The organism is Arthrobacter melezitosi (genome assembly GCF_054511055.1).
This window is the reverse complement of the sequence record NZ_JBTNDJ010000001.1, coordinates 54649-109925: the sequence shown is the minus strand read 5'-3', so window position 1 is coordinate 109925 and position 55277 is coordinate 54649. Positions and strand designations below refer to the sequence as shown.

Sequence of the window (55277 nt, the reverse complement as noted above, 5' to 3'; positions counted from 1 at the left end):
GTCCGCGCTCTGGCGGGGGCCCTTAGCAATAGTTGACACGTGTTCCATTGTCTACCCCCGGTAGAACAAGGGCCAATCGCCGGACTTCCCCGTTAACGCGCAAAGGACCGCTGCCGGGAACGGCAGCGGTCCTTCAATCCTGCGGAGGCTACTTGGCGGAGGCCTTCAGCTTCGAACCTGCGGTCAGCTTGACGCCGTGGCCGGCTGCGATCTGGATGGTCTCGCCGGTCTGGGGGTTGCGGCCGGTGCGGGCGGCGCGGCTCGTGCGCTCGACGGCGAGCCAGCCCGGGATGCTGATCTTCTCGTCCTTGGCAACGGACTCTGCGAAGACGTCGAACAGGGCGTCAAGCACGCTGTTGACGGCAGCCTGGCTGGTGTCAGCCTTGGCAGCTACCTCGGCAACAAGTTCACTACGGTTTTTAGCCAATTTAGGTCCTCCTGGACATGGTTATTGAAGCGGGCTTTCGGGGTATTCGGAAAGCCCCTGTCGGAAAACTTACCAGCTTGGGCGCGAAAAACCCTGAACTGCGCCGCTCCCGCGGCTTTCCGGTGCGGAATTTCACGTCAATTATGCCTCCAAAGGCCCTCTCCGGGGGCTTTGGGATGCACTTGACGCGTTCACGGGCCTCCGGGGCCCGGAATGCACGGAAGCCGGTGGCCCGAGGGCCACCGGCTTCCAAAGCTCTTGCTGGGTGCTGCTGGTTACCAGCTGGACTTGGTCACACCGGGCAGTTCGCCGCGGTGGGCCATGTCGCGGAAACGCACACGCGAGATGCCGAACTTCTGGAGCGTGCCGCGGGGGCGTCCGTCGATCTGGTCGCGGTTGCGAAGGCGCACGGGGGACGCGTTGCGCGGAAGCTTCTGCAGGCCGAGGCGTGCAGCTTCGCGGGCGTCGTCCGACGCGTTTTCGTCGACCAGGGTCTTCTTTAGTTCGAGGCGCTTCGCAGCGTAGCGCTCAACGATCAGCTTGCGCTGCTCGTTGCGGGCAATCTTTGACTTCTTTGCCATTCTTTAGCGCTCCTCTCGGAATTCGACGTGCTTGCGGATCTTGGGGTCGTACTTCATCAGGACCATACGGTCGGGATCGTTACGACGGTTCTTCCGGGTCACGTAGGTGTATCCGGTTCCGGCAGTGGACTTCAGCTTGATGATGGGACGTACGTCCTTATCCTTTGCCACTAGAGCTTCACTCCCCTCGCCTGGATTTCGGCGACGACGGCGTCAATGCCCCGCACGTCGATGGTCTTGATGCCGCGTGCGGAAACCTGCAGCGTGACATTGCGGCGCAGGGACGGAACCCAGTAGCGCTTCTTCTGAATGTTCGGGTCGAACCGGCGCTTCGTGCGGCGGTGCGAGTGCGAAATGCTGTGTCCAAAGCCGGGCTCGGCTCCGGTCACTTGGCAGTGGGCTGCCATAACTCTCCTCCAGTTAGATGATCGTGACGGAATCACTTGTAAAGCGTCCCGCCACCAGTAATGACACCGTTATTACTGCAGCTTTCCGGAGGTGGACCTGGCAGGGTGAGAACCTGCCGAGGCGCCTCGCCGCGGGGAAGACGGTGAAGATTCGGCGCCGCGGGTCGAAGTCCCGGCGGCGGCCTAAAATTCCAGGTGGTTACGGGTAGCTGCGTCCCTTCCGCCGGAGCGGGAGCGACTCAACCAAACGCCATACCATACTACGTGCCGTGCGCTTCAGCGCCAAACCGGAGGGCTGTGGCTTTTTTCCGGCCGGGCGGCGGCTGCCGGGCCGGCCCCGGCCGCCAAGGACCTCAGGTCCGCCCGTCCTCTTCGAGGATCCAGTGGTCGGACTGGATGGCGGCGACGATCTTCCGCCCCACCCGCTCAAGATCGGCCACGTCCCGGTCGTCCAGGGAATCGAAGACCTTCTCCCGCACCTTGGCGACGTGCTCCACGGCGAGCCGCTGCACGGCCTCGACGCCGTCCGCGGTGAGTACCGCCGTCGTCACCCTGCCGTCGTGCGTTGAGGGACGGCGGGACAGCCAGCCCCGCGCCTCGAGCTTCTTGGCCACATGGCTGAGGCGGGACAGGGAGGCGTTGGAGCGGGCGGCGAGTTCGCTCATGGGCAGGCTCAACCCGTCGGACTCGGAGAGCATCGCCAGCACATGGTAGTCGAACAGGGTGATGCGCGCCTCGCGGAACAGGTGGGCGTCGAGGGTTCCGGGCAGGAGTGTGGACACGGCGTAGAGCGCGAGCCACGCCCGCCGTTCATCGGGGTTGAGCCATCGGGCCGGTGCCATGGGCCTATCCTGACACATGCCCGCGGGCGGGCCCGAACCGGAAAAGCCCCGCCGCACCGGGCTCAGCGGACACGGGCACCGGCCCAGTCGGGCTGGGTGGGCACCGGGTACTTGGCCGTGAGCTGGTCCCCCGAGGACACGCCCCGCAGCCGGCGCCCCACCCACGGCGAGAGGTGTTCGCGGGCCCACTGGGCATCCGCGCGGAGCTGGTTGAGCCGGGTGAGCGCGGGCCGGGCGTCAAGTTCGGGGATGTCGATGTCGTGGGAGGCCTGGAGGGTCTCCAGGACCTTGCGGGCCATCAGCAGGTGGCCCGCCGTGGCCATGTGCATCCGGTCGGCGTCCCAGTAGGACCAGTTTTGGAACTCCCGCATCCGCCAGTAGTCGACGATGACCGCGCCGCGGTGGTCGGCGATCTCGCGGAGCAGTTCGTTATAGACGGCGGTGCGCCCGCGGGTCCTGCCGAACACGGCCGAGCCGGAGGAGTCGAACCCGGTGAAAACGACGACCGCGCTGCCGGTTGCGGCGAGCCGGGCGATACCGGCGTCATAACGCGCCATCAGTCCGTCGATGTCGACGCGGGGACGCAGGATGTCATTGGCGCCGGCGTAGATGGTCACGAGCGTCGGCTCGAGCCGCACGGCGGCGTCGATCTGCTCGTCCAGGATCTGCCGCATCCGCTTGCCCCGGATGGCGAGGTTGGCGTAGCCCCACGAGCCGTCGGCGAGGATGAGCTGCTCGGCGACCCGGTCGGCCCAGCCGCGGACCCCGTTGGGGCTGCCGGCGTCGGGGTCGCCGACACCTTCCGTGAAGGAATCGCCAAGTGCAACGTACCGCTGGGAAAAATCCATCAGCAAAGGCTACCGCGTCTGCAAACGCCGGCACAGCCCGGGTAGGCTCGTGCCAACCCGTGACAGGCGGGGCCCGACAGGCAACCTCGAAGGAACCCATGACCACCACCGACCGTGCCGGCCAGCGGGCCGCGCTGATCCTCAACCCGATCAAGAACACCGGCCAGGACACCCGGGAGATTGTTGAGCGGGTGTCAGCCGAGGAAGGGTGGGAGGCGCCCCTGGTGCTGGAGACCACGGTGGAGGATCCAGGCCACGGCCAGGCCCAGGAGGCGCTGCGCGCGGGGGTGGACGTCGTCATTGCGGCGGGCGGCGACGGCACCGTGCGGTGCGTTGCCGAGGAACTTGCGGGCACCGGCACGGCGATGGCCCTTGTGCCGCTGGGCACCGGCAACCTGCTGGCGCGGAACCTCGACATCCCGGTGGACGACCCGGAAGACGCCGTCGCGACCGCGTTCCACGGCACCGAGCGGAGGATCGACGTCGTTCACGTCACCGTCGACCGCGCGCAGAAGGCCCACGTCTTCCTTGTGATGGCGGGCCTGGGCTACGACGCGGCGATCATGTCCGACACCCGCGACGACCTCAAGGACAAGGTCGGCTGGCTCGCCTACGTCGATGCCGGCATCCGCAACCTTCCGGGAAAGCCGGCGCGGACCACGATCCGCATCGACGGGGGCAGGCCCTTCGACCGCCGGCTGCGCAGCGTCATGGGCGGAAACTGCGGCAAGATCATGGGCGGGCTTGAGATCTTTCCGGGCGCCAAGATCGACGACGGCCTGCTCGACCTGATGACCGTGGCGCCGCAGGGGCGGTTCGGCTGGCTGAATGTGGCGGGCAAGCTGTTCGCCAAGGGCAAGGGGAAGGACCCCTCGCTGGAGTACTACCAGTGCAGCCGGGCCGAGGTGCAGCTCCATGAGCCGCTTGAGGTGCAGCTTGACGGCGACCCGCTGGGCAAGGCGACGCACATGTCCTTCGAGATGAAGCCCGAATCGCTGCGGCTGCGCGTGCCCTACGGGCGCAAGGACCCGGCGATCCCCAACACTCCCTTGCCAGGAGGGGAAGGTCCTCCCCACCGATGGCGGGCCGGCCCTGCTGGGGGAACACTGGAGTCTCCGGCCGCGGCCTAGAGCCAGGGCAGCGGGTCGACCTTCTCGTCGTTGACGAGGACCTCAAAGTGCAGGTGGCACCCGGTGGAGTTCCCGGTGGTGCCCACGGCCCCGATCAGTCCGCCGCGCTCCACCTTCTGGCCCGCGCTCACACCGATGGAGCTGAGGTGGTTGTAGGTGGACTTGAGCCCCTTGCCGTGGTCGATGACCACGCGCTGCCCGCCGCCGTAGGCGTGCCAGCCGGCATCGACGACCACGCCCCCGCCCGAGGCCATCACGGGGGTGCCGCAGGCACCGGCGTAGTCAATGCCGGTGTGGAGCTCGGGTGCGTAGCCGCCGAGCGGGTTCACGCGGTAGCCGAAGGTCGAGGCAACGGTGAGGTTGTCCAGCGGCGCGGCGAGGGTGGCCCCGTCCTCGGCCTTGGTGATGTCGCTTGCGAGGGTCGTGGCCTTGGCTCCGGACTTCGCCATTTGCACCCCGGCCACCCCCTGCCGGGTGAATTCGATCTCCGCGGCGGAGTCGGCGGTGATCGAGGGCAGGGATTCGGCCGCCGCGGCCTGGGTCACCGGGGTGCCGGCCTCCGTCGAGGCGGGAGCGGGGACGGCGCCCATGACCAGGCCGGCACCGACCGCGGCAAGGCCGACGGCGAGGGCTCCGGCCCGCAGGCGCGGAAGGATGCCCGCCGGCGCGGCACCGGCGGCCGCACTGTGGCGAACGTCGCGGCGGCGGGTCGGCTGGGGTTCGGGTGTGGAGCGGAGCGAGCGCCGGGTGGCGATGGCCGGGTCGGCCGAGACCGGGGCGGCGGTCGAGGCCGGGCGTGCTGAGGTGATGCGGGGGACAGCTGCGGACGCGCGGCGGCGTCCGGGCAGGGCCGGGGTGGTCAAGTTCAATACCTCTCTGCGACGCCTGCGAAGTTAGCTGTCGGGTTCGAGCAAGAGTTGACTCGGCCCCACTGCACAGGGCCGGCACCCGCTCTATCCCCGCAAAGGGCAGAAGGGCACCGGTCCGCTGTGTGCGGACAGTTCGATGCAGTGAAGGCTTCACCCCGAAGGCAGCAGAATGCTGTCGGGAAGTGGGTCCTCCGCCCCTGTCATAGGGAGTGTCAGAGCGGTCCGCTGACAGGGTTGGGCGTACGGACCAGGGAAATACACTTAGTTGAGACTTCACGCAAGTTTACTCTTTTAACGCGAAGTTACAATTCCGTTATCCTAGGCCGGGCGTGTCGGCGGCGACACGCCCGGCCTCCTACGCGGATTCGGACCGGCCGCGGCGCCAGTAGCCCATGAAGGCAACCTGTTTCCGGTCGACGCCCACGTCCCGGACGAGGTACCGGCGCAGCTCGCGCACCACCGAGGCCTCCCCCGCGATCCAGGCGTAGAACGGCCGGGTTCCCGCAGGCCGGCCGGCGGCCTGCCCGGCGGCGGCCTCAGCCAGCTGCGGGGTCTCCCACAGGATGCTGCGGTCGACGTCGATCTCTTCCGGCTCCGGCCCGGCCCCGGGTGCGCCCTCCCGGGCAGGGGAGGACCCGGCCAGGACGGCCCAGCCGGGCGGCGGCAGGGCGCGCCGGACCGCCGGGGTGAGGAGCGCGCCGTGTTCACCGCTTCCCCGCACGAGCCAGGTGACCTCCACCGAGGACGCCGTCTCGATGTGCTGGATGTCGGCCGCGTCCGGGACCTCGAGGAAGGCCTGTCCGCCCATTTCCGGCGGAAGGGATTCGAGGATGGCGCAGATCGCCGGCACCGCGGTCTCGTCGCCGGCCAGGAGTACCTGGCCCGCGAGGCCGGGCCGCCACTCGATCCCGCCGTAGGCCTCGGCGGTGGAGCACCGCGCGGCGGCCGCGTTGGGTCCGATGAGGCACACCGCGGCGCCCGGGGCCGCACCGGCCGCCCACAGCGCGGCCGGCCCGGCTTCGCCGTCCTTGTCGAAGTGAAGGACGAAGTCCACATCGATCTCGGGCGACGGGCCGTCGCAGCGGGCGGCCCTCACGGTGTAGGTGCGCATGACGCCGCGCTCGGCCGGGTCCAGGCTCAGCCACTGCTGGTACCAGCCGCCGGCGTTCCCGCGCATGAGCTCGCCGGGCAGGTCCGTGGTGCCGCCGCCCGGGGGCGGGATGATGACCTTGATCCGCAGATCGCAGGTCGGGCCGTTCACGCCGAAATCCCGCAGGCACTCCCCGCCGAAGGTCACCCGCAGGAAGTTGGCGCCGACCCGCTGGACCCTCCGCACCTCGACGTCGAAGGCGAGCACCGGGGGAAGCGCCGGCGCCGTCCGGGCCGGGCGCCGGGTGGTTTCGGTCATGACGCCACCTCCGCGTTTGTGGCGCGGGCCCCGGCGGGGTGGGCGGCGGGGTGGTGGCGGCCCACCGGGACCACCAGGGGGGTGCCGGCGACCGGATCGGCAATGACGGTGCACCGGAGACCGAAGACCTCTTGGACGAGCCCGGGGGTGACGACGGCGGCCGGCGGGCCCTGCGCCGCAAGGCACCCGTCTTTGAGGACGATCAGGTGGTCGGCATAGCGCGCTGCCAGGTTGAGGTCGTGGAGCACCATGGCCACGGTGGTTCCGGAGCGCCGGTTGAGGTCGGTGATCAGGTCCAGCACCTCGATCTGGTGGGCCACGTCGAGGAAGGTCGTCGGCTCGTCCAGGAGCAGGATGTCGGTCTGCTGGGCCAGCGCCAGGGCGATCCACACCCGCTGGCGCTGCCCACCCGAGAGTTCGTCGACGAGGCGGTCCGCGAAGGCGAGCGTGTCGGTCGCCCTCAGCGCCTCGGCCACCGCGGCGTCGTCCTCCGGGGCCCACCGGCGGAACCAGCCCTGGTGGGGGTAGCGTCCCCGGCCGACGAGCTCCGCCACGGTGATGCCCCCGGGCGGGACGGGCGCCTGGGGAAGCAATCCGACGGTGCGCGCCACCGCGCGGGCCGGAAGGGAGCGGATGTCCCTGCCGTCGAGGAGCACCGAGCCGCCGGACGGTTTAAGGAGCCGGGCCAGGCCCCGCAGCAGCGTTGACTTTCCGCTGCCGTTGGCGCCGACGATGACGCTGACCCTGCCGGGCGGCAACACGACGGAGAGCCCGTCCACCACCGTCCGGTCGTCGTAGCCAAGAGTGATGGAGCGCGCCTCAAGCGTGGAGGGCGCTCCCGCGGTGTCAGAAATGTCAGCCTCCCTGGCCGGATCGGTTCACGGATATCAGCAGCCAGAGCAGGACCGGCGCCCCGAGGGCCCCGGTGAGGACTCCCACGGGAAGCGAGGTGCCCGGGATCAGGTTGGCGGCGGCGAAGTCGGCCGCCAGCACCAGGACGGCGCCGACGAGGCCGGCGAGGCCCACCGAGGGCGGTCCGCCGACCAGGCGCCGGGCGATGGGCCCGGAGAGGAACGCAACGGCGGCCACCGGGCCGGCCGCGGCGGTCGAGACGGCGGCGAGGCAGACGCCGGTGAGGATCAGGGCCGCCCGTGAGGCCTCGACCCGCACGCCAAGCCCGGCGGCGGCGTCGTCGCCGAGCTCGAGGAGCTGCAGGATGCGCGCGAGCACAAGGGCGGCGGGGACGAGGAGCGCGAGCGCACCGGCGAGCAGGGCCGCCCGGTCCCACGTGCTCGAGTTCAGGGACCCGTTGAGCCAGACCAGGGCCTGGGCCGCCGTGCGCAGATCCGCCCGGGTCAGGAGGAAGTTCACCAGGGCGTGCATCACGGCGGCGAAGGCAATGCCGACAAGGATCAGCCGGTAGCCTCCGACGCCGCCGCGCCGGGCGGTGAGGTAGATGGCGGCGGCCACGACCAGGGCGCCGGCCACGGCGGCGAAGGACACCGCCGCCCCGGAGGCTCCGAAGAGGACGATGGCGGTGACCGCGCTGGCGCTGGCCCCGTAGCTGATGCCGATGACGTCCGGGCTGGCCAGGGGGTTGCGCAGCATCGTCTGGAAGATCATCCCGGCCATGCCGAAGCCGATCCCCACGAGGACGGCGGTGAGCGCGCGCGGCAGCTTGTTCTCGAGGACGATGAAGCTGGCCCCGGGAATCTGCGCCCCACCGAGGATGCGCAGGAGATCGGGCACCGTGACCGTGTAGGAGCCCAGGAGCACCGATACCGCGAAGAGGACCACGACCGCCAGCGCCAGCAGGCCGGCCCGTACCCCCCGTGCCCGGCGGCGGGCGGTGCGCCCGGCGGCCAGGGCGACGGCGGGAGCGGGGGCGCTCACAGGGCCGCCGCCTTCCGGCTGCGGATCAGCACCAGGAAGACGGGTGCCCCAACGACCGCTGTCATGATGCCCACCTGGATTTCCCCCGGCGGAAGCAGGATCCGCCCCAGGATGTCGGCGCCCAGGAGGAGCACCGGGCCCAGGACCGCGGAGAAGGGCAGCACCCACCGGTAATCGGAGCCGATCATCAGCCGGACGAGGTGCGGGACGACGAGGCCCACGAAGGCGATCGGGCCGGCCACGGCGGTCGCCGCTCCGCACAGGACCACGACGCCGAGCGCCACGCCCGCCCGGGTGAGGGCCACCCGCTGGCCAAGGCCGCGGGCGACGTCGTCGCCGAGGGCGAGCGCGTTGAGCAGCCGCCCGGCGCAGAGGATCAGGCCCAGCCCGGCCGCCAGGAACGGCGCCGCAGTACCGAGCACGTCCCAGCCGCGGCCGGAGAGTGTGCCGACCTGCCAGAACCGGAACCGGTCGAGGGTTTCCTGCTGGGTGACGAGGACGGCGTTGGTCAGGCTGCCCAGGCCGCCGGCCAGGACCGCTCCGGCGAGGGCGAGCTTGACGGGGGTCGCCCCCTCGCGGCCCAGCGCGGCGACCGCGTAGACGGCAGCGGCGGCGGCTGCGGCGCCGGCGAAGGCGAACCAGAGGTACCCGGCGGGCCCGCTGATGCCCACGAGGTGGATTCCTACGACCACCGCGAGGGCGGCGCCGGCATTGATGCCAAGGATGCCCGGGTCGGCGAGGGGATTGCGCGCCACGCCCTGCATGGCGGCACCGGCGGCGGCGAGCGCGGCCCCCACCGCCAGTCCGGCGGCCGTGCGCGGGACCCGGGACGCCAGCACGGCGTGATCGCCGTTGGCGGGGTCGAAGGCCGTGGCCGCCTGCAGGAAGGTGTCAAGCCCGAGGGGGCGGGCGCCAAGGGTAAGGGAGGCAACACAGGCCAGGCCGAGGGCGGTGAGGGCCACGAGGAGCCCCAGCGTCCTTCCACCCCGCCCGGCAGCGGTGGGAATGCCGTTCGGCAGCGCGAGCTGTCGCACTGCCATTCGGGTTCCTCCTCAGCCGCGGTATCGGTCTGAGGTAAGGCTAGCCTACGCCGGCGGGGATTAGGAAACGGCGTCGTGCCCTAATCCCCGCCGGTACGGGGCCGTGCCGGCCTACCGGCGGGAGGATTCGCGCCCGTACTTGTCGCGGAGCTCGCGCCCGTCGTTGACCAGTTTCAGCGTCTTCTCTTCCTTCTTGTCGGTGGCCTTGGTGTCCCGCGGCGGGAGCTGGATCGTGTCCTCGGCCTCGATGCCCGCCTGCAGCTGGCGCCCGCGTTCGACCTCGGCGTCGAATTCGGCGCCGAAGAGCAGTGAGAGGTTGGCGATCCAGAGCCACAGCAGCAGCACGATCACACCGGCGATGGCGCCGTAGGTCTTGTTGTAGTTGCCGAAGTTCGCCACGTAGAAGGAGAAGCCCGCGGTGGTCAGCGCCAGGACGATCAGGGCGATGAACGCGCCCATGCTCATCCAGCGGAACTTGGGCTGCCTCACGTTGGGGGCGCCGTAGTACAGGATGGCGATCATGATGACGGCGAAGGCCACCATCACGGGCCACTTGGCGATGTTCCAGATGGCCAAGGCGGTCGACCCGAGCCCGATCGTGTTGCCGACGGCCTCGGCCACGGGGCCGGACAGCACGAGCATCAGGGCCAGCGCGACGATGAGGATCAGCACCGTGACGGTGATGGCGAGCATGATGGGGCGCAGCTTCCAGAACGGGCGGCCCTCCTGCACCTCGTACACGCGGTTCATGGCGCGGGCGAAGGCGCCCACGTACCCGGAGGCCGACCAGATGGCGCCGAGGATACCGACGACCAGGGTGAGCCCCGCCGCATTGGAGGAGGTCAGCTGGGCGATGACCGGTTCGATGGTCGCCATCGCCTGGCCCGGTGCGAAGCGTTCGACCAGGCTCAGGACCTGGTCGGTGGTGGCCTCGGCCTGGCCGAAGACGCCCAGCAGGGAGACGAGGGCGAGGATGGCCGGGAAGATCGAGAGCACTGCGTAGTAGGTGAGCGCCGCAGCGAGGTCGGTGCACTGGTCCTTGCTGAATTCGCTTAACGTGCGCTTGAAGATGTACCCCCAGGCCGGTTTGGCGAGGTCCGTTGGGTCGTCCGGCTTGCGTGAATCGTCAGGGTCGGGGGCGTTCTGCGCCTTGAGGCGGGTCGCCTCCTCCTGGGTTCCCGCCTCGGATGCGTTCTTGCTGCTCACTGCTACCTCCACCTACGTTCCTGGCTGCAGACGGACGGCTCACCGCCGCTGCACTGTCTCCCCTAAACTGCACCATAAGCTTACTTACTAGTCCAGTTGGATGAACAGCCACTACGGTGTAATGAAGCGACGAGAAGGAGCGGTCCCCATGCGTATTGCCGTCATTGGAGCCACCGGAAATGTTGGCACCGCCGTGCTGCGGCGGCTCCACCGGGCGGCATCGGACCGCGCGGCCGCAGGAAACTCCGACCCCGTGTCCATCGTGGGCATCGCCCGGCGCCGGCCCGACGATTCCGTCCCGCCCTACCGCGGCGTCGAGTGGCACACCCTTGACGTCGGCACCGAGGAGGGCAGCGGCCGGCTGGCCGGCGCGCTCGACGGCGTCGACGCCGTGATCCACCTGGCCTGGGCCATCCAGCCGAACCGGAACGAAGCCCTGCTGCACCGGACGAATGTGCTGGGGACCGAGAACGCGCTGCGGGCCGCCGGGGAGGCCGGCGTGCGGCAGTTCGTCTGCGCTTCCTCGGTGGGAGCCTACTCCCCCGCCGACAAGTCGGTGCGCAGGGACGAATCCTGGCCCACCGGCGGGATCACCACCTCGCACTACAGCCGGCACAAGGCGGAGCAGGAGCGGTTGCTGGACCGCTTCGAACTGAACTTCCCGGAGATCCCGGTGGCCCGGCTGCGTCCAGGCCTGATCTTCCAGTCCGGGGCCGGCAGCGAGATCGGCCGGTACTTCCTCGGCCCGCTCATTCCGAAGGTCTTCCTCGGCCGGGTCGCGCCACCGGTCGTCCCCATCCCGGACCGGCTGGTGTTCCAGGCGGTCCACGCGGACGACGTCGCCGACGCCTACTGGCGGGTCGTTGAGCGGCGGGCCTCGGGTGCCTTCAACATCGCGGCGGAACCCGAACTCACCCCCGCCCGCGTGGGTGGACTCCTGGGCGCCCGGCGCGTGCTGAACATCCCGGTGGCCGTGCTGCGGGCGGCCGTGGGAGTGAGCTGGTCCCTCGGCGTGCAGCGGACGGACGCGGGCTGGGTGGATATGGCGGCGCAGGCCCCGGTGATGAGCACGGACCGGGCGGCAGCGCTGCTGGGCTGGCGGGCCGGGCACTCCTCGGTGGAGGCGATGGCCTCGGTCCTCGCGGGGATGCGCAGCGGCCGGGGCCATTCCGGGTCGCCGGCGCTGTATCCCCGGAGCGGGCGGGCCCCGGCGGACGGCTAGGGCGCAGGGCTGGGCCGCACCGCCGCGGCCGGGACCGGCGAGCCGGTGGCCGCGGCCCGGACAGCGGCGGGCAGCTGCTCCGGGACCGCAGGGAAGGTGGCGACGAAGGCGGCGCCGCCGGCGGGCGGGCGTTCGACTCCGATGGTGCCGCCATGGGCTTCAACGATCCTGCGGCAGATGGCCAGGCCAAGCCCGGTGCCCGGGGCGCGGGACGCGCCGTTGACCGACCGGTGGAACTCGGTGAAGATCTTTTCCCGGTCCTCCGGCGGCACCCCGATGCCGTTATCCGCCACCCGGAGGCGGGTCCAGCCGGTGTCCGGGTCCTCCTCCGAGGTCACCTCCACCACCGCCGTACCGTCGGTGGGCCCGTACTTCACCGCGTTGCCGATGAGGTTTTCCATCAGCTGGGTGAACAGGCGCGGATCGGCGTAGACGTCGCGGCGCAGGTCGAGCCGGAATTCCACCGGCGGGGTGGTCGAGGGCAGGGAGGTGCGCAGGTCGAGGATTCCGGAGACGACGGCGTTCACGTCGACCGGTGCGGGGGCGAGCTTGTCGGCCTTGGCCAGGCTGTAGTTGAGCAGGGCCCGGATCTGGGTGCCCATGCGGAGGCTGGCCCGGCTCAGGCGCCGGACGATGCTCGCGCGTTCCCCGCTGGTGAGGTCCCCGTCCTCGAGGATCTCAAGCCACCCGTCGAAGACGGTCAGCGGGGTGAGCAGGTCGTGGGCCACCACCGAGGCGAACCGGGCCAGGTCCTGCTGGTGCCGCCGCTCCACCGTGACGTTGTGGAAGACGATCACCGCCCCCTGTCCGGCCGGCAGCGGCACGGCGTCGACCGAAAGGTGGAGCACCTTTCCCTCCGGCAGGTGGAGGTCGACGCTTTCGCGCTCCACGGTCTCCCCCGCCAGGGCACGGTTGAGCGGAAGTTCCTCCTCGGCCAGGGGCACCCCGGCCGTCGTGCGGAAATCGTAGCGCGCCGTCCAGGGCACATCCGAGCGCAGCCGGGTCTCGCCGACCCAGCGGGCTCCGGCCGTGTTGTGGACGAGAACCGCGCCGGAGGCGTCGACGGCGATGACGCCGTCGTACATCTTCTCGATCACGACGTCGCGGAGCTGGGTCGCGGCCTGCGCCTCCCGGTGCGCCTCGGAGAGGTCGGCGATGAGGCGCAGCCGCTCCTCCCCGTTGAGGGCCAGGACCACCGAAACCGAAAACGCGACGAAGGTGAACGCCTGGGCCAGATAGGCCGCGGTGTCCGGCGGCAGGCTTTCGAAGGGGCCGCGGCCCGAAATGGTCAACGCCACGAGGAGGGTTCCACTGGCCAGGCCGTGGGCCATGGCCCAGCCGGTGGTCAGGCGCAGGCCGGCCCAGATGTTGGCGGGAAGGGTAATGAAGGCGATCGGCAGCGGATTCGAGGCCCCGAAACTGAAGAAGTAGAGCAGCACGGTGGTTCCGGCCAGGGCCGCGTACTCGATCCAGCGGCGGGTGGAGTGCCGGGCGGGAGGCGGTCCCGGCACGGTCCGGGTCGCGACCATGGCGAGGCTTCCGATGGCAACGAGGGATACGGCGTTGCGGACCACCCAGGGCAGGAAGCCCTGGAGAATGATGCCCGCCCCCGCCGCGAAGGCTCCCGCCGTAATCACCGCGCCTCCGGCCGCCGCGGCGACGACCGCCGCCGCGGCGAGCCACATGTACTCCCCCACGGTCTGCTGGGTGCGGGTTGGGACGAACCGAGTGAAGAGGAACACCGCGGCCAGGGCCTGCACGGGGTTGCCCACCCCGGTGATCAGGGCGACCTCCGGATCCAGGCCTGTGAGCGCGTTGAGCAGGGCCGTCAGCAGGAAGATGCCCGCCAGGGCCACCACGACGCCGGCACGGCGCGGCCAGGCCCACAGCACCCAGAGGAACCCCACCCCGGCCGCGGGCCAGGCGAGTGCGTAGCCGCTGGACTCGAGCTGGGTGCCCCTGCCGACGTAGACGGCCGCCACAAGGGCGGCCGCGAAGAGCGCGTGCAGGACCAACGGAGGCAGCACCGCCATCCGCTGCACGGGCCCTTTGGCCTGCCCTTCCCGCACGCGATCCTCCATGATCCTTTTGCCGCCGGCCGGCTCGGGCCGGCGGCCCGGTGGCATCCAGCCTAGCCGCTGGGCGCGGTCAGTACAGGAAGATGGGGAACAACCAGCGGTTGTGGGCGTGGAGCAGCACCAGGAACAGGACGAAGTCGAAGAGGAGGTGGACGCTGACGATGTAGGAGAGCGACTTGGTGCGCGCGAAGATCCAGCCCTGGATCACGGCGAAGGGGTAGATCAGGAAGGGGCCCCACGCGTGGAAGCCGAGGTCCCACAGGAAGGAGGTGAAGACCACCGCCTGCAGCAGGTTGGCCTGCCACTCCGGCAGGTGCCGGCGCAGCAGTGTGAAGACCGTGCAGATGAAGAAGAGCTCGTCCCAGATGCCGAGGACGTTGGTGCCCAGGAACAGCCGAAAGATGTCATCGCCGTCGCTGGCTGCCGGCCAGTTCCGGTACACCCCGGTCGGGATCATGTACACGGGCAGGATCAGGTAGCCGATGACGACCACCGCGGCGAGGTACCACCGCTCGGTCCGCGACCACTTCGAGCCGGTCAGGACCGGAAACCGGATGGCGTGGTCCCGGAACACCCACCGGGAAATGGCGTAGGGCAGCCCGACGGCCAGGACCATCGCGGTCCCCATGACGGCCATGTGGCCGATGCTGATGTCGGTCGTGATCGGGACTGTGCTGATGATCGTGATGCCCAGGGCCACGAGGCCGAGGTCTCTCAGCAGGGTGCGGCCGATCAGGGCGGCGGCCGCGAGCGCCGCGGCCAGCAGGAGGTAGCCGGCCACCCGGTGTTCGAGGGCGAAGAGAACGAACCCCGACAGGACCGCCGCGCCCGTCGGGATCAGGTTCAGCGCCGAGTGCCGGACGATCGGTTCGGCCGTCGTGGAGGTGCGCACACCATGAGCGTACTCCCGGCGCCCGCGGGAGTCATGGCTTGAGGTGTGCGGCGATCCGCGACAGGATGACGGGATACCCGCCGCCCACCCAGGGAGTGCTTCATGGACACCACCTACGACGTGCTCGTCATCGGGGCGGGTCCGGCCGGCATGGCCGCCGCCGTGCGCGCCGCCGAACTTGGCGCACGCACCGCGGTGGTCGAGCGTGCGGCCCTCGGCGGAACCTGCGTGAACTCCGGCTGCGTTCCCACCCGCGTCCTGGCCAAGACCGCCCGGCTGTTCCGCGAGGTGCGCACGGCCCACGACTACGGCATCGTCGTCGCCGAGCCCAGGGTGGACTGGCCCACCACGGTGGACAGGGTCCGCTCAACGGTCGAGCGGGTCCTCGCCGCCAAGGGGTACCCGGCGCTGATCGACCGCCTTGGGATCGACCTGCTCGTGGGGGACGCCTCCTTCATCGACGGGCACACCGTCGCCATCGGCGACCGGCTCGTCAGTGCCGGGTCGATCATCCTCTGCGTCGGGGGCAGTGCGCGGCGCCTGCCCATCCCGGGCGCCGAGGCCGCGGTCCTTCCCCACGAGGTGCTCTCGATGGCGGAACTGCCCCGGAGTGTGGCGGTGATCGGCGGCGGCCACACCGGAGCCCAGCTCACGACCATCTTCAACGCCCTCGGCTCGCAGGTCCTGCTGCTCGATGTGGCCCCGCGCATCCTCATGACGGAGGACGCCGATGTCTCGGCGGCGGTCACCGGCGGTTTCCGGGCCCGCGGCGTCCGGGTGGAAACGGGCATCGACGGAATCGATGCGATCCGCCCCGCGGACGGCGCACTGACGCTGGCCTGGCGCAGCGGTGGGCGGAGCCTGGAGTTTCCCGCCGGCGCCGTCGTGATGGCGGCGGGGTGGCCGGCGAACCTTGAGGGGCTGAACCTCGACGCGGCCTCCGTCACCGCCACCCGCACCGCCGTGCCGGTCGATGACTACCTCCGCTCGAACGTGCCGCACATCTTCGTGGCCGGAGACGCCAACGGCACAAGCATGCTCGTGCAGGCCGCCGTGTTCGAAGGAGAGACGGCGGCGGAGAACGCGGTGCTGGGGGCGAACCGCACCACACCGCACCACCTGCTGCCCGAGGGCGGGTTCACCGACCCCGACTATGCGGGGGTGGGCCTCACCGAGGCCCAGGCTCGGGCACGCGATCCCGAATGCCACGCCGTCGTTCTTCCCTATGCGGCCGTTGAGCGCCCGATCATCGACGACCGCGAGCAGGGCTTCCTCAAGCTGGTGACCGACCGGCACCGGGAGCTCATCCTCGGAGCGCACTCCGTCGGGGAGAACGCCGTGGAGGTGATCCAGGCCGTCGCCTCGGCGATGGCCGCGGGCACCGACCTCGCGACGCTCGCGAGGGTGAAGTTTGCCTATCCGACCTACAGCGCCGCGATCGGCCAGGCCGCCCGTGCCGCCCTGCGTGCCTGACCCGGCGCTTCTTGGCAACCCTTTGGAGTTCGAACGCCCCGGGGTGCCCGCTGATAAAATGGAACCGCCTCTCCACGGAAGGAAGGCACCGTTCTCCACCTCCGGATCAGGAGCGACATGAACACCACCGGCAGGAAATTCACAGCCACCGAGGAATCGACGAGCAAACATCCCCAGGACTGGGGACGGGCCATGGCCGTGGCGATCTGCCGCCTGGGGGATATGGCGCGGGACGCCGGGGACGAGTTCGAACACGAGGCGCTCCTGGGCGAGGACCTCCACCTCTTCGTCACGGAAACCCTGGACGGCGTCAACATCACCATGTCCTGGACCCCGAAGCGGGAAGCGCGGAAGGACCGCACGGAGGAACCCGCCCAGCCCGCCGGCTGAAATCCTCAGTAGACTTATCTTTAGCGGGTAGGCTGAAGGTAACCACCCGCTGGCCGACCCGGAGGAACAAGATGTCCGCAGCGAATCCCGACCCGCAGGACGACAACCTCACCGGCCTTGAGCCGGGCGGTGGAGTACCCCCCGGGGAAACCCCTCCCGGCGAGGCGAGCACCGCCGCCCAGCAGGGCCATGGGGAGGGCGCGCCCTCGAAGGCGTTCCCGGCGATCTGGCTGGCCGTTATCGGCGTCGTCGTCGTGCTGTTCCTGCTGCTGATCGTTGGCCGCATCGTCGGCATGTTCTGACCAGTCCGGACGATACCGCCGACCCGGAACGTTTTTCGTAACAACACTATGCTTAGGCTAGCCTTACTTCTGTCCTGATCGAAAGACCCTTCGGGTCACCAAGAAGTCAAGGAGCCCCATGGCCCCCTTCCGCACGCGTGCCCTCCTCGCGGCCGCTGCCGTCCTGTCCGTCTCGGCCTGCTCCACCGGCCCCGCCTCCGGAGGGTCGACGGGTTCGGGGGGCAACGAGGCAGGGGCGGCGGATTCCTTCCCCGTCACCATCGAGCACGCCTTCGGCGAGACCGTACTGACGGAAAAGCCCGAGCGGGTGGCGACAGTTTCCTGGGTCAACGCGGACGTGTCCCTTGCCCTTGGGGTGGTTCCGGTGGGAATGCCCACCGACACCTATGGCGGGAACGATAAGGGCTCGACTCCCTGGAAGGACGCCAAGCTCGAGGAGCTGGGTGCCCCGCTCGGCAGCGGCGACGCCCCCGTCCAGTACTCGGAGGACGACGGCCTGCCCTTCGATGACATCGCCGCCACGGACCCGGACGTGATCCTTGCCGCCTACTCCGGGCTCTCGCAGGAGGATTATGACACCTTGAGCGACATTGCCCCGGTCGTGGCTTACCCCGAGACCGCCTACGGCACGGCGTGGCAGGACTCGACCCGCCTGGTGGGAGAGGCGTTGGGCCTTGCCGACAAGGCCGAGGACCTCGTCGCCGACACCGAAAAGGCCATCGACGACGCCGCCGCGGACTACCCGCAGCTCGACGGCAAGAGCTTCATCTACGGGACCCTCGACCCCGCCGGAGCCGATCCGGTGAGCGTCTACACCGCGAACGACAACCGCCCCCGCTTCCTGACCTCGCTCGGCATGAAGGAGGCCGAAGTGGTCACCGGCGCCTCCGAGGGGTCGGAGGAATTCTTCATCCCGTGGTCCGCCGAGCGGGCGAACGAACTCGAATCCGATGTCTTCGTCACCTGGGTGCCGGATGAGGCCACGAAGGAGGCCATCGCCACCGACCCGCTGCTCGGACAAATTCCCGCGGTGAAGAAGGGTGCGCTCGTGGCCGACAGCGACAACACCCTCACCCTGTCGATCTCGGCGGCCAGCCCCCTGAGCCTGCCCTGGGCGCTCGAGGAGTTCCTGCCGCTGCTGGGCGAGGCGGCCGACAACGCGGGCTGAGGGGTTCGAGCCCCGGCCGGGATGGGCCATTGCCCATCCCGGCGATGTGGGCTGAAATGGTAAAAACGAACGGAGCAGCCATGGCCCAGCAGGACATCAATGAACTCCAGGACGCGACGGCGTGGGACAGCGAGGGCACCAAGCTCGGTGCCGTCAACGAGGTCCACCTCGAAAGGTCCACCGGGGCGCCGGGCTGGGTCACCGTCTCGCTGGGGCTGATGAACACCCGGGAGCACTTCGTTCCGCTGGCGGGTTCGCGCTTCGAGGGAAGCGACCTCCACCTCGGATGGACCCGCGACACCATCAGCGACGCCCCGGAGGTCGCAAGCGACAAGGAGCTTTCCGCCGAGGAGGAGCGGCTGCTGGGCGACTACTACGGCTTGTAACGCCCGCCCGTCCTACCGGGCCTCCGCCTCGCGGGCCCTGCGGGTGGATACGTCGTTGGCTTTCTGGAGTGCCTCCACCAGTTCGTCCTTGGTCATCCGCGACCGTCCCGGCACCCCGAGCCGCTTCGCCAGCTCGTAGAGGTGCGCCTTGGATGCGTTGGCGTCCACCCCGCCGGCCGTATCGCGGGTGGAGTCGGCACCGCCCTCGGCCCGGGCGTCGGAGGGGCCTTTGTGCTCCTTCGGTTCCCAGTGGTCGCCAACCTTCTCATGGGTGTGCTTCAGCGCCGCGAACGCGGTGCGGTGGGCGCGCTCGCCCTCCCCGTACTGCTCCTCGGCCGATTCCAGGGTCCCGGCGAAAGTTGCCTGGGCGGCCCCGCCCGAGCGCTGCAGCGTGCTGGGCAGTTCGTCCTTCCGAACCTTGCGTTTTCCCTTGCCTTTTGCCATCGATTTCCCCTTTCGAATGGACGAACTCATGCCCCGGCGGGAACCGGCTGCCGCTCCGGATCGGCGAGGCCGGCGAGATAGCGGACAAGCTCCCGCGGGGCCGAGACCGGCGCCTGGGCTTCCACCACGGCGTTGTAATTGGTGTTCGTGTTCACGTCGTAGGTCACCGTCCGCCCGTCCACGGTCTCGATGAACTCGATGCCGCACACCTCTATGTTGGTACGCCGGGCGAAGTCCGCGTACCTGGCGAGGATCGGATGGTCGAATCCGTCCCGCAGGGAAAACAGCTGCTGGCCGGGTTCGGGGGCGATGGTGGCCCCCGGCGGCAGAACCGGCCGTCCCGTCACCGGATCGATGGCGCAGGCATCGGCGGGGCAGAGCTGGAACCCACCGCGCGCGGTGTCGGCCTTAATGGCGTAGAGAAAGCGCCCGCCGACGAACTCGGCGCGGGTGATGAAGGGCTCGGCGGCCTGCAGGTACTCCTGCACCAGGGTGATCCCGTCCTCGGGCTCCTCGAAATCCACCGATCCGACGTACCCGGCCAGCTCGTCATGCGAGTCGAACTTCCGCACCCCCAGGCCCTTGCCGCCCTGGTTGTGCTTGAGGATGAACGGCGCACCGAACGCCTGCGCCGCTTCGAGGATGCGGTGCCGCCCGACGGCCGCCACCGTCCGGGGCGTGTCGATCCCGGCGGCCCGGAGCGCCGTGAGCTGGTCCACCTTGCTCATCTCCAGTTCGAGCACCCGCCGCCCGTTGACGGTCCGCCGGCCGGCGGCCTCGAGCCAGGCCAGCACCGCCCGGGCATAGTCCTTGGAGAGGCCATGGCCGCGGGTGTGGGCCGAGGCGCTGATCCGCGACCAGAAAATCCCCTCCGGCGGCACGGCGCCGAGGTCCAGGGCCCCGTCGGTGAGCATCCACTCCACCACCTCGACGCCCTCCTGCTCGAACGCCCGGGCGAAGGGCGGAAACCAGTCCGGATTCTCATGAAGTGCATAGATGGTTTTCATGGGTCCCCTCCGCAGCGTCGGTGATTGAGGCTCCGCCCATCCTAGCCCGGCACCGCCTGCGGCGGGCGGGGCGGGAGTGCCGGCCCTCCTAGACTGGAGCCATGACTGCAACACTCGTGGCCAAGTCCCTCACCGGCGGCCACGGCCACCGGATCCTGTTCACCGGCCTCAACCTCACGGTGTCCCCGGGCGACGTCGTCGGGGTGGTCGGCGCGAACGGCGCGGGGAAGTCGACGCTGCTGCGCCTCCTGGCCGGCGCCGACGCTCCCGCCTCCGGTTCGGTGCGGACCGCGCCCGCCGACGCCTTCGTGGGCTGGCTCCCGCAGGAGCACGAGCGGATCGCAGGGGAGACGGTCGCCGCCTACCTGGCCCGCAGGACCGGGGCCACCGCCGCGACGGCCGCCATGGAGCACGCGGCCGAGGCCCTGGGGTCCGGAACCCGGCTCGCGGAGGACACCTACGCCGCGGCACTCGACCACTGGCTCGCCTCCGGTGCCGCCGACCTTGACGAACGCATCCCTCCGGTGCTGGCCGACCTTGCGGTGGGCGTCACCCCGGACGCCCTCATGACGGCCCTGTCGGGTGGTCAGCTCGCCCGCGTCGCCCTGGCCGCGCTCCTGCTCAGCCGCTTCGATCTGGTGCTGCTCGATGAACCAACGAACGACCTCGACCTCGACGGACTCGCCCGGCTCGAGTCGTTCATCCAGAACCTCCGCGGCGGCGTGGTGCTGGTCTCCCACGACCGCGAGTTCCTGGCCCGCTGCGTCACGACGGTGGTGGAACTCGACCTGGCCCAGGGCAAGGTGGCGGTGTACGACGGCGGGTACGACGCCTTCCTCGAGGAGCGGGCGGTCGCCCGGCGCCACGCCCGGGAGGCATACGAGGAATTCGCCGACCGGAAGTCGGACCTCCTGGCCCGGGCGAGGACCCAGCGGGAGTGGAGCTCCCAGGGCGTGCGGAACGCGATGAAGAAAAACCCCGACAACGACAAGATCCGCCGCCGGGCCAGCATGGAGTCCTCCGAAAAGCAGGCGCAGAAGGTGCGGCAGATGGAGTCGCGGATCGCCCGCCTCGATGAGGTCGAGGAACCCCGCAAGGAGTGGCAGCTGCAGTTCAGCATCGGCTCGGCACCCCGGTCCAGCTCGGTGGCGGCCACGCTGAACCGGGCGGCCGTCCACCGCGGCGGCTTCACGCTCGGCCCGGTGTCCCTCCAGGTCAACGCGGGCGAGCGCATCGGCATCACGGGCCCCAACGGCGCCGGGAAGTCGACGCTCCTGCGCCTCCTGCTCGGCCATGAGGCCCCGGCCGAGGGCACGGCGGCCCTCGGGGCGAGCGTGGCCGTCGGCGAGATCGACCAGGCCCGCGGCCAGCTGGAGGAAGAGACTCCGCTGGGGGACGCGTTCGAGCGCCTGGTGCCGCAGCTGAGCCAGGCCGAGGTGCGCACCCTTCTCGCGAAGTTCGGCCTGAAGGCCGACCAGACCGGCGCCCGCGTGGGCTCACTGTCACCGGGCGAGCGCACCCGGGCGGGGCTTGCCCTGCTCCAGGCCCGCGGGGTAAACCTCCTGGTTCTCGACGAACCGACGAACCACCTCGACCTTCCCGCCATCGAACAGCTCGAACAGGCGCTTGAGGGCTACACCGGCGCGCTGCTCCTGGTGTCGCACGACCGCAGGCTGCTGGAGAATGTCCGCCTCGACACCCGATGGGAGGTCGAGGGCGGCCAGGTGCGGATCCGGCCCGCCTGAGCCGGACCCTGCGCGTCGAAAACATGAAGGTGCCCTCCACCGCGCGGTGGAGGGCACCGTGCCCGGGCAGTTTGGAATCCGCCGGGCCGGTCCGGCCGGAGGCGGGTCACCGCCCCGGCCGGACGGCGGGGCTACCACCGGTGGGCGACGTCGACCACGAGCCGTGAGCCGGTCCCCGGCGTGTCAAGGGCAAACACCCGGTAGGGCAGCCGGGCGCGCACGCCCAGCCCGAAGGTGGTCTCCCCTTCGAAACTGCCCACGTAGGCGATCTGCCGGAAGGTGCTGTACCCGGCCGTGTTCACCACGTCACTGCGGTTGGTTGGCCGGTAGGTTGCATTTCCCCGGGCGTCATAGGCAGGGGCCATGACGCGGATCGAGAGGTCCGCCGCACCGCGGAGCGGTACGTGCGCACCGGACCCGGGCGCGTGGACGCTCCGGGCATAGCGGACGTGGTAGCCGACCCGCTCCCCCCGCAGGTCGATCACCATCCGGTCGAAGCAGGCGTGCCGGCCGGCCCGCACGTCGGTGATCGGCGCCGTCCGGTGGACCGGAGCCGCCTTGGGCTGTGAGCCCCAGGTGATGCCGCAGTATGCGGCCGAAGCCGGCCCGGGAGCCGCGATCCCCAGCCCCGCCGCGAGCGCAAGAACTGCGAGCGCGGAGGACGATTTCTTCTTGAGATTATTCATTACACACCATCTAAGGTTGCGGAATAGGTGCAATTATGGTATCCCCGGCTCGGAAGGAAGGATCCGGCGCCCGGCAGGTTGGCGCCGGATTGTTATTGTGGCTCCATGACCGAACTTCCCGTCGCCCTCGTTACGGGGGCTTCCCGCGGCATTGGCCGTGCCATCGCCGTCGAACTCGCCCCAACCCACCACCTCCTGCTGGGCGGGCGCGACGCCGGCGCCCTGGCGGAACTGGCTGCCGGTCTTCCCTCCGCCGGCGTTTTCGCCGCGGACCTCCAGAGTCCCGCGGAGGTGGAGCGGGCCTGCGCCGCCGTCGGACGGCTCGACCTGCTCGTCCACTCGGCGGGCGTCCTGCGGGTGGGCGCCGTCGCGGACCTGCCCGACGACGCGTGGCGGGAGAGTTTCGAGGTCAACCTGTTCGCCGTGGTCGATCTGACCCGCCGGCTCCTTCCGGCCCTGCGGGCCTCACGGGGACAGGTGATCGCCATCAACTCGGGCTCCGGTTACGCCTCGGGGGCGGGATCGGCCGCCTACAGCGGGACGAAGTTCGCCCTGCGCGCCTTCACCGACGCCCTGCGCGAGGAGGAGCGCCCCCACGGGGTCCGGGTCAGTTCGATCCACCCGGGCCGGGTGGCCACGGACATGCAGGAGGAACTTCACCGTTTCGAGGGCAAGGCCTACTCCCCCGAGGCCTGGATCCAGCCCGAGTCGGTGGCCAAGGCCGTGCGGCTCGCCGCCGACGCCTCCCGGGAAGCGGCCATCGAGACGCTGAGCATCCGCCCGTCCGGAATGGCCTAGACCCGGCGCGTAGGCAGCCCTGCCGCCTCCGGCCGCCCTGGCGGGCCACCGGAGGCGGGAGCGCCTCAGGTGCGCGCGGGCTCGTCCAGCAGGGCGTCGATCTGGCCCATTGCCTCCCGGACCCCCTCCTCCATACCCATCTCCAGCATCTGCTGCAGCTGTTCGGCGCCCTCGAAGGAGGTCACCGTGGTCATCCGGGTACGGCCCTCGACGGACTCAAGGGTCATGACGCTGTGGGTCTCCCCCATCTTGGTGTCGGGCTCTCCGTGCTCATCGGCGAAGCCGTCGTCGTATTCAAGCCGCCGGGGCGCCTCGATCGCGGTGATCCGCCACCAGCCGTGGAACTTGTCGCCCTCCGGCCCGGTCATGTAGTAGCTGGCACCGCCGCCGGGAACGAACGCGTACCGCTCGAACGTCGCCGGATAGGTGGGCGGGCCCCACCAGCGTTCGAGTTGGCGCGGGTCCTCCCAGACCTGCCACACCCGCTCCACGCCGGCGTCGAACTCGGCGACAAAGGTGAGGCTCAGTGCCTCCGGGTCCTGGTGCGAACTGATGAACGTCATGGGACTACTCCTTTTCCTCAGCGAGAATGTCAGCGATCCGGTCAACACGCTGCCGCCAGATCAGCTCGTACTCATCGAGCAGTTGCCGTGCCCTCCGCACACCTTCAAGATCCGGCCGCACGATCTGCTCCCTTCCGCGCTTCTCCTTCGTGACGAGGGAGGCACGTTCCAACACCGCTACGTGCTTCTGCACCGCGGCGAAACTCATGGCGTAGTGGGCCGCCAACCCGGACACCGAGTACTCCCCGCTGATGACCCGAGACAGGATGTCGCGGCGGGTCGTATCGGCGAACGCCTGGAAGAGGCGGTCCAGCTGTGCGTCGTCAACCTGATCTACAACCATTTGGTTGTAACTTAGTCCGGCGGCAGGCCCCCGTCAAGGGTTTTTTCCGCGGCATGGACCGCCGGGTCCCCCGGTGCGGCGGGGGCAGGGACCCCGGGCCTGCCGAACTGCGTCTGGACCCCCGGGGAATAGAGCACCGACTCCGGTGGTCCGGACACCGCGAAGCCTGCCGCGGCGACCAGGGAATCCTGGAGGTGCGCCGTCTCCGCCCGGAAGAGCGGCCAGGGCTGGTGCGTATTGGGGATGTACAGGGTGCGCCCGCCGAGCGCCGTGTGCAGCCCGTACCGCGCGGTCAACTCCAGCGACACTGAATCACCGACGGCGGCGGACCGGTCGGGCCGCACGGAAAACGAGGAGGACGCCCCGCCGCGCCGACGCCGGACGTCGTAGCCGAAGCGCTCCGCCCCCGGCGGGCCCGCTCCCCCGGTCGGGCGGCAGCGGGACCAGACATAGTTAATCCCGGCGGCGCGGGCGGCCAGCACGACGGCCAGGCGGGAGGCATCGAGGGTGACGAAGACGACGCCGCGCACCCCGTCGGGTCCCCGTGAATACAGGCGGACATTGATTTCGGTGAAGGTTCCAAGATAGGGAACGGGCCTGTCCTGCCCCAGTCCCGCCCCGACCATGCGGAAGCCGATCAGTCCAACCCAGGCCGAGCCGTCGATCTCGTCCACGTCGACCCCCGCCGGCAGATAGCGGGCCGCAGTGGCGGCCGGAATCCGCCAGTGGAGGAAGACCGCGTCGAGCCAGGATTGGTCCATGATGATCGGCCACGGCAGCACCGGCGGATGCGGCCAGCCATCGCCGGCTCCGGGGCGTCCGGCACCTCTCCCCCCGCGTGCCACCCGCCCGCCGTCCCCGGTCACTTCCCGGCTGCCGCCTGTCCGTCTCAGGTGGGTGGAGGGGGTGTCCGCCGGGTCGCCCTTGCCCGGTTGGTCAGGCTCTGCATGGCCTGGTGGCGCCGCGCCGAAAGGTCGCGCAGCAGCTTGTTCGACTCGGGGTTCCGCAGTGCCGTGGGCGAGGGTCGCTGGTACCTGCGCCGCCCAGGGGTTTCGGAGCCGCCGGACTCGGGCCGGATCATCGTGGAAACGTCCTCTCCCTGAAAATGCCCACCGCGCCGCGCCAGTCGGCCGTTGCGGGGTGAATCGATTGTAGGGCCGGGGAGATACGCGGACAAGGAAAATCCCAACCGTCGTATTTGACCGGGCTAGAAGGCGTACCGGATGCGGCAGTACGGAAGGTGGCGCCCCATCAGCGCCCGGAAGTCGTCGAGGTAGCCGCGCTTTTCGGCGGCGGTGTACCGGACGTTGATGAATCCGTTCGACGAGCGTTTCTGCTCCTGGAGCTCGGGCCGCCACAGGATCTCCTCGGCGCGGGGGTGCCAGCCGAGGTTGACCTCGTGAAGCTGCTGGTTGTGGGTGAGGAAGATGACCTCCGCCGCGAGCTGCTCCTTGGCCTGCGGCGTGAGGACGGCGTCGATCTGTGCGAACAGCGAGCGCCACTCCTCCTGCCACCCGGGCGTGACGATCACCGGGGAGAAGTTGAGGTGAACCTCGTAACCGGCCTCCACGAAGTCGTTGACCGCGGCAAGGCGTTCGCCGATGGGCGAGGTGCGCACGTCGACGACCCGCGCCAGCCGCTCGGGCATGAGGGAGAACCGGACCCGGGTCCGGCCACGCGGGTCCCAGCCGAGCAGGTCCCGGTTGACGTATTTCGTGGCGAAGGACAGCTTGGCCGTCGGCAGGCTCCCGAAGAGCTCGACGAGGTCCCGGACGTTGTCGCTGACCATCGCGTCGACCGAACAGTCGCTGTTCTCGCCGATGTCGTAGACCCAGGCAGTGTCATCGCACTGGTTGGGCTCGAGCTTCATGCCCTGGCGCGCCACGTGGCGCTCGAGATAGCCGCTGATCTGCTCGATGTTCGCAAAGACCGTGATGGGGTTGCTGTAGCCCTTGTGCCGGGGGACGTAGCAGTAGGCGCAGGCCATCGCGCAGCCGTTCGCCGTGGAGGGCGCAATGAAGTCGGCGGAGCGCCCGTTGGGCTTGGCGGTCAGCGACTTCTTGACGCCCACGACGAGCGCCTCGGTCTTGATCCGCACCCAGCGCCGGACGTTCGCCTCGTCGCCGCTGAGTTCGGGGATACGCCAGTGGCTCGCCACTTCGACCACCTCGGCCTCCGGCCAGCGTGCCAGCACCTGCCGGCCCCGGGGAAGCGCCGCGGCCTCCGGCTCGATGTAGATACGGCTGACCTGGAGGAGTTTGCTCGCCTCAATCATGAATGCCTGGCTCCGCTTCGTGGGGGAATTCCACGCTACCGCGGCGCACCGACACTTTGGCGCCCGACCAGGCGGCGGTGGGCCGGGCGACGAAGGGCCCGGCCCGCCGCGGATCAGATCGTCTGGCGCACCCGGATCCCGGCGCGGCCCATGGCATCGGTGTAGGCCGCATGGATTTCCCGAAGCCAGATCTCCTGGTTCGCCGGCGTGCCCTTGAAGGCGCGCTCGCTGGTGGAGCGCACCTCGTAGATCTTGAAGCCGCGCTTGTAGATGGCCCGGTTCTCCAGCTTCATCAGCCGGCGGGCGGCCTTGTGGGCGTCGGCTCCGTGGGCGATCAGGGCCGAGGCGCGCGGAACCTGCTGGAGGAAGCTCAGGAGCGGTTTCACACCATCGGCGATCTGGTCCATCGACAGCGCCCGCTCCTTGCCCTCCTCGAGGAACCACGGATGGGCGTTCCACGGCATGACCTGCTCGGGGCGCAGGCCGGCCGACTCGTAGATCTCGGCGATCCGCACCGAGGCGGGGTCGTCGTTCTCGAAAGAGACGAAGCCCGAGGGCAGCGATGACCCCGGGCTCGAGAAAAGACTGACGATCTTGCAGCCATCGACGTCGTGCACCGGGTCGATGTACGGAACGGTCGACCCGGGCTTGAGGGCCCCGAGCGAATCGCACAGCCGGTTCACATCTTCGATGTTGGGGTCGTAGCGCCGCTCCCATTGCTGGGCCTGATAGGTGGGGTCCGCCATACGTTGTGCCAATTCAACCTCCTAGCGGACATCGCCTGGAGTGGCACAAACTTGTCCGCAGATCTCCAGTTTACGCCGCAGGGCGCTTCGGCCCGGCGCGGAGGCCATATTTCCCGTCCCTGCGGGGTGCAGGAGGGCCCCCGGCCGCGCCCGGAGGGGAAACGGCGGCGGCGTGTCGGGCCGGACACGCCGCAGGTGTTCCTCCGGGGCCGCGGACTCGCTTTCAGTGCGGCCCGACGCAGCGCGGGAACGGGCGGGCCCTGCCATCCTCACGCTTGCAGATTGCTGATATCATGAGAACATGCCTCTCACGTACGAGGGTGGAGCTCCGGTCATTGGGGACTCCCCGGCCCTGGATCTCGCGAACACCTCCTTCGCCGTGCGCGGCAAGCACCGCGAAGGCCTCTCCTCCCCCGGTGACGTGGCCGCCTGGATCCTCGAGGTGGCTCCACGCCTCGGCGGGATCGAACTTCCCCCCGGCGAGCTCGCCGAGGCGGGCGAGGGCGACCTCGCACTCTTCCTGGACCTGCGGGCCGCCGTGCGGACCCTCGCGTCGGATCTCACCAGGGGGCTCAGCCCGGACGGCGGCCCGGTCGCGGCGCTGAACCGCGCGGCCGCACTGGCACCGGCGTCGCCGGTGCTGGCCCTCTCCGCGCAGGGCGCGTTGACCAGGTCCGCCCGGGCCCGCAACACGGCACCGCGGGCGGCGCTGTCCGCCCTCGCCCGCGACGCCGTCGACCTGTTCTCCGGTGAGCGGCTGAACCAGCTGCGCGACTGCCGGGCGCCAGGATGTTCCCTGTTCTTCCTCAAGGACCACCCCCGCAGGGAATGGTGCACGCCGGCCTGCGGAATGCGCGTCCGGGCCTCCCGCGCCTACTACAAGCGCACGCACGGAAAAGAACTGCCCCAGGACCGGTAAGGGCCCCCAAACCACGGCGTCAGCGCGTGACCGGCTCGGTGGCCTCGAGCAGGCCGAGTTCCCTGCGCCGCGGCATCCCTTCCCAGTCGCCGGGGACGAGGCACGCGAAGGCGCCGGTGCGCACCGCCGTGAGCAGGCACTCCGGGGTCGTCAGCCCGAGCAGCCGTTCGGCGAGGTAGCCGGCGACGAAGGCATCACCGGCACCGACCGTGTCCAGGGACTGCACGGGAACCGCGGACTGCTCGAAGTACGCGCCGTCCACCAGGGCCGCGCACCCCTGGGCCCCGCGCTTCACCACGACCTGCGACGGGCCAAGCTCCCCGAGCCGCCCGGCGAGTTCCCTTGGGCTCTCCGCCGGGCCGACGAGCAGGGCTGCTTCGTCGTCGCCGGCGAAGAGGATGTCGGCCCGGGCCGCCAGCCGCCGGAGCACCGGCGAGGCGGCGTCGGCGTTCCACAGGGCACTCCGGTAGTTGACGTCGAAGGAGACCAGGGTGCCCGAGTCCCGCGCCGTCCGCACCGCGAGGTCGACGGCGGCGGCGGCCGACTCCGACAGGGCCGGGGTGATGCCCGTGATGTGGAGGAGCCGGGCCGTGCGGATCTCGTCGAGGGGGATGTCCGCGGGGCCGAGCCGGGAACCGGCGCTGCCGGCGCGGTAGTACCAGACCTTCTGGGTGTGCTGGGTGCGCCGCTCCTTGATCATCAGCCCCGTTGGCGCCTCCGGGTCGCGGATGGCGCGCACCGCGAGGCCCTCGGCACGCAGTTCGCGGGCGACGAGGTCACCGAGGCTGTCTGCGCCCACCCGGCCGAACCAGGACACCGGAGTACCGAGCCGGGCCAGGGCGATGGCGACATTACTCTCGGCCCCGCCGATGCCCAGGCCGAGTTCGGAGGCGTGGGCCAGCGGACCAGGGGTCTGCGCCCGCATGAGCGCCATGGTCTCACCGAAGGTAACGACGCCGCCCGGGGCGGCGGATCCGGGGGTACCGGAGGAGCCGGGCGCACCCGCAGCCCCGGTCATTTGCCTGCTCCGCCAGCTTCGGCACGCCGGGACCGCTCCACCAGGCCGCAGACTTCCCGCGCCCGCTGGGTCAGGCCCTCCGGGGTCCCACCGGCGAAGGCGTCCTGCAGCAGCGGACCGCCCAGGCTGACCGCCAGCGCACCGGCTGCGATCCACCCGGGCACATCGGCGATGCCGATGCCCCCGCTGGGGATGACCTGCATGCCGGGAAAGGGGCCGCGCAGCTGCCCGATATAGCCAGGGCCCACCGTGGAGGCCGGGAACAGCTTGACCGCCGTCGCCCCCGCGTTCCAGCCCGCGAGAAGTTCGGTGGGGGTGAGGCCTCCGGGGTAGACCGGGATTCCCCGCTCCACGCACAGGCGCACCGTTGGCAGGTCCATCACCGGCGTGACGATGTAGGCGGCACCGGCGTCGATGGCCTGCTGCGCCTGCCCGGCCGCGGTGACGGTGCCGATGCCGATTTCGGCTGCGCTCCCGAAGCGTTCGAGCAGCCGTGGAAGTTCGTCGAGCGCGCCGGGGGTGCTGAGGGTGAGCTCGATCGAGGTGACCCCTCCGGCGAGGAGCGCTTCGACCACCGGGGCGTATTGGTCGGCGTGGCCGGCCCGGAGCACCGCGACCACGGGGTTGCGGAGCAGGCCCGGCCCGGCCGGGGGACGCTGTACTGAAGAGGGAGCGGTCATCGGCCCAGCCACCCCCCGTCGATGGGAAGGATCGTGCCGTGGATGTAGTCGGCGGCACGCGAGGCAAGGAACACGACTCCTCCTGTCAGGTCATCCGGTTCCCCCCAGCGGCCGGCGGGGATGCGCTCGAGGATCTGCGCCGAGCGTTGCCCATCGGCCAGGAGGGCCTCATTCATGTCGGTGGCGAAGTAGCCGGGGGCGACGGCGTTGACGTTGACGCCCCGGCCCGCCCACTCGTTACTCAGCGCCTTGGTCAGCTGCCCCACGGCGCCCTTCGAGGCCGCGTAGGCCGGCACCCGGAACCCGCCCTGGAAGGTGAGCATCGAGGCGAGGTTCACGATCTTCCCCTCCCCCCGCTCAAGCATCGGGGCGCCGAACCCCTGGCACAACTGGAAGACGGCGCGGGTGTTGACCTGCATCACGGTGTCGAAATCCGCCAGCGGGAACTCGACGGCGTCGTGCCGGATCTGCGTGCCCGCGTTGTTCACCAGGATGTGCACCTCGGAGGCCGCCAGTGCGGCGGTGATCGCCTCGACGATGGAGTCCTCGCTCGTCAGGTCCACCGGGATGGAGCGGATGGTGCGGCCCAGCCGTCCGGCGGTCTCCTCAAGCTCTGCCGAGACGGCACTGCGCTGGAGGGCGAGAACGTCGGCGCCTGCCTCGAGCAGGGCCCGGGCCGTGGCCTGGCCGATGCCGCGGGAGGCGCCGGTGATGGCGGCGGTGCGCCCGGTGAGGTCGAAGGGGCTAGACATGGGCCGCCCCGCTCTCTTCCGCGCCCGAGGCGACAAGGACCTTCAGCACCCCGCTGGCCGACATGGCCTTCGTGAAGGCCTCGGGCACCGCGTCGAGCGGGAAGACCTCGAGAGGCATCCCGCTCAGCTGCAGCACGTCGGTTTCAAGCAGCCCGACGGCCCGTTCCATGTCCTGGCGGGTATAGACGCGCACCCCGATGAGCTTCTGCTCGGAGAAGGTGATGCCCTGGAGGTCGAGCTTCGCCGGTTCCTTGTAGACCCCGACGAGCACGATGGTTCCCTGCACCCGTGCGGACCCCGAGAGGGCGGCGGCGACGGAGGGGTGGGCGGCGGAGTCGAAGACGATGTCGGCGCCGGTGTTCCCGGTCCGGGAGCGCACCGTCTCCACCGGGTCCTCGCCCGGTGCGACGGCGGCGAAGCCGAACCGTTCGGCCGCCGCACGGCGGTGTTCACTCGGCTCGATCAGGAACACCTCGGCGGCGCCGGCCTCCCGGGCGACAAGGGCGGTGAGCAGCCCGATGGGGCCGGCCCCGAAGACGGCCACCCGTTCCCCTCCGGCCAGCCCGGAGCGGGCGACGGCGTGCACCGCAACGGCAAGGGGCTCCGCGAGGGCCGCCTGCCGGGCGGGAACCCCGGGATCGACGGGCAGCAGCGCCGAGGCCGGAAGGGCGATGTACTCCGCGAGCGAGCCGGGGGCGTCGATGCCGTAAAGGTTCAGGTTCGAGCACACGTGGGGGTTTCCGTTGGTGCAGGGCCCGCAGGTGCCGCAGGTGATCAGGGGCTCGACGACCACCCGGGTGCCCTCGGCCGGGCCTCCCGGTGCCGCAACGGCGACCGTTCCGGTGATCTCGTGGCCCATGATCAGTGGCGTCCGGGCCCGCGGGTGGGTGCCGTGGTGGATGGAGAAGTCGGTGCCGCACAGGCCCGTGTACTCGACCTTGATCAGCGCCCAGCCGTCGGGCACCTCGGGCAGGGGAACCTGCTGCACCGCGACCGTGTCCGGCGCGGTGAGCACGGCGGCCTTCATTGTCGAACTTGACGTGGTCATGAGAGCACTTTCGGATTGAGGATGTTGCGGGGGGTGGTTCCGGAGCAGACGTCGAGCACGTTCTCCAAGGTCCTGCTCTTCAACTCACCATAGGACTCTTCGCTGTACCAGGCAGCGTGGGGCGTCAGCACCGCGTTCCCGAGCGCGAGGAGCGGGTGGCCCTCCGGCAGCGGCTCCTGTTCGAAGACGTCGAGACCGGCCCCGGCGAGCTGTCCGGATTCGAGGGCGGCGACGACCGCCGCGGTGTCCACCACGCCGCCCCTGCAGGTGTTGACCAGCACGGCGCCGGGCTTCATTGCGGCGAGGGTGCCGGCGTTGATGAGGTGGCGCGTCTCGGCGGTCAGCGGCACGTGGAGGGAGACGACGTCGGCGCGGGCGAGGAGGCCCTCGAACCCGACCACCTCGACGCCGTCGGCGGTGACCGAGCCCGGGGCCAGACGCGGTTCGTAGCCGATCACCGTGTACCCGATGCCGCGCGCCTTGCGGGCCGTGGCCGACCCGATCAGCCCGAGGCCGACGATGCCGAAGACCCGGGTGGCCGTCCGGTGCAGCGGCCGCACCGGAGCCAGGCTGTGTCCGCCGGCGCGCATCCCCCGGTCGAGCTGGGTCAGCCCGCGGGCCAGGGTCAGGGCCAGCGCGATCGCGTGGTCGCTGACGTCTTCGGTGCCGTAGTCGGGGACGTTGCAGACGGCGACGCCGCGGGCCGTGGCGGCCTCGACGTCCACCGTGTCCACGCCCACCCCGTACCGCCCGATGGCGCGAAGCCCCGGGAGGGCGTCGAGGACACGGGCGGTGATCGGGGCGTACTGCACGAGGATCCCATCGGCGCCGGAGGCCGCCGCGATGACGTCGTCTTCGGTGCGGCAGGCGGCGAGGGTGAGGTCGGCGCCGCGGCCGCGGGCGAGCTCCTCCTCGATGGAGATGGAGTCGTGGTCGCAGTCGGTGATGACGATTTTCAATGGGTCGGTCATTTCATGCCTCCGCGGGGGTTGCAGGTGCCGCGGCGCCGCGGAGTACCGCCGGGGGCGCCTTGACGATCACCAGGGCGAGCGCGCCGATGAGGGCCAGGGCCGCGGCGAGGGTGAAGGCCCCGGTCCAGGACCCGAGGTCCTGGATCAGGAAGCCCGTGACGATGGGCGCGATGACCCCGGCCATGTTGGCGCAGAAGTGGACGAAGCCGGTGACCCCGCCGAGCCGGGCCGGGTGGACGGCGTCGCGGACGATGGCGAAGAACTGGACGTTGGCCAGGTAGAGCAGGAACAGGACGACGGCGAACAGGCTGACGGCGAAGGCCAGCGAGTTCACTGTGGCCAGCGGGATGCACAGGGCGCCGCTGACCGCGAGGAACAGCGCGGTGGCCCATTTGCGCACCGTCAGCGGCACGGCGGCCCTGCTGGCGAGACGGTCGGAAAGCACCCCGCCCAGGGCCGTGCCCACGGCGCCGGCCACCCAGGGAAGCGACCCCGCCCAGGCGAGTTCCTTGAGGTCGATGCCCTGGGTCTGCACCAGGTACGTCGGGTACCAGGACAGGAACATGAACAGCATCCAGCTGAAGCCGAAGAACGCGAGCGCGTTGGCGATGACGGCCGGCTGCCGGAGGTAGTAGGAGAGCCGGGGGACGTCCTCCAGGGAGACGTCGTCGACGGGGGTGCTGTCCGAGGAGATCAGCGCGAGCTCCTCGGCGGTGATCCGGGGGTGCTGTTCCGGCCGATCGCGGACGATCCAGTACCAGGCGGCGGCAATGACCAGGCCGATGCCGCCGAGCACGAGGAAGGGCACCCGCCAGTTGTTGTTCGACCAGATCAGCAGCCCGGTCACCACCGGCACCCCGAGGGCCGCACCGAGCGGGTTCGCAGCGAAGGTCAGGCCCATGGCGGTGGCATATTCACGCCGGGGGAACCAGTTGCCCATGGTGCGCGCCGTCGTCGCCCCCTGCGGGCCCTCCCCGAGCCCGAAGAGAAGACGCTGCAGGAAGAAGGTGAAGAAGTTGAAGCAGAACGCGGCGAGCGCCGTGGCGAGGGACCACCAGATGGCGGCGATGGCCATGACCCTGCGGGAGCCGTACTTGTCCGCGAGCGCCCCGCCCGCGAAGCACGCCGGGGCGTAGGTGAAGGCGAACGCTCCGAGGATCAGCCCCATGGTGCTGGTGCTGAAGCCGAACTCGTTGATGATCAGCGGTGCCGCGACGCCGAGGGCCGCCCGGTCTCCGTAGTTCAGCAGCAGGACGGTCGCGTTCGATCCCATAATCTGCCAGCGCATGCCCCGTACGGGCTTCCGGAACCGGCCCGGACTCAGGGGCTGGGGGGCGGGGGCCTGTGCGACCGTCATGCACGCACTCCCTCGAGGGCCGCGAAATCGAGATCGACGCCGTGCCCGGGCAGTTCCGGGGCGACGGCGAAGCCGTCCTCGATGCGCAGGGGTGCCGCAAGGTAGGCGTCGAGCCCGAATCCGTGGGCCTCCATATAGGTGCGGTTGGGGGCCGCCGCCAGGGCATGCACGGTGAGGTCGTGGACGCCGTGGGAGGTGACCGGGAGGTTGTGCGCCTCGGCAAGGGCGCTGATCTTCCGGAAGGTGGTGTAGCCGCCGCAGTTGCTGACGTCCGGTTCGGGGAACGTGACGGCGCCGGCGGTGATGGCCTGCTGGAATTCGTAGAGGGTGTGGAGGTTCTCCCCGGCGGCGATGGGCTGGCGGCCCTCACGCACGATGCGCGCGTAACCGGCGAAATCGTCGGGGATGGTCGGTTCCTCGATCCAGACGAGGTTGAACTCCGCGAGGGCGTGGGCGGCGCGGATCGACTCATCGACGCTCCACTTCATGTTCGCGTCGACCATCAGGGGGAAGTCCTCACCGAGGTGTTCCCGCATCCGGGCGACGCGGGCCACGTCCTCGCGCAGCCGGGGGCGCCCGACCTTCATCTTGATGGCACGGAAACCATGCTCCTGGTAGCCGTCGGCCTGGGCGAGCAGTTCCTCGATCGGCAGCTGCAGGTCGATCCCGCCGGCGTACACGGGCACCTTGGGGTCGAATCCGCCGAACAGGCGCCACAGCGGCTGCTGGGCCTTCTTGCCCTTGAGGTCCCACAGGGCGATATCGATGGCCGAGATGGCCGAGGTCACGTGGCCGCCGCGGCCCGCGTAGTGCAGGGCCCACCACATCTGCTGCCAGAGGGATTCGATGCGGTCGGCATCCTGGCCGTGCAGCAGGGGTGCGAGGTAGCGCTCGATCATGACCGCCACCGCCGCTCCGCCGTGGTTGACCGTGTAGGTGTAGCCGAGGCCCACGGCCCCGTCGCTGTCGGTCACCCGCACGGTGATGAGTTCGAAATCCAGCATCACTCCGTGCATGCTGTCGGTCAGCGTCTGCTGCAGGGGGATCCGGTAGAGGTCCGTCTGCATCGTCTCGACTTTGGCCATGGTCACTCCTTGGGGCATGGTGCCTGTGGTGGCCGGCCGTCCGGAAAGGTCGGTCCGCCGTTTAGAAAACCGGTTTTCTCCGGCGGCGTCCACCCTACGGCGAATCCCGGATGAGGTCAACATCACACTCGCCGCTGTGGCAGAATCGAACTGCCGCATGGTCCAAGGGAGGTTCAGTGCGCGACTTCGCCGACACTCCGCACCACCCGAAACAACGTTCCCGCCTCATCGACGTGGCCAAGCATGCCGGTGTCACCAAGTCCGTGGTCTCCCGGGTCCTGAACAACGACCCCACCCTCTCCATCCGGGAGGAGACCCGGACCCGGATCCTGGATGCGGTGCGGGACCTCGAATACCAGCCGCACACGGGGGCGCGCGCCCTGGCCGGGGCCAGCACCCGGGCCCTGGCGCTGCTCATTCCCGACCTCACCAACCCGGTCTACTCCCGCATCACCCGCGGCGCCGTCCAGCAGGCGCGGGTCCGTGGCTTCGCCATGCTGCTCGCCGAGGACTCCGCCGACTTCGGGGTCGATCGGCAGTTCGCCGACCTCGTGGCCAGCCACCGCGTGGACGGGCTGCTGATCGCCTCGGCGCGCCCCAACCATCCCCTCCTGGGCATGCTGCCCGATTCGCAGATTCCGCACGTCTTCGTCAACCGCGTCGTCCCCGGGTCCGGGCGCAACATCTCGCTGCAGATCGAGGCGGCCAGCCGCGCCGCCCTCGACCACCTGCTCGCCCTCGGACACCGGCGGATCGGGCATGTCTCGGGGCCCGAGCAGCTCGCGCCGACGATCAGCAGGCGGGCCGGGCTGCTGGGCGCCGCGCTGACGGCCGGAATCCCGGAGCCCTTCATCGAATCGGGTGAGTTCAACGAACAGGGAGGCTTCGCCGCGGCCACCCTGTTGCTGGCCAACCACCCCGACATGACGGCGATCTACGCGAGCACGCTAAACCAGGCGATCGGCGTCCTCTCCGCCGTCCACGCCGCGGGGCTCCGCGTGCCCGAGGACCTCTCCGTCATCTCCTATGACGACCTGCCGCTCGCCGGTTTCCTCCACCCCCCGCTGACCGCCATCGCCATGCCGCTGATGGAACTCGGACAGGCCGCCGTGGACGCGCTCTGCGCCCAGCTTGAGGGAGCCCCGCCCGAGGATGTGATGGTACCCGGCGGCCCCGAGGTGGTGGTGCGCGGCTCAACCGGGCCCCCGCCGCCGGGAACGCGGATCGGCCGCGCCGGAACCCTGTCTTAAAGCGGTTCCCTCCTCCGGCGGCCCTCCCCCGGCCCCCGTCAGGCGTTAGTCTTAGCGCACCGGACCGAAGGGACCAGACCCATGACGAAGACGATCTATCGAACCGCCTCCTCCCTTAACGGATTCCTCGCCGACGGGGAGGGTTCCATGGACTGGCTTTTCGCTGTGGACCAGCCCGAGCCCTACCACCAGGGGCACTTCATGGACGGCATCAAGGTCCTGGTACAAGGCTCCAAGACCTACGAGTGGATGCTTGAGGTCGAAGGCGTCCTCGAGCGCCCCGGACGGTGGCGCGAGTTCTACGGGAACCGTCCCGCGTTCGTCTTCACCAACCGGGACCTTCCCCGGCCGGAGGGCGCCGACGTGCGTTTCGTCTGCGGAGAGCCCGGCGGGGTCTATCCGCAGCTCGTCGAGGCCGCGGCCGACCAGGACATCTGGCTGATGGGCGGCGGCGAGCTGGCCGGTCAGTTCTTCGACGCCGACCTCCTTGACGAGGTGCAGGTCGCCATCGCCCCGGTCACCCTCGAGGCCGGGGCTCCGCTGCTGCCGCGCTTCATCCAGTCCGACCGGCTCAGCCTGCGCAGCGCGGAACAGCTGGCGCAGTTCGCCCACCTCACCTACGAAGTCACCCGCTGGGACCCAAACTCCCGCTAGGCCCCCGGTGGTGCCCGGGCCCGACCGGGATCCGCCGGGCAATTCCTGTGCCTTTCCTGCGGAAAACCTTCTGGTATCCCAGCACCGGGAGCGAAAGAATTGGGGAAGCGGCACAGCAGCGCACCCGCCCTCCGGCGGCAGCTGCGCCACCGCTTACCGACAAGGGCAAAACCGGTGCGAGCCGGCGACGCAAAGCCACGGGGCCTCCATGGTCAGCCGGGCTTCCGAACAGCAAAGGCTTCCCATGCAAGGCATTCCCCCGGGCACCCCCATGCCTTTTCTCCACCGGATGACGGCGCGCCTGTTGCGCGCCGCCCTCAACCTCTGCGTTGCCGCTGTCGTGGCCGCGCTGGGGCTCGGCGTGCTCCAGCCGGTGCACGCTGCCACGGCGGCCATCACGCTGAGTGCGTCAAGCGGACCGGCCGGGACCCTTCTCACCGTCTCCGGGACCGGTTTTCCCAAGAAGACGAAGGGTACGCTCACGGCCGGCACCACCGCCGTGCCCTTCACCTCCAGCACGTCGGGCTCCTTTACCGCCGACGTCGTCATCCCGGACGCCGGCAGCCCCGTGCGGGTCGAGGCCCGGGCGGGGGCGGCGGTCGCGTGGGCGCCCTTCACCCTCACCTATGCCCCGCCTCCCGGGCCGGCTCCCGTCCCCGGCATCAGCGCCGCTCCGCTGCGCTTCGGGGCCGGAACCCCGGGCGGGCCGATGGCGGCAGGTGAGCTTGATGCGGTGGCCGTACTCGCCGGTGAGGCGCCGTCGGTCGTCCTCTCCTACAAGGACTTCGCCCAGGCCCCTCCGCTGGCCGAGCTCGACGCGGTCCGCTCCCGCGGCGCGGTGACCCTGCTGACCTGGGAGCCCTGGCTCTGGGGCGGCGGCACCACCCAGCCGGCCTACTCCCTGGACCGCATCGCCGCCGGTGACTTCGACCCGTACCTGCGGCAGTGGGGCTCAGCCCTGGCGCAGTGGGGCCACCCCGTGATGCTGCGCTTCGGCCATGAGATGAACGGCAACTGGTACCCCTGGGCGGAAGGGGTCAACGGCAACGGGCCGGGCGACTACGCGGCGGCGTGGCGGCACGTGCACGACGTCGTCACCTCCACCGGCGCCGCCAATATCTCCTGGGTGTGGAACCCGAACGTCCCGTACTGGGGGTCGACGCCGCTGGAGCAGCTCTACCCGGGAGCCGGGTACGTCGATGCCGTCGCGCTCGACGGCTACAACTGGGGCACCTCCGCCTCGTGGAGCACCTGGGTGGAGCCCGATGCCCTGTTCGGAGAAGGACTCGCGGAGCTGCGCCGGCTCGCTCCGGGGAAGCAGATCCTGATCGCCGAGACCGCATCGGCCGAGGCCGGCGGCTCGAAGTCCGCCTGGAACACGTCCCTGGTGCGCTACCTCGCGGCCCAGCCCGACGTCACCGCTCTGGTCTGGTTCCACTACGCCAAGGAAACCGACTGGCGAATCAACAGCAGTGCGGGCTCCGCGGCGGCGCTGGCCCAGGCGCTCGCGGCACGGCCGCGGTGAGCACGGCAGCAGAAAAGGACCTGACGCCGCGCCCTGCAGAAGGATGACGCACCTATGTCACAGGATTCACCTCTGGTCAGCAAACAACACGGCGCATCGAGTGTGATGAAACGCAGTTTTAACACAGGAAACGGCTTAAAATCGAAGGCTTAACGCAGTATTCAGAATTTTTGTGGTACGGGAGTGATTCGCTTGTTAGATTTCTCCTGTGGCCGGAGCGATCCAGTCACCCTGGTACCGTCAGCCACCTTCACTTTTTCAGGAGTATCCATGCTTTATCTCGCAGCCTCGCTTCAGACCCTCGGCTTCAACCTCAAGAACCGCCTCTCCCGCGAGGAGACCGGCGCGACCGCCGTTGAATACGGCATCATGGTCGGCCTCATCGCCGTCGTGATCATTGCCGCAGTGATCCTGCTCGGCGGCAAGCTGAACAGCATGTTCACAATCATCAACAACAAGCTCATCGTTCCCGCGACCTAAACCAACAATGCTTCAGGACTTAGTGGCGAAGGAACTCTGCCTTCGCCACTAAGTGCTTTCCTGATCACTCCGGAACAAGGTCAAGGAATCAGATGAAGAGGAAAAATGAACGAGGAGCGGTAGCGGTGGAGTTTGCCATCATCCTGCCGGTCCTCGTTCTGATCCTTATGGGGATAGTGGAGTACGGCAGAGCCTACAACGTCCAAATCTCCCTCACGCAGGCCGCCCGAGAAGGGGTCCGGGTCATGGCAATCACCAACGATCCTTTGGCCGCGAAGACATCGGCCAAGAACGCCGCAAACGCGTCCGCATTCTTCAACCCCGGCGTTGGTGATTCAAACATCCTCCCAAGCCCGACCTGCACCGGTGTACCAGGGCAAAAGGTCACTGTCACCGTCAAGTACACCCTCACCACGCTTACAGGTATCGCCGGTCCGTTTGCGATGTCAGGAAAAGCGGTCATGCTGTGTGGCGGCTGAGATCCCGGATGCACGATGAACGAGGCGGGGCGAGCGTACTCCTCGCGCTATTGCTGGTCACGCTGCTGGGATTCGCGGCCCTCGTGGTCGATGTCGGCATCATGTATTCCGAGCGCGCCCAACTTCAAAACAGCGCCGACGCCGCAGCACTCGGTATAGCGCAGAAGTGCGCCAAAAACGTCACCGATCCCTTGTGCTCGCAAGCGTCAGGAACGGTTGCAAACTCCCTCGCTGACGATCTCACCAACGACAATGCGAGTGACGGGCGCAGCAACGTGCAGTCGGTAATGGTTGACACATCAGCCCGCAAGGTGACTGTGACAACCGGGGCAGAAGAGATTGGGGGGCCTCCGAACACGGTCTCCCTGGCGTTCGCCAATATTTTCGGCATCTCCTCGGCGGAAGTCGGCGCCCGTTCCAGCGTCACCTGGGGAAGCCCAAAGAGCGGTCCAATTGCCTTCCCCATCGCCGTCTCACGCTGCGAGGTGGACGGCCACGTCGGTGGAGGTCTTCAACTCCTCCAGAACCACGGGCCCAGCTATACCGGCCCGGACAGCTGCCCGGGGTCCTCTGGGTCGGGGTCCGTCATCCCCGGCGGTTTCGCGTGGCTTCCACAAAGCAGCGGCTCGTGCGGGGCTATGATCACCATCAATACGACGAACACTGGTACGGCCGGCAGCGCACCCGGAAACTCCGCACCCGCCAATTGTGATGGCGTCTTCACCAAGTGGGAGAACGACATCCTTGCAGGGAACCCGCCAGTGGTCTTTCTCCCGGTTTTTAAGTCCGTATCCGGCACGGGCAACAATGGAAGCTATGTCCTGGAGAGTTTCGCTGCCTTTAAGGTCGCCGGCTGGAAATTTACCGGCAACGAGGAGTTCCACAACGAGTTCCCCGATGTCCCAGCCGCGGTTGCGTGCAGCGACAATGGTTGTTTCGGCATCATCGGCGAATTCGTCAAATACGTTTCACTTGCCGAGGGCTACACTCTAGGTCCCACGGACCCTCATGGGGCCACGATCATCAAGATGACAATCGATTAGGAACCTTAGTGAAGTCTCGTTTGGTGGGCGGAACCGTCGCCGTACTCCTAGCCTTGATCGGCGTATTCCTCGTCTACACGTATGCACAAAGTGCCAACGTGCGTGCGATGCAAAATCTAGAACCTACTGAGGTGCTGGTAGTACGGGACAAAGTGTCTGCTGGAACGACGGTTGAGGACCTCGCAAAACTTGTCGAGGTGGAATCCCAGCCGTCAGGAGTGGTTGCGGAAAGCGCTGTGGAAAACCTGCAGGATTTCTCGGGTATGGTCACCGCCGTCGAGCTGGTTCCGGGCGAGCAACTCTTGGAGGAGCGCCTTGTCGACCCTGAAGAATTACAGACGCCAGGCTCAGTCCCCGTGCCAGCAGGGCTCCAAGAGGTCACCTTCCTGCTTGAACCGCAGCGGGTGGTGGGCGGCAGAGTGACGGCGGGGGACACCATCGGGCTTTTCGCGTCCTTCGAAGGGGAGGACCCTCAGCCTTCACTAACGCAGCGGGTCTTTCATAAGGTACTAGTCACCGGCGTACAGAGGGCCGAAACGACACCGGAAGCATCCCAAGAGGCTGACCCCGAGGCGCTGCCCGAAGGTTCCATGATGGTCACCGTAGCTGTCAATGACGTAGATGCAGCCCGAATTATCTTTGCGAGTGAGTTTGGCAGGATCTGGCTGACCAAGGAACCGGCCGAAGCAACTGAGAGCGCTCCAACCCCGATCCGCAGGGCGGAGGTCTTCCCATGAGCCGGTTCGTATTGATAACGCCCAACACCGCGTTTGATCAACTTGTCCGCACCGCCATAGCGGGAGGGATTCAGGGCGGAGTCCAGACCTTTCTCTCATCTGCACTTCCCCTCGACCCACACCAGCTTTTCGCCCAGTTGCCGCATCCTCCCGAAGTCCTGATCCTCGGACCGGACGTTGCCATCGAAGACTCGCTGCGGCTCGCAATGATATTTGACGTGCAGTTCCCTGAAATCAGCGTTATCCTTGCGGGCCACCACGACCCCGAACTCGTAGTCCATGCAATGCGTGCGGGTATTCGTGACGTTGTCGACCCGACGTCAGATCCTGCGCAGATTCGTGTCGTTCTGGAGCGCGCTTGTCAGGCGTTCGCGACTCGGCAGCGCACGTACAGGCAGGAACCGGAGTCGCCCCGGGACCGGGGGATGGTCATCGGAGTCTTTTCCCCAAAGGGCGGAGTCGGCAAGACGACTGTGGCAACGAACATCGCGGTTGGGCTTGGAAAAATCGCCCCCATGAGTGTGGTGATTGTCGATTTAGATCTCCAATTCGGTGACGTTGCCTCCGGGTTGTACCTTGAGGCCGAACACACAGTCCTGGACGCAGTTTCGGCGTCGGCCAGCGGTGACACACTGGTCCTCAAAGCGTTCCTTACAGTCCATCCGGCAGGCATCTACGCATTGTGCGCCCCAAAGAATCCAGCGGAAGCCGACGACGTCAGCGCCAGTCAGGTTACCCATCTCCTGGACCAACTCGCGGAAACCTTCCAGTACGTCGTGGTGGATACGGCGCCCGGGCTACTCGAACTCGGTTTAGCGGCCATGGAAAGATGCACGGATGTCGTTTGGGTCACCGGTATGGATATTCCGAGTGTCCGCGGCCTCCGAAGTGGCCTCGACGTCTTGAAGCAACTTGATATTTTGCCGGAGTCCCGCCACGTGGTGCTCAATATGGCCGATTCGAAGTCGGGTCTGTCTGTGCAGGATGTCGAGGCGACGATCGGCGCCCCGGTGGATGTATCGATCCCCCGCTCGCGGGCCATCGCCTACTCCACCAACCGGGGCGTTCCCGTATTGCAGGACGGGAAAAGAGACCGCGCTGTGAAGAGTATGAATCAACTGGTCGAGCGGTTCAATCCGCTGTGGCGCGCCAAGACCCAGAAAAAGACGCACCGAAGGGTGGTCGTGTGATGAATCTTTCCGAACGGCTTCTAGCTGCTCAGCGGGCATCCACGCCGGCAGGGCCTCCGCCTGATGCGTACGCGCGGCTCGCCGCCTCTCCTAGTGGCGCAGTTCCTCACGTAGGGCCCGCCCTGTCAGTGGCGGATGCACTGTCAGGTACGGAGTCGGCGACCGCAGCTCCTGCCCCGCCAGCTAGGAGTTTCCCCACCGTGCGCCCGGCCAAGGAGTCATCAGCCAAAGTCAGGGTCCAGCAACCCGTCGATGCACTGGCCGGGCTGAAACAACGTGCCGCGGTCGCCTTGTTCGAGCGCATGGGCGCCCGGTCCAACGATTCGGCCATTAGTGAGCAGGACTTGCGCGCGGCGGCGCGGGAGGAACTAACCAAAGTTATCGATGCCGAGCAGGTTCCTCTCTCTGCCGATGAGCGGACCCGGCTAATCCGGGATGTCGCGGATGACGTGCTCGGTTATGGCCCCCTCCAGCGGCTTCTCGACGACCCGGAAGTTACCGAAATAATGGTCAACCGGATGGACCAAATCTACGTTGAACGCAAAGGGAAGTTGGTCCTGACCGGATCGCGCTTCAGCTCGGAGGACCATCTGCGGAAAGTGATCGAACGCATCGTCTCCAGGGTCGGACGCCGCATCGACGAATCCTCCCCACTTGTCGACGCGCGGCTTGAGGATGGTTCCCGCGTGAACGCAGTCATTCCGCCCCTCGCCGTGGGGGGCTCATCGCTCACCATTCGTAAGTTCAGCAAGGTACCCCTGACCGTCCGAAACCTGATCGACTTCGGCACGCTCACTCCGGAGATGGCGGAACTGCTCAACGCGTGCGTTAAGGCGAAGCTGAACATCATTGTGTCGGGTGGAACAGGCACAGGAAAGACAACTCTGCTCAACGTGCTGTCTTCCTTCCTCCCGGATACGGACCGCATCGTTACGATCGAGGACGCCGTCGAACTTCAGATACAACAGGAACACGTCGTACGGCTCGAGAGCAGGCCCCCGAACACTGAGGGCAAGGGTGAGGTCACGATCCGTGAACTGCTGCGCAACTCACTGCGTATGCGCCCTGACCGAATTGTTGTGGGAGAGGTCCGTGGCGGCGAATCACTCGACATGCTGCAGGCCATGAACACCGGCCACGATGGGTCCCTGTCCACAGTGCACTCGAATTCCCCGCGTGACGCCGTGGCCCGCCTCGAAACCCTCGTCCTGATGGCCGGCATGGACCTCCCACTGCGCGCCATCCGGGAGCAGATCGCCTCCGCGGTGCACCTCATTATCCAAATTTCCCGCCTGCGCGACGGAACGCGCCGCATCACCCACGTCACGGAAGTCCAAGGTATGGAGGGGGATGTCGTCACCCTTCAAGACGCCTTCGTCTTCGACTTTGCCGCAGGCGTCGACGAACACGGCCGTTTCCGAGGGAAACCTATCTCGACTGGCATCCGGCCCCGCTTTATCGACCGTTTCGAGGACATGGGCATCCATGTTTCGCCGGCTGTCTTCGCCGGCGCCCGGTAGGAGTGCCCATGCTTCTCATCACCGGCGCGGCCCTTGTTGTGGCCGCCCTTTTACTCTTACTGACCCGGGTCCTCCAGCCACAACCGGAGGTTTCACTCGAGCGCAGGCGACCCTACCCAACGGAATCACAGTCGTACTTCGCCCGATTCGCAGGCTCTGCTGTCGGGAGTCTTGATCGTTATTTGTCTCAGCGCAACATCAGGCTCTACAACAGGGAAGCTCTCGAGAATGCAGGGATTCGATTGAGCCAAACCGACTTCGTGGTGCTTGTGTTTGCGGCGGCGGCCGTGGCGGCGGTTGTGGGCCTCGCGGTGGCGGGACCCGGCCTCGCAATCCTCTTCTTCTTGCTTACCCCAGCTATTGGGCAACTGATCGTCGTCCGGGCAACCAGTATGCGGCGCATCAAGTTCGACCAGCAGCTAGGTGACACCCTTCAACTCCTGACCGGTAGCCTACGCGCCGGGCATAGTATTCTTCGTGCAATTGATGCAGCAGCGGCTGAGTCGGCGGCCCCAACCTCGGAGGAGATGAGGCGGGTGATATCCGAGACCAGCCTCGGAAGGGATTTGCTCAGCTCCTTGAACGATACGGCTGCGCGGATGCACAGTGATGACTTCGTGTGGGTTTCGCAAGCGATTCAGATCAATCGCGAAGTCGGAGGAAACTTGGCCGAGGTATTGGACCAGGTAAACGAAACCATCCGAGAGAGGGGCGAGATCAAGGGCCAGATCAAGGCGCTTGCCGCCGAGGGGAAGTTCTCGGCGTATATTCTCATCACCATGCCTTTCGCGATAGTCGCGATGCTGATGCTCCTCAGCCCCGGCTACATGGCTCCGATGTTCTCCCACCCCCTCGGCTGGGTGCTGATTGCAGTCTCAGCCGTCTTGATGACGATTGGCAGTTTGTGGATGCGCAAGATCATTGATTTGAAGTTCTGAGCCGCAATGGATACTCCCCTCTTTGTCGGAATGCTCTTGATCGCGCTCCCACTTGGTTACCTCGCCTGGATCCGGTTTGCTGTGGATGGCAAGGGAATGGCAGCCATCAGGACAAATCTGTTGCGGGGTGGTGGACCAGACGAGACCGTTGCAGGTGGCAGGACAAACCTGCTGACCATTATTGGTACCCGCCTTACACCGGAAGCGTATGTCCGTCGGCTGGACCGGCTGCTCGCGCTTGCCGGGAGGCCCGTATCCATGCCGCTCAACAGATTGCTCGCGGCGAAGCCCGCGCTGGCACTCGTAGGCGGCGTCGTTGCGCTTATCTTCTTTGCGATCTCATCAAACCCGGTCCTCCGGTTCTTAGGCATAGTGGTTTGTGTGGCTTCGTATTTCCTTCCCGACCTGTTGCTGATGAGTAACGGGCAGAAGCGCCAGAAAGAGATGCAGCTCGAGCTCGCCAACACCCTTGACCAGATGCTGATCTCCGTGGAGGCCGGGCTCGGATTCGAGGGTGCGATGGCCAGGGCCGGCGAAAACGGAAAAGGCCCCCTCGCGGAGGAACTGATCCGTACCCTTCAGGACATGCAGGTGGGCCGCTCCCGCAGGGAGTCCTACCTCGCCCTCACCGAACGGACCAACATTCCGGAACTGAGGAGCTTCGTTCAGGCAGTCGTGCAGGCCGATGCCTACGGCATCGCGATCAGCCAGGTGCTGCGGGTGCAGGCTAAGGTGATGCGGGTAAAGCGGCGGCAGCGGGCCGAGGAGAAGGCGATGAAGCTTCCCGTCATGGTCCTGTTTCCGCTGCTTTTCTTCATTTTCCCCGTCCTTTTCATCGCGATTCTTGGCCCGGCAGTGATCAACGCCCTCGCGACCTTCTCCTAGGCTGCAATTGCGCAGCGTGCCGCAGGAAGTTCCAGAGCGGCGGCCCGCCGGTTCCAGGGAACGTAGCCGAAGGTATGGCTTTCCCTTCGGCAGCCCCTGCTGCCCCGCGTCAACCGCGTCCAACGCCGCAGGATCGCTGTGGTGTGGCGCCTACCGGATGGCCGTGGCCGACGGCCGCGCGCCCGGTCGCCGCAGGCGGCCTGGTCACCGTGGTTCCACTGTTGACCGGCTGCGTGGAACGCAGGGCCTGATTCCCGTTGAAGCTAGTCCGTGCGCTCGGGTGCAAGGCGGTAGCCGACACCCCGGACGGTCACCAGCCAGCGCGGCTGGCGGGGGTCCTCGCGCAGCTTCCGCCGCAGATTACCGATGTGCACCTCGACGGCGCGTTCATCGACGTCGCTCACGTATGCAGCCTCCCGGTAATGTTCGCCGCGCACCACCCGCACCAGTTCGGTTTTGGTGCGGACTGACCCGGCACCACGCATCAGGTCATGGAGCAGGTCGAACTCGCTGCGGGTCAAACTGATTTCGGTGTCGAAAAGTTTCGCCGTCCGGGTCTCCTGGTGAAGGACGAGGCCGTTGTGCCGCAGCACCGCCTGCTGTTGAGGGCCTGCGGCGGGAGGCTGATTCGAACTGTTGCCGGTGTCCGAGGCCCGCGGACGCCGCAGCATCGCGGCAACCCGTGCCCGCAGCTCGCGGGGCCGGAAGGGCTTGGTGAGGAAATCATCCGCACCCGCCTGCAGGGCCATCAGGGTATCCAGCTCATCTGCCCGTGCGGTCAGCATGATGACGTAGCAATCGCTGAAGGCCCGGACCCGCCGCAGCACCTCGAACCCGTCGATGTCGGGCAGGCCGACGTCGAGGGTGACGACCGTGGGGCTGTTGCCGCGGACCGCGAGGACCCCTTCACGCCCGGTCGACCCTGAATAGACCTCGAACCCGGACTGCTGGAGGACAGCGCTCAAGAGGTTGCGCACATCTTCGTCGTCTTCAATAACGACGGCTGTCCCCTGTTCACCCATATTTTTTTCCTTACGCCGGAGGCCGGGAGTCGCGAAACGTATTCACCCTCCCGCACCTTGAGACCCGTGATTGTTTTACAGGCTACAAGGGAAGTCCGTGTTAAGTAAGTTACGCAAGATTGGCGCAGTTTCTTTACCGAATTTCTGCACCTCAATGCCCGTAGGGGAGCAATAATAGAGAAATGTCCTCTCTTCATACGGAACCCGCGCCTGCAGCTTTCCTGTATGAGCCTCCGCCGGTCGAGGCGACCCCCACCTCGAAGACGCACCTCTACTTCCGGAAACTCGGCCCGCGCGTCCGGATCGGACTGTGCCAGCTGCCCCTCACGGTGATCATCATCGGGATCGTGCTGGCCGCGCCCAACGTCTGGCCGGGCCTGCTGAACCTGCCCTGGTTCCAGGTGGGACTCGCGCTCCACGCCGCACTGTTCCTGGCCTGCTGGGTGATTCCGTGGGAGCGCCTCCCCCAGGCCGCCCCCCTGATCCTGCCCGTGGGTGACCTCATCGCCATCGCCGTCACACGCAACAGCGGGCTCGAGCTCCTTCCCGGACTGGGCGCCCTGGCCGTCTTTCCGGTCATCTGGCTGGCCGCCTCGGGCATCCTCGGCTGGCTGGCGGTGCTGATGAGCTTCGTCGGGCCCCTGCTGATCGTGGGGTTTCCGCTGCTCGTCAAGCTTCCGGATGTCACCGCGGCCGAACTGAGCGGCACGGTCTTCCTCCCCGTGACACTGCTCTCGGTCGCCCTCGCGGTGCGGTTCGCGACGGCCAATGTCGCCCTCCAGCAGCGCCAGCTGATGAAGAAGGACGCAATCCTGCGGGAACTCCTCAGGTCCAGCAAGGAGCGCGAGCGGCTCCTGCACACCGTCCTTGACACCATCGACGTCGGGGTCGTGGCGGTCAACGCCGACGGCGAGACGATCCTGACCAACCACCAGCAGAACCTCCTTCACCAGCTGGCGATGCCCCCGGGCAGCTCGGGTACCGACGAATCGGCCCTCGCACTGTTCGGCCAGGACCAACGGACGGTCCTGCCCGAGGCGAAGCGGCCGGTGCGCCGGGCCGTCGACGGTGAGTCCTTCGCCGACTACCTCATCTGGATCGGGGAGGGCAGCGACCAGCGGGCCCTCTCCACCGCGGCCCGGGCCATGAAGAGCGATTCCGGGGAGTTCCGCGGGGCGGTCATCGCCTCGAGCGACGTCACCGGGCTGGTTGAGGCGATTGCCGCGAAGGATGACCTGATCGCAAATGTCTCCCATGAGCTGCGCACCCCGCTCACGTCGATCCTCGGCAACCTCGAACTGGCACAGGACTCGGGCGAGGAGGTCTCCACGCACACCGCGTACTACCTGGACATCGCCCACAACAATGCGGAGCGCCTGCTTGAGATCGTGTCGGACCTGCTGCTGTCCGCCTCCGCGGCGCTGAGCATCCACCCGCGCCGCACCGACATCGCGGGCCTCATCGATTCAAGCATCGGCTCGATGAGCGCCCAGGCCCGGGCCGCCGGGATCACCCTCCGCACGCAGGTGCCCTCCCCGCTGTGGGCACACACCGACCCGCAGCGGATCGCCCAGGTGATCGACAACCTGCTGTCGAATGCCGTTAAGTACTCGCCCGAGGGTGGGGTGGTCACCGTTACGGCCCGCCCGGACGGCGACGCGGTGATCCTGTCGGTCGAGGACACCGGCGCCGGGATGACGGCGGCGGACGCCGCCAAGGTCTTCGATAAGTTCTTCCGCACCCGCTCGGCCCGCGAATCCTCGGTGCCCGGCACGGGCCTCGGGCTTTCCATCACCAAGGCCATCGTGGAGGGCCACGGCGGAACGATCTCCTGCAGCAGCGAGCCCTGCCGGGGGTCCCGTTTCACCGTGACCCTTCCGGCCAATCCGGCGCCGGCCGACCGCATGCCCTAGCGGTGCCGCCGGAACCGCACCGCGGATCCGGCGGGGATCAGCCGGGCCGTATCCGCGGGCGGCGCGGCACGACGGCGGCACCTGCGGGAACGGACGGCGGAGGGGCCGCAGGTCAGCGGATGCCGTGCCCGACGATTGACGCCGTTCCTTGGTTTTGCAGTAGAAATGAGGGATGCAGTCCTCCCCCGTTCTTCACCTTTCGCGTTCGGGCACAAGCGTTGTCCTCGACACCACAACCAACGGCCTCCCTGCGGTTCTCTACTGGGGCGAGGCCCTGGGGGAGATCGCCGACGACCAGCTTGTTGCCCTCGCCGCGGCCCTCCGCCCGCAGCGGGTTTCCGGCGGGATCGACATCCCGGCCCGCCTGACCATCGTTCCGCAGGAGTCCTTCGGCTGGCAGGGAACGGCCGGCTTCACCGGCCACCGCGGCGGGGCCTTCATCTCCGCCGCGTTCACCACCACGGAGCTCGTGGCGTCGGACTCCGACCTGAAGCTGACCGCCGTCGACGCCGTCGCGGGCCTGATCCTCGAGGCCGAACTGACAGTCACCGAGACGGGCCTGTTCCGCCAGCGCCTGGCCGTGGTGAACAACGCCGACATCGCCTACGAGGTGCGCTCGCTCCTGGCGACCTTCCCGCTGCCGGCCAGCGCCCAGGAGGTCCTCGACACCACCGGCCGCCACCTGCGCGAGCGCAGCCCCCAGCGCCACGCCCTCACGGCGGGCAGCTACCGCAGGGAAAGCCGGAAAGGGCGGCCGGGCGCGGACGCATCGCTGCTTCTTGGAGCCGGCGAACCCGCCTTCGGTTTCACCCGCGGGCTGGTCCATGCCGTTCACACCGCCTGGAGCGGAAACCACCAGCTGATCGTTGAGAAAACCCCCACCGGTGAGGCCTTCCTCGGGGCCGGCGAGCTGCTCCTTCCGGGGGAGATCGTCCTCGCGCCCGGCCAGCGGTATGAGGCGCCCGAGGCGCTCGGCTCCTGGGGCCACGGGCTCAACGAGCTCGCCGCCCGGTTCCACCAGGAGCTGCGGCTGCGCAGCAGCCACCCGCGCCGGCCGCGGCCGGTCACGCTCAATACGTGGGAAGCGGTCTACTTCGACCACAACCTCGAGCGCCTGACCCACCTCGCCGACAAGGCCGCCGCCGTCGGCATCGAACGCTTCGTCCTCGACGACGGCTGGTTCTCAGGCCGCCGCGACGACACCGCCGGACTCGGCGACTGGGTCGTCGATCCGGCGGTGTGGCCGGACGGGCTCACCCCGCTCATCGACCACGTCCGGTCGCGGGGCATGGAGTTCGGGCTCTGGTTCGAACCCGAGATGGTCAACCCGGACTCGGACCTGGCACGCAGCCATCCCGACTGGATCATCCAGGCCGAGGGCCGCCTCCCGGTGCCCGGCCGGCAGCAGCAGGTCCTGAACCTGGCGAACCCCGAGGCCTACGACTACATCCTGAAGTCCATCGACGCCGTCCTGACCGACAACGACATCTCCTACATCAAGTGGGACCACAACCGGGAGGTGCTCGACGGCGCCGATGCCCGCACCGGCCACGCCGTCATCCATGAGAACGTCCTCGCCCTGTACCGCCTGCTCGGCGAGCTGAAGCAGCGCCACCCGGGCCTCGAAATCGAAAGCTGCGCCTCGGGCGGAGCACGCGTGGATCTCGGGATCCTGTCCCGGACCGACCGCATCTGGACGAGCGACTGCATCGACCCCATCGAACGCCTGCCGAACCAGAAGTACACGGGGCTCCTCGTGCCGCCGGAGCTGATGGGGATGCACGTCGGCGGACCCGTCTCCCACTCCACCGGGCGCGCCCACGGCCTGTCCTTCCGCGCGGCCACGGCGGTCTTCGGCCATTTCGGCGTGGAATGGGACATTTCGGACCTCAGCGCCGAGGACACCACCGCGCTGGCGGAGTGGATCGAGGTCCATAAGGCGTGGCGGGAGGTGCTCCACACCGGACACACAGTCCACGCCGACCTTCCCGACCCGGCCATGGACCTGCGCGGCGTGGTCGCCCGGGACGGTTCTGCCGCCCTCTTCGGCTATACCCTGACGGCCTCCAGTGCCAGCTACCCGCCGGGACGGATCACCTTCCCCGGTCTGGACCCCGAGGGCTCCTACAGCATTTCCCTCGCCGAGCCCCACCGGGAACTGCCCGGCAACGGGCAGTCGGCCCTGGCGTGGGTGCAGGCCGCGGCCGAGGGTTCGCCGCTGACACTCAGCGGTCGCCTGCTGGGCTCGGTTGGCCTTGAGGCGCCGGTGCTGTTCCCCGAACAGTCAGTCCTGATCGAACTGAGGCGGACCGACAGCTAGACCAGGGTGGCCCGGCCCGGTGTACGGGCCGGCGCCGCCGGTGGCCTGCCGCCGCCCGAAGTAGGGACTCGGCCCCGCTGGCCAGGGCCAGGACTTGCTTCAGCTGCAAACCTGCCCACTGATCAGGCCCGGTCAGTGGGCATATCCAGACATGCCCACTCATCAGGCCCTTTCGGTGGGCAGAAGGACTCCGCGCCGCACACCTGCCCAGTGACCAGGGCTGATCAGTGGGCAGAACGGCCCAACCCTGCACAATTCGCCCGGTGAACAGGGCTGGTCGGTGGGCGGAACGACGCGCGGGCCGCAAACCCAGTGCTGTGTCCCCGGGAAGCAGCCGAATGCCGGGGCATCCGACCCGGTGAACAGTGCCGCTCAGGCCGAGCCGCGCCACATGACGACGGTTTCGAGCACCCGGGGCGGGCTGGGCATCCCCATCAGTTGCGCGAGCACCAATTCGGCGGCAGTGCTGCCGAGGAGTCCCGCCGGCTGTCGCACGGTGGAGAGTTGCGGCCTGCACCGGAGGGCCCAGCTGCTGTCGTCAAAGCCGACAATCCCGATGTCCTCGGGAACCCGCCGTCCGGCCTCCTGCAGGGCGGTCATGGCGCCGGCGGCCACGGCGTCGGAGGCGGCGAAGACACCATCGATCGACGGGTCGCGGCGGAGCAGTTTCTGCATGCCCTCGAAGCCGGCGGCGTAGGTGTACAGGGGGTACTCAACGACCAACCGGGGGTTGTACCGTTCCCCCATCGCGGCCCGGAATCCGGAGAGGCGGTCCTGGCCCGAGTCCCGGTCCAGGGCGCTGGCGATCATGCCGACGCGTTGGCGTCCGGTGTCGAGCAGCCTGCTCGTGATGGCGCGCGCCGCCTCGACATTGTCGATTGCCGCATACGGCAGGTCCGGGGTGCCGTCGGGATGGCCGACGAACGCCGCGGGAAGGCCGATATCGGCGACGGCGGCGGCGATGGGATCCGAAGCGCGGGCCGACACGATGACGGCGCCGTCGATCAGGCCGCCGCGCAGGTGGTCGGCGACCCGGTGGCTGTCGCGGTCCGAGTCGATGATGAGGGTCACGAGCTGGTAGTCCGCCTTGGAGAGCGCCTCGTTGGCCCCCAGGAGGATCGAGCCGATATTCGGATCCTCGAACAGCAGCGAGTGCGGCTCGTGAATGATCAGTCCGATCGCCCGGGACTCCTGGGTGACCAGGTTCCGGGCCGCCGTGTTGCGGACGTAACCCACCCGCGCGATCGCCGCCTCGACGGCGAGACGGGCCTCCGCCGACACGTATTTCTCCCCATTGACGACCCTCGACACGGTTCCCCGGGACAGCCCTGCAGCGTCGGCCACGTCGTTGATCGTGGCGCGCCGCGCGCGGGTTCGGGTAAGGGACATATCTGTACTGTAGCCGAGCGTCCGGCCGCCCGGGCGTAGGCAGTCCGTTGACAGCCCCGGGGGCCGTTGTTAGGCTGTGAGCGCTCCCAGAAATCGCAGAGATGACGGATTTCGCTTTTTCTGGGAGCGTTCACAGAGCGTTCAAGGCAACGAGGCCCCTCCTCGTCTTGCACGTGCACCGCAAGCGAAGGAGCAGGGGTTTGAGTTTCACCAAATACCCGGTCACCGGGTTGTCCGGAAACGGAAAACTCGTCTATGGCTGTGACTACAATCCCGAACAGTGGGACCGTGAGGTGTGGCAGGAAGACGTCCGCCTGATGAAGCAGGCCGGGGTGAACCTCGTGGCCATCAACATCTTCGGCTGGGCAGAACTCGAAAGCTCCCCCGGAAACTACTCCTTCGAACGCCTCGACGAGATCCTCGACCTCCTCGCCGAGCATGGCATCGGCGTCAACCTGGGCACCGGGACCTCCTCCACGCCGGCCTGGCTGACCACCCTGCATCCCGAGGTCCTGCCGCAGTCGGCTTCGGGAGTGCGGGCCTGGCCCGGCGGGCGGCAGGCCTGGTGCCCAAGCTCCCCCATCTTCCGTGAGCACGCCCTGCGCCTGGTCGGCGAGGTCTCCCGCCGCTACGGCGCGCATCCGGCCGTCCGGCTCTGGCACGTCTCCAATGAGCTCGGCTGCCACAACGCCCTGTGTTACTGCGATGTCTCCGCCTCCGCCTTCCGCGGCTGGCTCCGTCGGCGCTACGAGACCCTCGACGCGCTCAACGCCGCCTGGGGCACCACCTTTTGGTCGCAGCGCTACTCCGACTGGGACCAGATCCTGCCTCCGCGCACCACCGTCTCCACCTACAACCCCACCCAGGTCCTGGACTTCCACCGTTTCAGCTCCGACGAACTGCTCGGCTACTACAAGTCCGAAGCTGAGGTCCTGAGGGAGCACAGCACGGTGCCGGTCACCACCAACTTCATGGTCACGGCCCACATCCGCACGCAGGACTACTGGTCCTGGGCGCCGCACATGGACGTCATCGCCAACGACCACTACCTCGACCACCGGCTCGAGGCCCCCACCACCGAGCTCGCGTTCGCCGCCGATGCCACCCGCGGCCTCGCCCAGGGTTCACCGTGGCTGCTCATGGAACACTCCACGTCGGCCGTGAACTGGCAGCCGCGCAATATTGCCAAGGCCCCCGGCGAGATGATCCGGAACTCCCTGACCCACCTGGCCCGCGGGGCCGACGGCCTGTGCTTCTTCCAGTGGCGCGCCTCGGTGCAGGGGAGCGAGAAGTTCCACTCCGCCATGCTCCCCCACGCCGGAACCGACTCCCGTATCTGGCGGGAGGTCGTCGAACTGGGCGGCATCCTCGAACGGCTCACCGAGGTCGGCGGCACCACGGTCACCGCGGAAGCGGCCCTGGTCTTCAGCTGGGAGACCTGGTGGGCCTACGACCAGGAGTCCCACCCGTCCAGCGACGTGGCCTACCTCGACCAGGTGCACGCGGCCTACAAGGCCCTTTGGGACGCGGGGATCACCGTGGATATCGTCGCCCCCGGTGCCGATCTCTCCGCCTACAAGCTCGCCGTCGTGCCCGGACTCTACCTGGTCCGGGACCGCGACGCCGCGGCACTGGCCGACTACGTTGCCGGAGGCGGCCACGCCCTTGTGACCTACTTCAGCGGCATCGTCGACGAGAACGAGAAGGTCCGCGCCGGCGGGTACCCGGGCGCATTCCGGGACCTGCTCGGCATCCGCACCGAGGAATTCTTCCCGCTGGCCCCCGGCGTGGCCCCGGCCCTGGACAACGGCACCGCCGCCTCGCTCTGGAGCGAAGCGCTGCGCCTTGAAGGGGCCGAGGCAATGGTCTCCTTCTCCGGGGGGCACCTGGCCGGCGCCGCCGCCGTTACCCGCAACCGGCACGGCGACGGGACCGCCTGGTACCTCGCCACGGCCCTCGAGCCGGCGGCGCTGCGCGAGACCATCACCCAGGCCGCCGTCGGCGCGGGCATCAACGTCACGTCCTTACCCGAGGGCCTCGAGACGGTCGTCCGCGGCAACGGGGAGTACAGCTATGTCTTCCTGATCAACCACTCAACCGAGGAACACAAACACGCGATCCAGGGCCAGGAACTGATCGTCGGCGAGGAAGTGGCCGACGTCGTGGTGGTTCCCGCAGGCGCCGTACGGGTCGTGCGAACCTCCACCCCAGCCCACCCCATCAATGGCCTCTCCGCAGGCTCAAAGGATGTTGAAAGTGACTAGTTCAAGCATTTCTCCGGCCGTGGCCAAGGGGGCGCCGAAAGCCCGGAGAACCAAGACCTTCGCGGCCCAGCGCCGTGCCGTCCTGCTCTTCATCGCGCCCTTCGGCGTCCTGTTCCTGGCGTTCTACGCCATCCCGATCATCTTCGCCGTGGTGCAGTCGCTGCTCACCGTGGAGCGGGAGGGCACCTTCGGCGCCCCGCAGCAGGTCTTCGGCGGCTTCGTCCAGTACGAGCAGGTCTTCCAGAACACCGAGTTCTGGCGCTCCGTGGGACGGGTCGTGCTCTTCGGGGTCGTCCAGGTCCCGATCATGCTCGGCCTGGCCCTGCTGTTCGCCCTGCTGCTCGACTCACCCCTGCTGAAGGGCAAGAAGTTCTTCCGCCTCGCGTTCTTCGCCCCGTACGCCGTCCCCGGCGTCATCGCCGCGATCATGTGGGGCTTCCTCTACTCACCCACGCTCTCGCCGTTCGGGTTGGTCACCTCGGAGGTCAATGTGCTCTCCGCGGAGCTTGTGCTGTGGGCCATCGCGAACGTCGTGACCTGGGTGTACGTCGGCTACAACATGCTGATCATCTACTCGTCGCTCCTGGCCATCCCCACCGAGATCTATGAGGCCGCCAAGCTCGACGGCGCCAGCAACATCCAGATCGCCTGGCGCATCAAGATCCCCCT

58 protein-coding genes and 2 riboswitches (2 of these 60 only partly in view) are annotated in these 55277 nt (G+C 68.4%); of the genes, 25 read left to right on the top strand and 33 right to left on the bottom strand.

Going from position 1 to position 55277, the window contains the following annotated elements; translation table 11 throughout:
• From ACX80W_RS00575 to ACX80W_RS00545, 7 genes are all read right to left on the bottom strand, one after another.
• Positions 1–48: the 5' portion of a bifunctional copper resistance protein CopD/cytochrome c oxidase assembly protein gene (locus tag ACX80W_RS00575; protein WP_459279456.1), read on the bottom strand. It extends 2097 nt beyond the left edge of the window; the window shows 48 of its 2145 coding nt (coding positions 1–48); the start codon lies at positions 46–48; the stop codon falls past the left edge of the window.
• A 100-nt stretch (positions 49–148) separates the two neighbouring features.
• Entirely contained in the window at positions 149–427 is a 279-nt protein-coding gene (locus ACX80W_RS00570) for an HU family DNA-binding protein (protein WP_120167571.1), read from the bottom strand.
• A 275-nt stretch (positions 428–702) separates the two neighbouring features.
• Complete coding sequence (gene rpsN / locus ACX80W_RS00565) at positions 703–1008, bottom strand: 30S ribosomal protein S14 (RefSeq protein WP_120167570.1); 306 nt, start codon at positions 1006–1008, stop codon at positions 703–705.
• A gap of 3 nt (positions 1009–1011) precedes the next feature.
• On the bottom strand, positions 1012–1179 hold the full coding sequence (gene rpmG / locus ACX80W_RS00560) for a 50S ribosomal protein L33 (RefSeq protein WP_019481734.1): 168 nt from the start codon (positions 1177–1179) through the stop codon (positions 1012–1014).
• A complete protein-coding gene (gene rpmB, locus ACX80W_RS00555) occupies positions 1179–1415 on the bottom strand; it encodes a 50S ribosomal protein L28 (protein ID WP_026545364.1) in 237 nt (78 codons plus the stop codon). The genes rpmG and rpmB overlap by 1 nt, the downstream gene beginning before the upstream one ends.
• 353 nt (positions 1416–1768) lie before the next feature.
• Positions 1769–2257, bottom strand: a complete 489-nt coding sequence (locus tag ACX80W_RS00550) for a MarR family winged helix-turn-helix transcriptional regulator (RefSeq protein WP_459279452.1) — start codon at positions 2255–2257, stop codon at positions 1769–1771.
• Between the two features lie 62 nt (positions 2258–2319).
• Positions 2320–3105, bottom strand: a complete 786-nt coding sequence (locus ACX80W_RS00545; RefSeq protein WP_459279450.1) for an SGNH/GDSL hydrolase family protein — start codon at positions 3103–3105, stop codon at positions 2320–2322.
• Between the two features lie 98 nt (positions 3106–3203).
• Here ACX80W_RS00545 and ACX80W_RS00540 point away from each other — a divergent pair, with 98 nt between their 5' ends.
• Positions 3204–4235, top strand: a complete 1032-nt coding sequence (locus ACX80W_RS00540; RefSeq protein WP_459279448.1) for a diacylglycerol/lipid kinase family protein — start codon at positions 3204–3206, stop codon at positions 4233–4235.
• On the opposite strand, the gene ACX80W_RS00535 is transcribed toward ACX80W_RS00540, so the two are convergent.
• The 6 genes from ACX80W_RS00535 to ACX80W_RS00510 all read right to left on the bottom strand — a co-directional run bounded on the left by ACX80W_RS00535 (position 4232) and on the right by ACX80W_RS00510 (position 10651).
• Positions 4232–5098: a M23 family metallopeptidase gene (locus ACX80W_RS00535; protein WP_459279446.1), complete on the bottom strand. Its 867-nt coding sequence runs from the start codon at positions 5096–5098 to the stop codon at positions 4232–4234. The two genes, ACX80W_RS00540 and ACX80W_RS00535, sit on opposite strands and share 4 nt — an antisense overlap.
• A gap of 4 nt (positions 5099–5102) precedes the next feature.
• A riboswitch (cyclic di-AMP (ydaO/yuaA leader) is annotated at positions 5103–5326 on the bottom strand.
• A gap of 133 nt (positions 5327–5459) precedes the next feature.
• Positions 5460–6512: a siderophore-interacting protein gene (locus tag ACX80W_RS00530; protein ID WP_459279444.1), complete on the bottom strand. Its 1053-nt coding sequence runs from the start codon at positions 6510–6512 to the stop codon at positions 5460–5462.
• Positions 6509–7291, bottom strand: a complete 783-nt coding sequence (locus ACX80W_RS00525) for an ABC transporter ATP-binding protein (RefSeq protein WP_459279442.1) — start codon at positions 7289–7291, stop codon at positions 6509–6511. The genes ACX80W_RS00530 and ACX80W_RS00525 overlap by 4 nt, the downstream gene beginning before the upstream one ends.
• A 76-nt stretch (positions 7292–7367) precedes the next feature.
• Complete coding sequence (locus tag ACX80W_RS00520; protein WP_459280172.1) at positions 7368–8378, bottom strand: FecCD family ABC transporter permease; 1011 nt, start codon at positions 8376–8378, stop codon at positions 7368–7370.
• A 23-nt stretch (positions 8379–8401) separates the two neighbouring features.
• Entirely contained in the window at positions 8402–9445 is a 1044-nt protein-coding gene (locus ACX80W_RS00515; protein WP_459279440.1) for a FecCD family ABC transporter permease, read from the bottom strand.
• Between the two features lie 111 nt (positions 9446–9556).
• Entirely contained in the window at positions 9557–10651 is a 1095-nt protein-coding gene (locus ACX80W_RS00510) for a YihY/virulence factor BrkB family protein (RefSeq protein WP_459279438.1), read from the bottom strand.
• Between the two features lie 148 nt (positions 10652–10799).
• Here ACX80W_RS00510 and ACX80W_RS00505 point away from each other — a divergent pair, with 148 nt between their 5' ends.
• Positions 10800–11873 (top strand): NAD-dependent epimerase/dehydratase family protein, encoded by a 1074-nt coding sequence (locus tag ACX80W_RS00505; RefSeq protein ID WP_459279436.1) that lies wholly within the window; start codon positions 10800–10802, stop codon positions 11871–11873.
• Here the strand turns inward: ACX80W_RS00505 and ACX80W_RS00500 are convergent.
• Both ACX80W_RS00500 and ACX80W_RS00495 read right to left on the bottom strand, forming a co-directional pair.
• The gene (locus tag ACX80W_RS00500; protein WP_459279434.1) at positions 11870–13954 is read right to left on the bottom strand and encodes a sensor histidine kinase; all 2085 of its coding nucleotides are present in this window, start codon (positions 13952–13954) and stop codon (positions 11870–11872) included. The two genes, ACX80W_RS00505 and ACX80W_RS00500, sit on opposite strands and share 4 nt — an antisense overlap.
• A 67-nt stretch (positions 13955–14021) precedes the next feature.
• Positions 14022–14843, bottom strand: a complete 822-nt coding sequence (locus ACX80W_RS00495; protein ID WP_459279432.1) for a CPBP family glutamic-type intramembrane protease — start codon at positions 14841–14843, stop codon at positions 14022–14024.
• Between the two features lie 102 nt (positions 14844–14945).
• Between ACX80W_RS00495 and ACX80W_RS00490 the strand changes: the two genes are divergently transcribed.
• The 5 genes from ACX80W_RS00490 (at position 14946) to ACX80W_RS00470 (ending at position 18562) form a co-directional block, all read left to right on the top strand.
• Positions 14946–16316: a dihydrolipoyl dehydrogenase family protein gene (locus ACX80W_RS00490; RefSeq protein ID WP_459279430.1), complete on the top strand. Its 1371-nt coding sequence runs from the start codon at positions 14946–14948 to the stop codon at positions 16314–16316.
• Between the two features lie 117 nt (positions 16317–16433).
• Positions 16434–16706, top strand: a complete 273-nt coding sequence (locus tag ACX80W_RS00485; RefSeq protein ID WP_459279428.1) for a hypothetical protein — start codon at positions 16434–16436, stop codon at positions 16704–16706.
• Positions 16707–16777: 71 nt separating this feature from the next.
• Positions 16778–17008, top strand: a complete 231-nt coding sequence (locus tag ACX80W_RS00480; protein ID WP_459279426.1) for a DUF6480 family protein — start codon at positions 16778–16780, stop codon at positions 17006–17008.
• A gap of 118 nt (positions 17009–17126) precedes the next feature.
• The gene (locus ACX80W_RS00475; protein WP_459279424.1) at positions 17127–18176 is read left to right on the top strand and encodes an iron-siderophore ABC transporter substrate-binding protein; all 1050 of its coding nucleotides are present in this window, start codon (positions 17127–17129) and stop codon (positions 18174–18176) included.
• A gap of 80 nt (positions 18177–18256) precedes the next feature.
• The gene (locus tag ACX80W_RS00470; RefSeq protein WP_459279422.1) at positions 18257–18562 is read left to right on the top strand and encodes a PRC-barrel domain-containing protein; all 306 of its coding nucleotides are present in this window, start codon (positions 18257–18259) and stop codon (positions 18560–18562) included.
• A gap of 12 nt (positions 18563–18574) precedes the next feature.
• On the opposite strand, the gene ACX80W_RS00465 is transcribed toward ACX80W_RS00470, so the two are convergent.
• Entirely contained in the window at positions 18575–19006 is a 432-nt protein-coding gene (locus ACX80W_RS00465) for a ChaB family protein (RefSeq protein ID WP_459279420.1), read from the bottom strand.
• Between the two features lie 26 nt (positions 19007–19032).
• A complete protein-coding gene (locus tag ACX80W_RS00460) occupies positions 19033–20013 on the bottom strand; it encodes an ATP-grasp domain-containing protein (RefSeq protein ID WP_459279418.1) in 981 nt (326 codons plus the stop codon).
• 101 nt (positions 20014–20114) lie between these two features.
• On the opposite strand from ACX80W_RS00460, the gene ACX80W_RS00455 reads away from it, so the two are divergent.
• Positions 20115–21758, top strand: a complete 1644-nt coding sequence (locus ACX80W_RS00455) for an ABC-F family ATP-binding cassette domain-containing protein (protein WP_459279416.1) — start codon at positions 20115–20117, stop codon at positions 21756–21758.
• 131 nt (positions 21759–21889) lie between these two features.
• On the opposite strand, the gene ACX80W_RS00450 is transcribed toward ACX80W_RS00455, so the two are convergent.
• Positions 21890–22444 (bottom strand): AMIN-like domain-containing (lipo)protein, encoded by a 555-nt coding sequence (locus tag ACX80W_RS00450; RefSeq protein WP_459279414.1) that lies wholly within the window; start codon positions 22442–22444, stop codon positions 21890–21892.
• A 105-nt stretch (positions 22445–22549) separates the two neighbouring features.
• On the opposite strand from ACX80W_RS00450, the gene ACX80W_RS00445 reads away from it, so the two are divergent.
• Positions 22550–23242: an SDR family oxidoreductase gene (locus ACX80W_RS00445; RefSeq protein ID WP_459279412.1), complete on the top strand. Its 693-nt coding sequence runs from the start codon at positions 22550–22552 to the stop codon at positions 23240–23242.
• 65 nt (positions 23243–23307) lie between these two features.
• Here ACX80W_RS00445 and ACX80W_RS00440 read toward each other — a convergent pair whose 3' ends face one another.
• The 6 genes from ACX80W_RS00440 to ACX80W_RS00415 form a co-directional block, all read right to left on the bottom strand.
• The gene (locus ACX80W_RS00440) at positions 23308–23805 is read right to left on the bottom strand and encodes an SRPBCC family protein (protein WP_459279410.1); all 498 of its coding nucleotides are present in this window, start codon (positions 23803–23805) and stop codon (positions 23308–23310) included.
• Between the two features lie 4 nt (positions 23806–23809).
• Positions 23810–24148 (bottom strand): ArsR/SmtB family transcription factor, encoded by a 339-nt coding sequence (locus ACX80W_RS00435; protein WP_459279408.1) that lies wholly within the window; start codon positions 24146–24148, stop codon positions 23810–23812.
• Positions 24149–24159: 11 nt separating this feature from the next.
• Positions 24160–24909, bottom strand: a complete 750-nt coding sequence (locus ACX80W_RS00430) for a YqjF family protein (RefSeq protein ID WP_459279406.1) — start codon at positions 24907–24909, stop codon at positions 24160–24162.
• A 128-nt stretch (positions 24910–25037) separates the two neighbouring features.
• The gene (locus ACX80W_RS00425) at positions 25038–25229 is read right to left on the bottom strand and encodes a hypothetical protein (RefSeq protein WP_459279404.1); all 192 of its coding nucleotides are present in this window, start codon (positions 25227–25229) and stop codon (positions 25038–25040) included.
• 126 nt (positions 25230–25355) lie between these two features.
• The gene (locus tag ACX80W_RS00420; protein WP_459280170.1) at positions 25356–26420 is read right to left on the bottom strand and encodes a spore photoproduct lyase family protein; all 1065 of its coding nucleotides are present in this window, start codon (positions 26418–26420) and stop codon (positions 25356–25358) included.
• Between the two features lie 116 nt (positions 26421–26536).
• Entirely contained in the window at positions 26537–27181 is a 645-nt protein-coding gene (locus ACX80W_RS00415) for a uracil-DNA glycosylase family protein (protein WP_459279402.1), read from the bottom strand.
• 289 nt (positions 27182–27470) lie between these two features.
• Here ACX80W_RS00415 and ACX80W_RS00410 point away from each other — a divergent pair, with 289 nt between their 5' ends.
• Positions 27471–28088 carry an ABATE domain-containing protein gene (locus ACX80W_RS00410; RefSeq protein WP_459279400.1) on the top strand — a complete coding sequence of 206 codons (618 nt, stop codon included), beginning with the start codon at positions 27471–27473 and terminating at the stop codon, positions 28086–28088.
• A 19-nt stretch (positions 28089–28107) separates the two neighbouring features.
• On the opposite strand, the gene ACX80W_RS00405 is transcribed toward ACX80W_RS00410, so the two are convergent.
• From ACX80W_RS00405 to ACX80W_RS00375, 7 genes are read right to left on the bottom strand one after another with little or no spacing between them, the layout of a single operon-like run.
• Positions 28108–29106, bottom strand: a complete 999-nt coding sequence (locus tag ACX80W_RS00405; RefSeq protein WP_459279398.1) for a sugar kinase — start codon at positions 29104–29106, stop codon at positions 28108–28110.
• Positions 29103–29786 carry a bifunctional 4-hydroxy-2-oxoglutarate aldolase/2-dehydro-3-deoxy-phosphogluconate aldolase gene (locus tag ACX80W_RS00400; protein ID WP_459279396.1) on the bottom strand — a complete coding sequence of 228 codons (684 nt, stop codon included), beginning with the start codon at positions 29784–29786 and terminating at the stop codon, positions 29103–29105. Before ACX80W_RS00400 ends, ACX80W_RS00405 begins: the two co-directional genes overlap by 4 nt.
• Positions 29783–30538: an SDR family oxidoreductase gene (locus ACX80W_RS00395; RefSeq protein ID WP_459279394.1), complete on the bottom strand. Its 756-nt coding sequence runs from the start codon at positions 30536–30538 to the stop codon at positions 29783–29785. The genes ACX80W_RS00400 and ACX80W_RS00395 overlap by 4 nt, the downstream gene beginning before the upstream one ends.
• The gene (locus tag ACX80W_RS00390; protein ID WP_459279392.1) at positions 30531–31586 is read right to left on the bottom strand and encodes a zinc-dependent alcohol dehydrogenase; all 1056 of its coding nucleotides are present in this window, start codon (positions 31584–31586) and stop codon (positions 30531–30533) included. Before ACX80W_RS00390 ends, ACX80W_RS00395 begins: the two co-directional genes overlap by 8 nt.
• Complete coding sequence (locus tag ACX80W_RS00385; protein WP_459279390.1) at positions 31583–32557, bottom strand: C-terminal binding protein; 975 nt, start codon at positions 32555–32557, stop codon at positions 31583–31585. The genes ACX80W_RS00390 and ACX80W_RS00385 overlap by 4 nt, the downstream gene beginning before the upstream one ends.
• A gap of 1 nt (position 32558) precedes the next feature.
• Complete coding sequence (locus ACX80W_RS00380; protein ID WP_459279388.1) at positions 32559–33914, bottom strand: MFS transporter; 1356 nt, start codon at positions 33912–33914, stop codon at positions 32559–32561.
• The gene (locus ACX80W_RS00375; protein ID WP_459279386.1) at positions 33911–34999 is read right to left on the bottom strand and encodes a mandelate racemase/muconate lactonizing enzyme family protein; all 1089 of its coding nucleotides are present in this window, start codon (positions 34997–34999) and stop codon (positions 33911–33913) included. Before ACX80W_RS00375 ends, ACX80W_RS00380 begins: the two co-directional genes overlap by 4 nt.
• Positions 35000–35175: 176 nt before the next feature.
• Here ACX80W_RS00375 and ACX80W_RS00370 point away from each other — a divergent pair, with 176 nt between their 5' ends.
• From ACX80W_RS00370 to ACX80W_RS00320, 11 genes are all read left to right on the top strand, one after another.
• Positions 35176–36249: a LacI family DNA-binding transcriptional regulator gene (locus ACX80W_RS00370; RefSeq protein WP_459279385.1), complete on the top strand. Its 1074-nt coding sequence runs from the start codon at positions 35176–35178 to the stop codon at positions 36247–36249.
• An 81-nt stretch (positions 36250–36330) separates the two neighbouring features.
• Positions 36331–36903 carry a dihydrofolate reductase family protein gene (locus tag ACX80W_RS00365; RefSeq protein WP_459279383.1) on the top strand — a complete coding sequence of 191 codons (573 nt, stop codon included), beginning with the start codon at positions 36331–36333 and terminating at the stop codon, positions 36901–36903.
• A gap of 154 nt (positions 36904–37057) precedes the next feature.
• A riboswitch (cyclic di-GMP riboswitch) is annotated at positions 37058–37132 on the top strand.
• 15 nt (positions 37133–37147) lie between these two features.
• The gene (locus ACX80W_RS00360) at positions 37148–38428 is read left to right on the top strand and encodes a glycoside hydrolase family 26 protein (RefSeq protein WP_459279381.1); all 1281 of its coding nucleotides are present in this window, start codon (positions 37148–37150) and stop codon (positions 38426–38428) included.
• A 270-nt stretch (positions 38429–38698) separates the two neighbouring features.
• Positions 38699–38908: a Flp family type IVb pilin gene (locus tag ACX80W_RS00355; RefSeq protein WP_459279379.1), complete on the top strand. Its 210-nt coding sequence runs from the start codon at positions 38699–38701 to the stop codon at positions 38906–38908.
• A gap of 92 nt (positions 38909–39000) precedes the next feature.
• Positions 39001–39387, top strand: coding sequence for a TadE/TadG family type IV pilus assembly protein (locus ACX80W_RS00350; protein WP_459279378.1), 387 nt, complete (start codon positions 39001–39003; stop codon positions 39385–39387).
• An 8-nt stretch (positions 39388–39395) separates the two neighbouring features.
• On the top strand, positions 39396–40430 hold the full coding sequence (locus ACX80W_RS00345; protein ID WP_459279376.1) for a Tad domain-containing protein: 1035 nt from the start codon (positions 39396–39398) through the stop codon (positions 40428–40430).
• A 23-nt stretch (positions 40431–40453) separates the two neighbouring features.
• Positions 40454–41167: a Flp pilus assembly protein CpaB gene (locus ACX80W_RS00340; protein WP_459279374.1), complete on the top strand. Its 714-nt coding sequence runs from the start codon at positions 40454–40456 to the stop codon at positions 41165–41167.
• Positions 41164–42357, top strand: coding sequence for a CpaE/TadZ family protein (locus tag ACX80W_RS00335; RefSeq protein ID WP_459279372.1), 1194 nt, complete (start codon positions 41164–41166; stop codon positions 42355–42357). Before ACX80W_RS00340 ends, ACX80W_RS00335 begins: the two co-directional genes overlap by 4 nt.
• Positions 42357–43877, top strand: a complete 1521-nt coding sequence (locus ACX80W_RS00330) for a TadA family conjugal transfer-associated ATPase (RefSeq protein WP_459279370.1) — start codon at positions 42357–42359, stop codon at positions 43875–43877. The genes ACX80W_RS00335 and ACX80W_RS00330 overlap by 1 nt, the downstream gene beginning before the upstream one ends.
• Positions 43878–43885: 8 nt before the next feature.
• Positions 43886–44815, top strand: coding sequence for a type II secretion system F family protein (locus ACX80W_RS00325; RefSeq protein WP_459279368.1), 930 nt, complete (start codon positions 43886–43888; stop codon positions 44813–44815).
• Positions 44816–44821: 6 nt separating this feature from the next.
• Positions 44822–45700: a type II secretion system F family protein gene (locus ACX80W_RS00320; RefSeq protein WP_459279366.1), complete on the top strand. Its 879-nt coding sequence runs from the start codon at positions 44822–44824 to the stop codon at positions 45698–45700.
• 263 nt (positions 45701–45963) lie between these two features.
• Here ACX80W_RS00320 and ACX80W_RS00315 read toward each other — a convergent pair whose 3' ends face one another.
• Positions 45964–46722, bottom strand: a complete 759-nt coding sequence (locus tag ACX80W_RS00315; protein ID WP_459279364.1) for a response regulator transcription factor — start codon at positions 46720–46722, stop codon at positions 45964–45966.
• A 182-nt stretch (positions 46723–46904) separates the two neighbouring features.
• Between ACX80W_RS00315 and ACX80W_RS00310 the strand changes: the two genes are divergently transcribed.
• Both ACX80W_RS00310 and ACX80W_RS00305 read left to right on the top strand, forming a co-directional pair.
• Positions 46905–48635, top strand: coding sequence for a sensor histidine kinase (locus ACX80W_RS00310; protein ID WP_459279362.1), 1731 nt, complete (start codon positions 46905–46907; stop codon positions 48633–48635).
• 172 nt (positions 48636–48807) lie between these two features.
• On the top strand, positions 48808–50955 hold the full coding sequence (locus ACX80W_RS00305) for an alpha-galactosidase (RefSeq protein WP_459279360.1): 2148 nt from the start codon (positions 48808–48810) through the stop codon (positions 50953–50955).
• 372 nt (positions 50956–51327) lie between these two features.
• Here ACX80W_RS00305 and ACX80W_RS00300 read toward each other — a convergent pair whose 3' ends face one another.
• The gene (locus ACX80W_RS00300) at positions 51328–52344 is read right to left on the bottom strand and encodes a LacI family DNA-binding transcriptional regulator (protein ID WP_459279358.1); all 1017 of its coding nucleotides are present in this window, start codon (positions 52342–52344) and stop codon (positions 51328–51330) included.
• A 200-nt stretch (positions 52345–52544) separates the two neighbouring features.
• Between ACX80W_RS00300 and ACX80W_RS00295 the strand changes: the two genes are divergently transcribed.
• Together ACX80W_RS00295 and ACX80W_RS00290 are read left to right on the top strand one after the other, a co-directional pair.
• Entirely contained in the window at positions 52545–54608 is a 2064-nt protein-coding gene (locus ACX80W_RS00295) for a beta-galactosidase (protein WP_459279356.1), read from the top strand.
• Positions 54592–55277, top strand: the 5' portion of a protein-coding gene (locus ACX80W_RS00290) for a carbohydrate ABC transporter permease (protein WP_459279354.1). The gene runs 253 nt beyond the window's last position; only the first 686 of its 939 coding nucleotides appear in the window; the start codon lies at positions 54592–54594; its stop codon lies off the right edge, out of view. The genes ACX80W_RS00295 and ACX80W_RS00290 overlap by 17 nt, the downstream gene beginning before the upstream one ends.

Coding starts and splice junctions, on each gene's coding strand:
- ACX80W_RS00380 (WP_459279388.1), bottom strand. CDS start 33,914: ATGACGGTCGCACAGGCCCCCGCCCCCCAGCCCCTGAGTCCGGGCCGG.
- ACX80W_RS00330 (WP_459279370.1), top strand. CDS start 42,357: ATGAATCTTTCCGAACGGCTTCTAGCTGCTCAGCGGGCATCCACGCCG.
- ACX80W_RS00485 (WP_459279428.1), top strand. CDS start 16,434: ATGAACACCACCGGCAGGAAATTCACAGCCACCGAGGAATCGACGAGC.
- ACX80W_RS00375 (WP_459279386.1), bottom strand. CDS start 34,999: ATGGCCAAAGTCGAGACGATGCAGACGGACCTCTACCGGATCCCCCTG.
- ACX80W_RS00545 (WP_459279450.1), bottom strand. CDS start 3,105: ATGGATTTTTCCCAGCGGTACGTTGCACTTGGCGATTCCTTCACGGAA.
- ACX80W_RS00475 (WP_459279424.1), top strand. CDS start 17,127: ATGGCCCCCTTCCGCACGCGTGCCCTCCTCGCGGCCGCTGCCGTCCTG.
- ACX80W_RS00500 (WP_459279434.1), bottom strand. CDS start 13,954: ATGGAGGATCGCGTGCGGGAAGGGCAGGCCAAAGGGCCCGTGCAGCGG.
- ACX80W_RS00345 (WP_459279376.1), top strand. CDS start 39,396: ATGCACGATGAACGAGGCGGGGCGAGCGTACTCCTCGCGCTATTGCTG.
- rpsN (WP_120167570.1), bottom strand. CDS start 1,008: ATGGCAAAGAAGTCAAAGATTGCCCGCAACGAGCAGCGCAAGCTGATC.
- ACX80W_RS00395 (WP_459279394.1), bottom strand. CDS start 30,538: ATGTCTAGCCCCTTCGACCTCACCGGGCGCACCGCCGCCATCACCGGC.
- ACX80W_RS00385 (WP_459279390.1), bottom strand. CDS start 32,557: ATGACCGACCCATTGAAAATCGTCATCACCGACTGCGACCACGACTCC.
- ACX80W_RS00515 (WP_459279440.1), bottom strand. CDS start 9,445: ATGGCAGTGCGACAGCTCGCGCTGCCGAACGGCATTCCCACCGCTGCC.
- ACX80W_RS00335 (WP_459279372.1), top strand. CDS start 41,164: ATGAGCCGGTTCGTATTGATAACGCCCAACACCGCGTTTGATCAACTT.
- ACX80W_RS00490 (WP_459279430.1), top strand. CDS start 14,946: ATGGACACCACCTACGACGTGCTCGTCATCGGGGCGGGTCCGGCCGGC.
- ACX80W_RS00550 (WP_459279452.1), bottom strand. CDS start 2,257: ATGGCACCGGCCCGATGGCTCAACCCCGATGAACGGCGGGCGTGGCTC.
- ACX80W_RS00310 (WP_459279362.1), top strand. CDS start 46,905: ATGTCCTCTCTTCATACGGAACCCGCGCCTGCAGCTTTCCTGTATGAG.
- ACX80W_RS00320 (WP_459279366.1), top strand. CDS start 44,822: ATGGATACTCCCCTCTTTGTCGGAATGCTCTTGATCGCGCTCCCACTT.
- ACX80W_RS00445 (WP_459279412.1), top strand. CDS start 22,550: ATGACCGAACTTCCCGTCGCCCTCGTTACGGGGGCTTCCCGCGGCATT.
- ACX80W_RS00350 (WP_459279378.1), top strand. CDS start 39,001: ATGAAGAGGAAAAATGAACGAGGAGCGGTAGCGGTGGAGTTTGCCATC.
- ACX80W_RS00390 (WP_459279392.1), bottom strand. CDS start 31,586: ATGACCACGTCAAGTTCGACAATGAAGGCCGCCGTGCTCACCGCGCCG.
- ACX80W_RS00455 (WP_459279416.1), top strand. CDS start 20,115: ATGACTGCAACACTCGTGGCCAAGTCCCTCACCGGCGGCCACGGCCAC.
- ACX80W_RS00300 (WP_459279358.1), bottom strand. CDS start 52,344: ATGTCCCTTACCCGAACCCGCGCGCGGCGCGCCACGATCAACGACGTG.
- ACX80W_RS00450 (WP_459279414.1), bottom strand. CDS start 22,444: ATGAATAATCTCAAGAAGAAATCGTCCTCCGCGCTCGCAGTTCTTGCG.
- ACX80W_RS00425 (WP_459279404.1), bottom strand. CDS start 25,229: ATGATCCGGCCCGAGTCCGGCGGCTCCGAAACCCCTGGGCGGCGCAGG.
- ACX80W_RS00435 (WP_459279408.1), bottom strand. CDS start 24,148: ATGGTTGTAGATCAGGTTGACGACGCACAGCTGGACCGCCTCTTCCAG.
- ACX80W_RS00530 (WP_459279444.1), bottom strand. CDS start 6,512: ATGACCGAAACCACCCGGCGCCCGGCCCGGACGGCGCCGGCGCTTCCC.
- ACX80W_RS00325 (WP_459279368.1), top strand. CDS start 43,886: ATGCTTCTCATCACCGGCGCGGCCCTTGTTGTGGCCGCCCTTTTACTC.
- ACX80W_RS00410 (WP_459279400.1), top strand. CDS start 27,471: ATGCCTCTCACGTACGAGGGTGGAGCTCCGGTCATTGGGGACTCCCCG.
- ACX80W_RS00540 (WP_459279448.1), top strand. CDS start 3,204: ATGACCACCACCGACCGTGCCGGCCAGCGGGCCGCGCTGATCCTCAAC.
- ACX80W_RS00505 (WP_459279436.1), top strand. CDS start 10,800: ATGCGTATTGCCGTCATTGGAGCCACCGGAAATGTTGGCACCGCCGTG.
- ACX80W_RS00405 (WP_459279398.1), bottom strand. CDS start 29,106: ATGACCGGGGCTGCGGGTGCGCCCGGCTCCTCCGGTACCCCCGGATCC.
- ACX80W_RS00315 (WP_459279364.1), bottom strand. CDS start 46,722: ATGGGTGAACAGGGGACAGCCGTCGTTATTGAAGACGACGAAGATGTG.
- ACX80W_RS00460 (WP_459279418.1), bottom strand. CDS start 20,013: ATGAAAACCATCTATGCACTTCATGAGAATCCGGACTGGTTTCCGCCC.
- ACX80W_RS00360 (WP_459279381.1), top strand. CDS start 37,148: ATGCAAGGCATTCCCCCGGGCACCCCCATGCCTTTTCTCCACCGGATG.
- ACX80W_RS00305 (WP_459279360.1), top strand. CDS start 48,808: ATGCAGTCCTCCCCCGTTCTTCACCTTTCGCGTTCGGGCACAAGCGTT.
- ACX80W_RS00365 (WP_459279383.1), top strand. CDS start 36,331: ATGACGAAGACGATCTATCGAACCGCCTCCTCCCTTAACGGATTCCTC.
- ACX80W_RS00400 (WP_459279396.1), bottom strand. CDS start 29,786: ATGACCGCTCCCTCTTCAGTACAGCGTCCCCCGGCCGGGCCGGGCCTG.
- ACX80W_RS00355 (WP_459279379.1), top strand. CDS start 38,699: ATGCTTTATCTCGCAGCCTCGCTTCAGACCCTCGGCTTCAACCTCAAG.
- ACX80W_RS00465 (WP_459279420.1), bottom strand. CDS start 19,006: ATGGCAAAAGGCAAGGGAAAACGCAAGGTTCGGAAGGACGAACTGCCC.
- ACX80W_RS00440 (WP_459279410.1), bottom strand. CDS start 23,805: ATGACGTTCATCAGTTCGCACCAGGACCCGGAGGCACTGAGCCTCACC.
- ACX80W_RS00480 (WP_459279426.1), top strand. CDS start 16,778: ATGTCCGCAGCGAATCCCGACCCGCAGGACGACAACCTCACCGGCCTT.
- ACX80W_RS00470 (WP_459279422.1), top strand. CDS start 18,257: ATGGCCCAGCAGGACATCAATGAACTCCAGGACGCGACGGCGTGGGAC.
- rpmB (WP_026545364.1), bottom strand. CDS start 1,415: ATGGCAGCCCACTGCCAAGTGACCGGAGCCGAGCCCGGCTTTGGACAC.
- ACX80W_RS00430 (WP_459279406.1), bottom strand. CDS start 24,909: ATGGACCAATCCTGGCTCGACGCGGTCTTCCTCCACTGGCGGATTCCG.